The organism is Pseudomonas imperatae, from assembly GCF_057128625.1.
Genome location: NZ_JBSKHP010000020.1, coordinates 1 through 56,848 on the forward strand (window position 1 = coordinate 1; position 56,848 = coordinate 56,848).

General features: G+C 65.3%; 50 protein-coding genes (1 of these 50 cut by a window edge). 35 read left to right on the forward strand and 15 right to left on the reverse strand.

What is annotated here, in order from left to right:
* Positions 1-226: 226 nt before the first annotated feature.
* The 19 genes from iscR (at position 227) to ACWKWX_RS22745 (ending at position 17,263) form a co-directional block, all read left to right on the forward strand.
* Positions 227-721, forward strand: coding sequence for a Fe-S cluster assembly transcriptional regulator IscR (iscR, locus tag ACWKWX_RS22655; protein ID WP_416422720.1), 495 nt, complete (start codon positions 227-229; stop codon positions 719-721).
* A gap of 40 nt (positions 722-761) precedes the next feature.
* Positions 762-1,976 (forward strand): IscS subfamily cysteine desulfurase, encoded by a 1,215-nt coding sequence (locus ACWKWX_RS22660; protein WP_416422721.1) that lies wholly within the window; start codon positions 762-764, stop codon positions 1,974-1,976.
* Between the two features lie 103 nt (positions 1,977-2,079).
* Complete coding sequence (iscU, locus tag ACWKWX_RS22665) at positions 2,080-2,466, forward strand: Fe-S cluster assembly scaffold IscU (RefSeq protein ID WP_027978943.1); 387 nt, start codon at positions 2,080-2,082, stop codon at positions 2,464-2,466.
* 31 nt (positions 2,467-2,497) lie between these two features.
* A complete protein-coding gene (gene iscA / locus ACWKWX_RS22670; protein WP_416422722.1) occupies positions 2,498-2,821 on the forward strand; it encodes an iron-sulfur cluster assembly protein IscA in 324 nt (107 codons plus the stop codon).
* An 8-nt stretch (positions 2,822-2,829) separates the two neighbouring features.
* The gene (gene hscB, locus ACWKWX_RS22675; RefSeq protein WP_416422723.1) at positions 2,830-3,351 is read left to right on the forward strand and encodes a co-chaperone HscB; all 522 of its coding nucleotides are present in this window, start codon (positions 2,830-2,832) and stop codon (positions 3,349-3,351) included.
* 41 nt (positions 3,352-3,392) lie between these two features.
* Positions 3,393-5,255, forward strand: coding sequence for a Fe-S protein assembly chaperone HscA (hscA, locus tag ACWKWX_RS22680; protein ID WP_483828995.1), 1,863 nt, complete (start codon positions 3,393-3,395; stop codon positions 5,253-5,255).
* Between the two features lie 2 nt (positions 5,256-5,257).
* The gene (fdx, locus tag ACWKWX_RS22685; protein WP_416422725.1) at positions 5,258-5,599 is read left to right on the forward strand and encodes an ISC system 2Fe-2S type ferredoxin; all 342 of its coding nucleotides are present in this window, start codon (positions 5,258-5,260) and stop codon (positions 5,597-5,599) included.
* 13 nt (positions 5,600-5,612) lie between these two features.
* Positions 5,613-5,813: a Fe-S cluster assembly protein IscX gene (gene iscX, locus ACWKWX_RS22690; protein ID WP_473005525.1), complete on the forward strand. Its 201-nt coding sequence runs from the start codon at positions 5,613-5,615 to the stop codon at positions 5,811-5,813.
* A gap of 90 nt (positions 5,814-5,903) precedes the next feature.
* Complete coding sequence (gene ndk, locus ACWKWX_RS22695) at positions 5,904-6,329, forward strand: nucleoside-diphosphate kinase (RefSeq protein WP_008366138.1); 426 nt, start codon at positions 5,904-5,906, stop codon at positions 6,327-6,329.
* A gap of 28 nt (positions 6,330-6,357) precedes the next feature.
* Positions 6,358-7,506: a dual-specificity RNA methyltransferase RlmN gene (rlmN, locus tag ACWKWX_RS22700; protein ID WP_416422727.1), complete on the forward strand. Its 1,149-nt coding sequence runs from the start codon at positions 6,358-6,360 to the stop codon at positions 7,504-7,506.
* Positions 7,507-7,518: 12 nt separating this feature from the next.
* On the forward strand, positions 7,519-8,277 hold the full coding sequence (gene pilW / locus ACWKWX_RS22705) for a type IV pilus biogenesis/stability protein PilW (protein ID WP_416422728.1): 759 nt from the start codon (positions 7,519-7,521) through the stop codon (positions 8,275-8,277).
* Positions 8,277-9,284, forward strand: coding sequence for a RodZ domain-containing protein (locus ACWKWX_RS22710; protein WP_416422729.1), 1,008 nt, complete (start codon positions 8,277-8,279; stop codon positions 9,282-9,284). The genes pilW and ACWKWX_RS22710 overlap by 1 nt, the downstream gene beginning before the upstream one ends.
* 3 nt (positions 9,285-9,287) lie before the next feature.
* Entirely contained in the window at positions 9,288-10,397 is a 1,110-nt protein-coding gene (ispG, locus tag ACWKWX_RS22715; RefSeq protein WP_473005527.1) for a flavodoxin-dependent (E)-4-hydroxy-3-methylbut-2-enyl-diphosphate synthase, read from the forward strand.
* A 20-nt stretch (positions 10,398-10,417) separates the two neighbouring features.
* The gene (hisS, locus tag ACWKWX_RS22720) at positions 10,418-11,707 is read left to right on the forward strand and encodes a histidine--tRNA ligase (RefSeq protein WP_416422731.1); all 1,290 of its coding nucleotides are present in this window, start codon (positions 10,418-10,420) and stop codon (positions 11,705-11,707) included.
* A 40-nt stretch (positions 11,708-11,747) separates the two neighbouring features.
* Positions 11,748-12,389, forward strand: coding sequence for a YfgM family protein (locus tag ACWKWX_RS22725; RefSeq protein ID WP_473005528.1), 642 nt, complete (start codon positions 11,748-11,750; stop codon positions 12,387-12,389).
* Positions 12,382-13,533, forward strand: a complete 1,152-nt coding sequence (gene bamB, locus ACWKWX_RS22730) for an outer membrane protein assembly factor BamB (protein ID WP_473005529.1) — start codon at positions 12,382-12,384, stop codon at positions 13,531-13,533. The genes ACWKWX_RS22725 and bamB overlap by 8 nt, the downstream gene beginning before the upstream one ends.
* A 145-nt stretch (positions 13,534-13,678) precedes the next feature.
* Positions 13,679-15,142, forward strand: coding sequence for a ribosome biogenesis GTPase Der (der, locus tag ACWKWX_RS22735; protein WP_416422734.1), 1,464 nt, complete (start codon positions 13,679-13,681; stop codon positions 15,140-15,142).
* 193 nt (positions 15,143-15,335) lie between these two features.
* A complete protein-coding gene (locus ACWKWX_RS22740) occupies positions 15,336-16,484 on the forward strand; it encodes a pyridoxal phosphate-dependent aminotransferase (RefSeq protein WP_483828996.1) in 1,149 nt (382 codons plus the stop codon).
* Positions 16,472-17,263, forward strand: coding sequence for an amidohydrolase (locus tag ACWKWX_RS22745; protein ID WP_416422736.1), 792 nt, complete (start codon positions 16,472-16,474; stop codon positions 17,261-17,263). The genes ACWKWX_RS22740 and ACWKWX_RS22745 overlap by 13 nt, the downstream gene beginning before the upstream one ends.
* A gap of 54 nt (positions 17,264-17,317) precedes the next feature.
* Here ACWKWX_RS22745 and leuA read toward each other — a convergent pair whose 3' ends face one another.
* Positions 17,318-18,988 carry a 2-isopropylmalate synthase gene (gene leuA, locus ACWKWX_RS22750; protein ID WP_473005532.1) on the reverse strand — a complete coding sequence of 557 codons (1,671 nt, stop codon included), beginning with the start codon at positions 18,986-18,988 and terminating at the stop codon, positions 17,318-17,320.
* 343 nt (positions 18,989-19,331) lie between these two features.
* On the opposite strand from leuA, the gene ACWKWX_RS22755 reads away from it, so the two are divergent.
* Entirely contained in the window at positions 19,332-19,667 is a 336-nt protein-coding gene (locus ACWKWX_RS22755; protein WP_416422738.1) for a hypothetical protein, read from the forward strand.
* 139 nt (positions 19,668-19,806) lie between these two features.
* On the opposite strand, the gene ACWKWX_RS22760 is transcribed toward ACWKWX_RS22755, so the two are convergent.
* Both ACWKWX_RS22760 and xseA read right to left on the reverse strand, forming a co-directional pair.
* The gene (locus ACWKWX_RS22760; protein ID WP_416422739.1) at positions 19,807-20,631 is read right to left on the reverse strand and encodes a peptidoglycan DD-metalloendopeptidase family protein; all 825 of its coding nucleotides are present in this window, start codon (positions 20,629-20,631) and stop codon (positions 19,807-19,809) included.
* A gap of 3 nt (positions 20,632-20,634) precedes the next feature.
* Entirely contained in the window at positions 20,635-22,014 is a 1,380-nt protein-coding gene (gene xseA / locus ACWKWX_RS22765) for an exodeoxyribonuclease VII large subunit (RefSeq protein WP_473005534.1), read from the reverse strand.
* 182 nt (positions 22,015-22,196) lie between these two features.
* Between xseA and ACWKWX_RS22770 the strand changes: the two genes are divergently transcribed.
* The 7 genes from ACWKWX_RS22770 (at position 22,197) to ACWKWX_RS22800 (ending at position 27,790) form a co-directional block, all read left to right on the forward strand.
* Positions 22,197-22,955, forward strand: coding sequence for a TSUP family transporter (locus tag ACWKWX_RS22770; protein WP_483828997.1), 759 nt, complete (start codon positions 22,197-22,199; stop codon positions 22,953-22,955).
* A gap of 57 nt (positions 22,956-23,012) precedes the next feature.
* Positions 23,013-23,561, forward strand: a complete 549-nt coding sequence (locus ACWKWX_RS22775; protein WP_473005535.1) for a sugar ABC transporter ATPase — start codon at positions 23,013-23,015, stop codon at positions 23,559-23,561.
* A 95-nt stretch (positions 23,562-23,656) separates the two neighbouring features.
* Positions 23,657-25,126: an IMP dehydrogenase gene (gene guaB, locus ACWKWX_RS22780; protein WP_027978918.1), complete on the forward strand. Its 1,470-nt coding sequence runs from the start codon at positions 23,657-23,659 to the stop codon at positions 25,124-25,126.
* Between the two features lie 105 nt (positions 25,127-25,231).
* Positions 25,232-26,809 carry a glutamine-hydrolyzing GMP synthase gene (gene guaA / locus ACWKWX_RS22785; RefSeq protein ID WP_416422743.1) on the forward strand — a complete coding sequence of 526 codons (1,578 nt, stop codon included), beginning with the start codon at positions 25,232-25,234 and terminating at the stop codon, positions 26,807-26,809.
* Between the two features lie 255 nt (positions 26,810-27,064).
* A complete protein-coding gene (locus tag ACWKWX_RS22790) occupies positions 27,065-27,271 on the forward strand; it encodes a hypothetical protein (RefSeq protein WP_483828998.1) in 207 nt (68 codons plus the stop codon).
* Positions 27,205-27,375, forward strand: a complete 171-nt coding sequence (locus ACWKWX_RS22795) for a type II toxin-antitoxin system HigB family toxin (protein ID WP_483829026.1) — start codon at positions 27,205-27,207, stop codon at positions 27,373-27,375. Before ACWKWX_RS22790 ends, ACWKWX_RS22795 begins: the two co-directional genes overlap by 67 nt.
* Position 27,376: 1 nt before the next feature.
* Positions 27,377-27,790: a helix-turn-helix domain-containing protein gene (locus ACWKWX_RS22800; protein ID WP_483828999.1), complete on the forward strand. Its 414-nt coding sequence runs from the start codon at positions 27,377-27,379 to the stop codon at positions 27,788-27,790.
* Positions 27,791-27,859: 69 nt separating this feature from the next.
* Here the strand turns inward: ACWKWX_RS22800 and ACWKWX_RS22805 are convergent, their stop codons facing one another.
* Positions 27,860-30,727: a membrane-targeted effector domain-containing toxin gene (locus tag ACWKWX_RS22805; protein ID WP_483829000.1), complete on the reverse strand. Its 2,868-nt coding sequence runs from the start codon at positions 30,725-30,727 to the stop codon at positions 27,860-27,862.
* 160 nt (positions 30,728-30,887) lie between these two features.
* Here ACWKWX_RS22805 and ACWKWX_RS22810 point away from each other — a divergent pair, with 160 nt between their 5' ends.
* The gene (locus ACWKWX_RS22810) at positions 30,888-32,264 is read left to right on the forward strand and encodes a multicopper oxidase family protein (protein WP_483829001.1); all 1,377 of its coding nucleotides are present in this window, start codon (positions 30,888-30,890) and stop codon (positions 32,262-32,264) included.
* Between the two features lies 1 nt (position 32,265).
* Complete coding sequence (gene tadA, locus ACWKWX_RS22815) at positions 32,266-32,748, forward strand: tRNA adenosine(34) deaminase TadA (RefSeq protein WP_473005540.1); 483 nt, start codon at positions 32,266-32,268, stop codon at positions 32,746-32,748.
* A 96-nt stretch (positions 32,749-32,844) separates the two neighbouring features.
* On the opposite strand, the gene mltF is transcribed toward tadA, so the two are convergent.
* On the reverse strand, positions 32,845-34,305 hold the full coding sequence (mltF, locus tag ACWKWX_RS22820; protein WP_483829002.1) for a membrane-bound lytic murein transglycosylase MltF: 1,461 nt from the start codon (positions 34,303-34,305) through the stop codon (positions 32,845-32,847).
* A gap of 296 nt (positions 34,306-34,601) precedes the next feature.
* On the opposite strand from mltF, the gene purL reads away from it, so the two are divergent.
* Together purL and ACWKWX_RS22830 are read left to right on the forward strand one after the other, a co-directional pair.
* Positions 34,602-38,498, forward strand: a complete 3,897-nt coding sequence (gene purL / locus ACWKWX_RS22825; RefSeq protein ID WP_483829003.1) for a phosphoribosylformylglycinamidine synthase — start codon at positions 34,602-34,604, stop codon at positions 38,496-38,498.
* 4 nt (positions 38,499-38,502) lie between these two features.
* Positions 38,503-38,814 (forward strand): YqfO family protein, encoded by a 312-nt coding sequence (locus ACWKWX_RS22830; RefSeq protein WP_416422751.1) that lies wholly within the window; start codon positions 38,503-38,505, stop codon positions 38,812-38,814.
* A gap of 79 nt (positions 38,815-38,893) precedes the next feature.
* Here the strand turns inward: ACWKWX_RS22830 and ACWKWX_RS22835 are convergent, their stop codons facing one another.
* The 9 genes from ACWKWX_RS22835 to ACWKWX_RS22875 all read right to left on the reverse strand — a co-directional run bounded on the left by ACWKWX_RS22835 (position 38,894) and on the right by ACWKWX_RS22875 (position 53,547).
* A complete protein-coding gene (locus ACWKWX_RS22835; RefSeq protein ID WP_483829004.1) occupies positions 38,894-43,204 on the reverse strand; it encodes a hemagglutinin repeat-containing protein in 4,311 nt (1,436 codons plus the stop codon).
* A gap of 25 nt (positions 43,205-43,229) precedes the next feature.
* On the reverse strand, positions 43,230-44,852 hold the full coding sequence (locus ACWKWX_RS22840; protein WP_483829005.1) for a ShlB/FhaC/HecB family hemolysin secretion/activation protein: 1,623 nt from the start codon (positions 44,850-44,852) through the stop codon (positions 43,230-43,232).
* A gap of 221 nt (positions 44,853-45,073) precedes the next feature.
* Positions 45,074-46,726 carry an N-acetylglucosamine-specific PTS transporter subunit IIBC gene (nagE, locus tag ACWKWX_RS22845; RefSeq protein ID WP_483829006.1) on the reverse strand — a complete coding sequence of 551 codons (1,653 nt, stop codon included), beginning with the start codon at positions 46,724-46,726 and terminating at the stop codon, positions 45,074-45,076.
* A 32-nt stretch (positions 46,727-46,758) separates the two neighbouring features.
* The gene (gene ptsP / locus ACWKWX_RS22850; protein WP_483829007.1) at positions 46,759-49,266 is read right to left on the reverse strand and encodes a phosphoenolpyruvate--protein phosphotransferase; all 2,508 of its coding nucleotides are present in this window, start codon (positions 49,264-49,266) and stop codon (positions 46,759-46,761) included.
* Between the two features lie 23 nt (positions 49,267-49,289).
* Complete coding sequence (locus ACWKWX_RS22855; RefSeq protein WP_483829008.1) at positions 49,290-50,312, reverse strand: SIS domain-containing protein; 1,023 nt, start codon at positions 50,310-50,312, stop codon at positions 49,290-49,292.
* Positions 50,293-51,399, reverse strand: a complete 1,107-nt coding sequence (nagA, locus tag ACWKWX_RS22860) for an N-acetylglucosamine-6-phosphate deacetylase (protein WP_483829009.1) — start codon at positions 51,397-51,399, stop codon at positions 50,293-50,295. Before nagA ends, ACWKWX_RS22855 begins: the two co-directional genes overlap by 20 nt.
* Positions 51,400-51,417: 18 nt before the next feature.
* Positions 51,418-52,149 (reverse strand): GntR family transcriptional regulator, encoded by a 732-nt coding sequence (locus ACWKWX_RS22865; RefSeq protein ID WP_473005549.1) that lies wholly within the window; start codon positions 52,147-52,149, stop codon positions 51,418-51,420.
* 205 nt (positions 52,150-52,354) lie between these two features.
* Positions 52,355-52,930: a L,D-transpeptidase family protein gene (locus ACWKWX_RS22870; protein WP_483829010.1), complete on the reverse strand. Its 576-nt coding sequence runs from the start codon at positions 52,928-52,930 to the stop codon at positions 52,355-52,357.
* Positions 52,931-52,995: 65 nt separating this feature from the next.
* Positions 52,996-53,547, reverse strand: a complete 552-nt coding sequence (locus ACWKWX_RS22875; RefSeq protein ID WP_416422760.1) for an NUDIX hydrolase — start codon at positions 53,545-53,547, stop codon at positions 52,996-52,998.
* Between the two features lie 138 nt (positions 53,548-53,685).
* Here ACWKWX_RS22875 and ACWKWX_RS22880 point away from each other — a divergent pair, with 138 nt between their 5' ends.
* The 4 genes from ACWKWX_RS22880 (at position 53,686) to purT (ending at position 56,465) form a co-directional block, all read left to right on the forward strand.
* A complete protein-coding gene (locus tag ACWKWX_RS22880) occupies positions 53,686-54,285 on the forward strand; it encodes a CoA pyrophosphatase (protein ID WP_416422761.1) in 600 nt (199 codons plus the stop codon).
* A 42-nt stretch (positions 54,286-54,327) separates the two neighbouring features.
* The gene (locus ACWKWX_RS22885) at positions 54,328-54,852 is read left to right on the forward strand and encodes a gamma carbonic anhydrase family protein (protein ID WP_416422762.1); all 525 of its coding nucleotides are present in this window, start codon (positions 54,328-54,330) and stop codon (positions 54,850-54,852) included.
* Positions 54,852-55,052 (forward strand): DUF1289 domain-containing protein, encoded by a 201-nt coding sequence (locus tag ACWKWX_RS22890; protein ID WP_416422763.1) that lies wholly within the window; start codon positions 54,852-54,854, stop codon positions 55,050-55,052. The genes ACWKWX_RS22885 and ACWKWX_RS22890 overlap by 1 nt, the downstream gene beginning before the upstream one ends.
* 231 nt (positions 55,053-55,283) lie before the next feature.
* Complete coding sequence (purT, locus tag ACWKWX_RS22895; RefSeq protein WP_416422764.1) at positions 55,284-56,465, forward strand: formate-dependent phosphoribosylglycinamide formyltransferase; 1,182 nt, start codon at positions 55,284-55,286, stop codon at positions 56,463-56,465.
* A gap of 60 nt (positions 56,466-56,525) precedes the next feature.
* Here the strand turns inward: purT and ACWKWX_RS22900 are convergent, their stop codons facing one another.
* Positions 56,526-56,848, reverse strand: partial view of an MFS transporter gene (locus ACWKWX_RS22900; RefSeq protein ID WP_416422765.1) — the 3' portion only. The gene runs 991 nt beyond the window's last position; 323 of the gene's 1,314 nt are visible here — the last part of the coding sequence; its start codon lies off the right edge, out of view — the gene reads right to left on this strand; the stop codon is at positions 56,526-56,528.

Below are 56,848 nucleotides of genomic sequence, written 5' to 3' on the forward strand. Positions count from 1 at the left end.
TCAAGTGCGTGAAGGGCGAAGTCGACGTCCCTGCCGCCGAAGCTCGCTGAAGCTTGGGGGAGCCTGTGGGAGCTGGCAAATCAGAATTCCCGTGCTATAGTACGCCGCCCGTTTTGCCGCTATTCCCGACTAAAGTGGTAGGTCTTAAAGTTGACTTAAATACTCGGGAATTGCATACTCACAGCTCATCCGCTCCTCCCTTTTTCGTGTAACCGTGGTACTCGCCATGCGACTGACAACTAAAGGCCGATACGCCGTCACTGCCATGCTCGACCTGGCATTGCACGCGCAGCATGGGCCGGTTTCATTGGCCGATATCTCCGAGCGCCAAGGCATCTCCCTGTCGTACCTGGAGCAACTGTTCGCCAAGCTGCGTCGCAGCAACCTGGTGTCCAGCGTGCGCGGGCCAGGGGGTGGCTACCAGCTGTCCCGTGACATGCAGGGGATCCAGGTGGCCCAGGTCATCGACGCCGTCAACGAATCGGTCGACGCAACACGTTGCCAGGGATTGGGTGATTGTCATGCTGGCGACACGTGCCTCACGCACCACTTGTGGTGCGACCTGAGCCAGCAGATTCATGAATTTTTGAGCGGTATCAGTCTGGCTGACCTTGTCACTCGCCGTGAAGTGCAAGAGGTCGCCCAGCGCCAGGACCTGCGCCGTTGCAACACCACCAAGAGCCAGCGCCTGGACAAGATCGAAACGTCCTTCGTCGAATGACGATGGGACTGTGGCTAGCCCGCCTGATAGGAGAATTTCAATGAAGTTGCCGATTTACCTCGATTACTCCGCCACCACGCCGGTCGACCCGCGTGTAGCGCAAAAGATGATTGAATGCCTGACCAACGAGGGGAACTTCGGCAACCCGGCATCGCGTTCCCACGTGTTCGGCTGGAAAGCCGAGGAAGCGGTCGAGAACGCCCGTCGCCAGGTGGCTGACCTGGTCGGCGCCGACCCGCGTGAAATCGTCTGGACCAGCGGTGCAACCGAGTCCGACAACCTGGCCATCAAGGGTGTCGCGCACTTCTATCACACCAAGGGCAAGCACCTGATCACCTCCAAGATCGAGCACAAGGCGGTCCTGGACACCATGCGCCAACTGGAGCGTGAAGGCTTCGAAGTCACCTACCTGGACCCCCAGGAAGACGGCCTGATCACCCCGGCCATGATCGAAGCCGCGCTGCGTGACGACACCATCCTGGTGTCGGTGATGCACGTGAACAACGAAATCGGCACCGTCAACGACATCGCCGCCATTGGCGAGCTGACCCGCTCGCGCGGCGTGATGTTCCACGTTGACGCTGCCCAGTCCACCGGCAAGGTCGACATCGACCTGACCAAGCTGAAAGTCGACCTGATGTCGTTCTCGGCCCACAAGACCTACGGCCCCAAGGGCATTGGCGCGCTGTACGTCAGCCGCAAGCCACGCGTGCGCCTGGAAGCCACCATGCACGGCGGCGGTCACGAGCGTGGCATGCGTTCGGGCACCCTGGCGACCCACCAGATCGTCGGCATGGGCGAGGCCTTCGCCATCGCCAAGCAGGAAATGGCCAGCGAGAACGCCCGCCTGCAAGCCCTGAGCGAGCGTTTCTTCAAGCAGGTCGAGCATCTGGAAGAGCTGTACGTGAACGGCAGCCTGACTGCGCGCGTGCCGCACAACCTGAATTTGAGCTTCAACTACGTCGAAGGCGAGTCGCTGATCATGGCGCTCAAGGACCTGGCCGTCTCGTCCGGTTCGGCCTGCACCTCGGCTTCCCTGGAGCCGTCCTACGTGCTGCGCGCCCTGGGCCGCAACGACGAACTGGCACACAGCTCGATCCGCTTCACCTTCGGCCGCTTCAGCACCGAAGAAGAAATCGACTACGCCGCGCAGAAAGTCTGCGAGGCCGTGACCAAGCTGCGCGAACTGTCGCCGCTGTGGGATATGTTCAAAGACGGCGTCGACATCTCGAAGATCGAGTGGGCGGCACACTAAACAAAAGAAGCCGCCACCATCCAGATCCTGTAGAGACGTGGCGTTAACGCAGGCGTACCTACAGGGCCTTCAGAGCGGCCCTGATGAGTGAGGATTTAGAATCATGGCTTACAGCGAAAAGGTCATCGACCACTACGAAAACCCACGTAACGTCGGCAAGATGAACGCCGAGGACCCGGACGTGGGCACCGGCATGGTTGGCGCTCCAGCCTGCGGCGACGTCATGCGCCTGCAGATCAAGGTCAACGAGCAGGGAATCATCGAAGACGCCAAGTTCAAGACCTACGGCTGTGGCTCCGCCATCGCCTCCAGCTCCCTGGCCACCGAGTGGATGAAGGGCAAGTCGCTGGACGAAGCGGTCACCATCAGCAACACCCAGCTGGCCGAAGAACTGGCGCTGCCGCCGGTGAAAATCCACTGCTCCGTACTCGCCGAAGACGCCATCAAGGCTGCCGTTCACGATTACAAGCAGAAGAAAGGTCTGCTCTAACAGCACGCATCGCACGATGTAAGGAGTCTCGATGGCTATCAGCATGACAGAAGCCGCTGCCAAGCATATCCGCCGTTCCCTGGACGGCCGCGGCAAGGGCGAGGGCATCCGCCTGGGCGTCCGTACCACCGGCTGCTCGGGCCTGGCCTATGTGCTGGAATTCGTTGACGCGCTGGGTGAAGACGACCAGGTGTTCGAAAGCCACGGCGAAAAGGTGATCATCGATCCCAAGAGCCTGGCGTACCTGGACGGCACCGAACTGGACTTCGTCAAGGAAGGCTTGAACGAAGGCTTCAAGTTCAACAACCCCAACGTGCGCGGTGAATGTGGCTGCGGCGAAAGCTTCAACGTTTGAGGCCGGTCGTGGGTACTCCTTGTCATTTCGCCTTGTTTGACCTGCAACCGAGCTTCCGCCTGGACCTCGACCAGCTGGCCGCGCGCTACCGTGAGTTGGCGCGCGCCGTGCACCCCGATCGCTTTGCCGATGGCAGCGAGCGTGAGCAGCGCCTGGCGCTGGAGCAGTCGGCGGGCCTGAACGAGGCCTACCAGACGCTCAAGAGCTCGCCCAAGCGTGCCCGCTACCTGCTGGCCATCGGTGGCCACGAAGTGCCCCAGGAAGTCACGGTCCACGACCCTGAGTTCCTGATGCAGCAGATGCAGTGGCGCGAAGAGCTCGAAGACCTGCAGGACAGTGCCGACCTCGACGGTGTGGCGCAGTTCAAGCGGCGCCTGAAGGCTGCCAGCGAGCAGTTGAACGAAAGCTTCGCCGGCTGTTGGGATGATGCAGCGCAACGCGAACAGGCCGAACGCCTGATGCGGCGCATGCAGTTCCTCGACAAGCTGTCCTACGAAGTGCGCCAGCTGGAAGAGCGCCTCGACGATTAACCCAGTGTTGCTACGGCTGCACGCCTGATATTCAGATAAGCATGGCCCTACTGCAGATCGCCGAACCCGGCCAGAGTCCTCAACCGCACCAGCGCAAGCTGGCTGTGGGTATCGACCTTGGCACTACCAATTCGCTGGTCGCTGCCTTGCGCAGCGGCCTGTCCGAGCCACTGGCCGACGCGCAGGGGCAGGTCATTCTGCCGTCCGCCGTTCGCTACCACGCCGACCGCGTCGAAGTGGGCGCCGGCGCCAAGGCTGCCGCCGCCAGTGACCCGCTCAACACCATCGTTTCGGTCAAGCGCCTGATGGGCCGCGGCCTGGCGGACGTCAAGCAGCTGGGCGACCAGCTGCCGTACCGCTTCGTCGGCGGTGAGTCGCACATGCCGTTCATCGACACCGTGCAGGGCGCCAAGAGCCCGGTCGAAGTCTCCGCCGACATCCTCAAGGTGCTGCGCCTGCGCGCTGAAGCCACCTTGGGTGGCGAGCTGGTAGGCGCGGTAATCACCGTGCCGGCCTACTTCGACGACGCCCAGCGCCAGGCCACCAAGGACGCCGCCAAACTGGCCGGCCTCAACGTGCTGCGCCTGCTCAACGAGCCGACCGCGGCCGCCGTGGCCTATGGCCTGGACCAGCATGCCGAAGGCCTGGTGGCCATCTATGACCTGGGTGGCGGTACCTTCGACATTTCCATCCTGCGCCTGACCGGCGGTGTCTTCGAAGTGCTGGCCACCGGTGGCGACAGCGCCCTGGGTGGCGACGACTTCGACCACGCCATCGCCAGCTGGATTGTGCAGCAGGCGGGCCTGTCCGCCGACCTCGACCCGGGCGCCCAGCGCCAGCTGCTGCAAGTGGCCTGCGCCGCCAAGGAAGCCCTGACTGACGCCGCGTCGGTTGGCGTGGCGTATGGCGCGTGGAAAGCCGAGCTGAGCCGCGAGGCGTTCAACGCCCTGATCGAACCCATGGTTGCCCGCAGCCTCAAGGCTTGCCGCCGCGCCGTGCGTGACTCGGGCGTGGAAATCGACGAAGTGGCCGCCGTGGTCATGGTCGGCGGTTCCACCCGTGTGCCGCGCGTGCGCGAGGCGGTGGCCGAGCTGTTCGGCCGCCAGCCGCTGACCGAGATCGACCCGGACCAGGTGGTCGCCATTGGCGCTGCCATCCAGGCCGACACCCTGGCCGGCAACAAGCGTGACGGTGCCGAGCTGTTGCTGCTGGACGTGATTCCGCTGTCCCTGGGCCTGGAAACCATGGGCGGGCTGATGGAGAAGGTGATTCCGCGCAACACCACCATCCCCGTCGCCCGTGGCCAGGACTTCACTACCTATAAGGACGGCCAGTCGGCCATGATGATTCACGTGCTGCAAGGCGAGCGTGAATTGATCAGTGACTGCCGCTCCCTGGCGCGCTTCGAATTGCGTGGCATCCCGGCCATGGTCGCGGGCGCGGCAAAAATCCGCGTCACCTTCCAGGTCGACGCCGACGGCCTGCTCAGCGTCTCTGCGCGTGAGCTGGGCTCGGGCGTTGAGGCCAGCATCCAGGTCAAGCCGTCCTACGGCCTGACCGACGGCGAAATCGCCCGCATGCTCAAGGATTCGTTCCAGTACGCCGGCGACGACAAGGTCGCGCGCCAGCTGCGCGAGCACCAGGTCGACGCCGAGCGCCTGCTGGAGGCGGTGCAGGGCGCCCTGGAGGCCGATGGCGACCGCCTGCTGGACGCCGAAGAGCGCCTGGCAATCGAGCACCAGATGACTGAACTGCGTGAATTGATGAGCGGTACCGACGGCGCGGCCATCGAGCAGCAGACCAAGCGTCTGTCGCAGGTCACCGACGCCTTCGCGGCCCGCCGCCTCGACTCGACGGTGAAAGCCGCGTTGGCCGGGCGCAACCTGAATGAGATTGAGGAATAACGATGCCGCAGGTCATTTTTCTGCCCCACGAAAAGTTTTGCCCGGAAGGCCTGGTAGTAGAAGCTGCCACCGGTACGTCTATCCTTGAGCTGGCCCACGATCATCACATCGAGATCGAAAGCGCCTGCGGCGGCGTGTGCGCCTGCACCACCTGTCACTGCATCATCCGCGAGGGCTTCAATTCGCTGGAAGAGGCCGACGAGCTGGAAGAAGATTACCTGGACAAGGCCTGGGGCCTGGAAGCGCAATCGCGCCTGGCGTGCCAGGCCGTGGTGGGCACCGAGGACCTGACGGTCGAAATCCCGAAATATTCGCTTAACCATGCGGCCGAAGCGCCGCACTGATCGGGAAGCTGTCATGAGCTACGGTTGGAATGATGTACAACGTATTGCAGAGGAATTGGCCGAAGCCAAGCCGGGCGTTAACCCGTATTCGGTGAATTTCGTCGATCTGCAGCAATGGATCAAGGAATTGCCTGGTTTCGACAGCACTTCTGGCCGGGTAGGCGAGAAGGTGCTGGAAGCGGTCCAGACCCTTTGGGCCGACGAAATAGACTGATCATCTTTGCAGGTTAGGCATTACCCCAGAACCCGCGTATAATTCGCGGGTTTAATTTTTCGCAACAATCACTGTTTCTGGAGTTTCACCATGGCTGTTCAACGTACTTTCTCCATCATCAAGCCTGACGCTGTTGCCAAGAACGTCATCGGCGAGATCACCACTCGTTTCGAAAAAGCCGGTCTGCGCGTCGTTGCCTCGAAACTGAAGCAACTGTCCAAGGCCGAAGCTGAAGGTTTCTACGCTGAGCACAGCGCTCGTGGCTTCTTCGGCGAGCTGGTTGCCTTCATGATCTCCGGTCCTGTCGTTGTACAGGTGCTGGAAGGCGAAAACGCCATCGCTCTGAACCGTGAGCTGATGGGCGCCACCAACCCTAAAGAAGCTGCTGCCGGCACCATCCGTGCTGACTTCGCTGACTCCATCGACGCCAACGCTGTTCACGGTTCGGACTCCGAAGCCGCTGCTGCCCGCGAAATCTCGTACTTCTTCGCTGCTACCGAAGTAACCACTCGCTAAGCCACGGCCAACGAGTGAAGGTGAAACCATGACCGTAATGACTGGCAAGACAAACCTATTGGGCTTGACCCAACCAGAGATGGAACAGTTCTTCGACTCGATCGGGGAGAAGCGCTTTCGTGCCGGTCAGGTCATGAAGTGGATTCACCATTTTGGCGTCGATGATTTCGACGCCATGACGAACGTCGGCAAGGCCTTGCGCGAAAAGCTCAAGGCCTGTGCCGAAATTCGTGGTCCCGAAGTGGTCAGCGAGGACATCTCCACCGACGGCACCCGCAAGTGGGTGGTGCGCGTGGCGTCCGGCAGCTGCGTCGAGACCGTGTACATCCCGCAGGGCAAGCGTGGCACCTTGTGTGTCTCGTCCCAGGCGGGCTGCGCCCTGGACTGCAGTTTCTGCTCCACCGGCAAGCAAGGCTTCAACAGCAACCTCACCGCCGCCGAAGTCATCGGGCAGGTGTGGATTGCCAACAAATCCTTCGGCAGTGTCCCGGCTACCATCGACCGCGCCATCACCAACGTGGTGATGATGGGCATGGGCGAGCCGCTGCTGAACTTCGACAACGTCATCGCCGCCATGCGGCTGATGATGGATGACCTGGGCTATGGCATCTCCAAACGCCGGGTCACCCTGTCCACCTCGGGCGTGGTGCCGATGATCGACGTGCTCGCCGATCACATCGACGTCTCGCTGGCCCTGTCGCTGCACGCGCCGAACGACGCGCTGCGCAACGAACTGGTGCCGATCAACAAGAAATACCCGCTCAAGATGCTGCTCGAGTCGTGCCAGCGCTACATGTCCCAACTGGGCGAGAAGCGCGTGCTGACCATCGAGTACACCCTGCTCAAGGACGTCAACGACAAGCTCGAGCACGCGGTGGAAATGGTCGAGCTGCTCAAGAACGTACCGTGCAAGATCAACCTGATCCCGTTCAACCCGTTCCCGCACTCCGGTTACGAGCGTCCGAGCAACAACGCCATCCGGCGTTTCCAGGATCATTTGCACCAGGCCGGTTTCAATGTCACGGTGCGCACTACCCGCGGCGAAGACATCGACGCCGCCTGTGGTCAATTGGTAGGGCAGGTGATGGACCGCACCCGCCGTAGCGAACGCTATATCGCCGTACGCCAGCTGGCTGCCGACGCCGATATGCCGCTGAATGCCGACAATCGGCCCTGAGAGAGGATCTCCATGACCGTGCGCGCCGCGCTGTTGCTATTGTTCTTCAACCTGTTGGTTGGTTGCGTTTCCACGGGTAAAGTCAACCCGATGGAAACCAGCAAGGGACGCGAAGAGGCGCGCAAGGCTCTGGTCCAACTGGGTATCGGCTACCTGCAGACCGGCCAGGCCGAACAGGCCAAGGTGCCGCTCAAGCAGGCGCTGGAAATCGACAGCTCCGACCCCGAGGCCAACGGCGCCCTGGGGCTGGTGTTCCAGGCTGAGCTTGAGCCCAAGCTGGCCGAGCAGTATTTCAAGAAAGCGCTGTCCAGCCGCCCGAAAGATGCCCGCACCCTCAACAACTACGGCGGTTTCCTGTACGAGCAGAAGCGGTATCAGGAAGCTTACGAAACCTTTGAGAAAGCCGCCGACGATCCCCTGTATCCTGAGCGCTCGCGGGTGTTCGAGAACCTGGGCCTGACCGCCCGGGCCATGGGCAACAAGCCGCTGGCGGTGCAATTGTTTGACAAGGCATTGCGGTTGAAGGCCGATCAGCCCCAGGCATTGCTGGAAATGGCTGAGTTGTCTTACGAAGACAGGCATTATGTGCCGGCGCGCGGTTATTACGACCGTTTCAGCCAGCTGAGCGAGCAGAACGCCCGCAGCCTGTTGCTGGGCACGCGCCTGGCACGGATTTTCCAGGACAAGAACAAGGCCGCCAGTTTCGGCCTGCAACTTAGAAGACTCTATCCCGGTACGCCGGAATATCAGCAATACCTGTCGGAGCAATGATGAAAGCGGCGCATCCCGAAGTTGTAGCAGCGACTCGCGTGAACCCTGGTGACACCTTGCGCCAGGCCCGCGAGAGCAAAGGCTGGTCGCTGGCCGACGTGGCTGTGAAACTCAACCTCACGGCCACTTCGCTGGGCAACCTGGAGGCCGGCGCCTTCGACAAGCTGCCGGGGCATACCTTTGCCCGCGGTTACATCCGTGCCTACGCCAAGCTGCTGGGCATGGACCAGGCGCCGCTGGTGCAGGCCTTCGACCAGGCCACCGGCAGCCACGCCCAGGGCAGCGAAGTGCATGCGCTGGGCCGCATCGAGGAACCGGTGCGCCTGTCCCACAACATCCTGCGCGGCGTGAGCCTGCTGCTGTTGGTGCTGGTGGTGGGCGGCGGCTTCTTCTGGTGGCAGGACCAGACCGCCCAGCGTGGCAAGGACCAGGCCGGGCTGGCCATGGAGCATGTCGAAGTCGAAAGCGCCGACGGCACCACCCAGATCCACCCGATCGACGAGCCGGAAGACCAGGCCGTTGCCGAGGCCCAGAAGCCTGCCACCGAGGCCCAGGCAACTGAAACCGCTGCGGCCGAAGCGCCTGCCCCGGCGACAGCCGGCGTTCAGCCTGCCGCGCCTACCGTGGCACCTGCGCCTGCCGTCACCGCGCCGGCGCCGGCACCTGCTGCAACGAACACCCCGGCCCTGGTGCACCAGCCGGCCGCCCCGGTGGCCCCGGTGGCCGCCGCCCCGGTAGCGCCTGCAGCCCAGGCCCCGGTGGCCGGCGCTGGCCAACTGCACCTGCAATTCACCGCCGACTGCTGGACCCAGGTCACCGATGGCAACGGCAAAGTGCTGCTCAGCGCCCTCAAGCGCAAGGGCGAGACCGTCGACCTGAACGGCAAGCCGCCGTTCGCCGTGCGCCTGGGCTATGCCCGTGGCGCGCAGGTCAGCTTCAACGGCCAGCCGGTCGACGTTGCACCTTTCACCTCTGGCGAGACTGCTCGCATGAAAGTAGGGCAATAAACCATGCATGGCGAATCCCCGATCAAGCGTCGCGTATCCCGTAAAATCTGGGTCGGCAATGTGCCGGTGGGTGGCGATGCCCCCATCGCCGTACAGAGCATGACCAACACCGACACCAACGACGTGGCGGCCACCGTGGCGCAGATCCGTCGCCTGGAAGACGCCGGCGCCGACATCGTGCGCGTCTCGGTGCCGGACATGGACGCCGCCGAGGCGTTCGGCAAGATCAAGCAACAGGTGCGCGTGCCCCTGGTGGCCGACATCCACTTCGACTACAAGATCGCCTTGCGCGTGGCCGAACTGGGCGTGGACTGCCTGCGCATCAACCCGGGCAACATCGGTCGCGAAGACCGTGTGCGCGCCGTGGTCGATGCCGCCCGCGACCGCGGCATCCCGATCCGTATCGGCGTGAACGCCGGTTCCCTGGAAAAGGACCTGCAGAAGAAGTACGGCGAACCCACCCCCGAAGCACTGGTGGAGTCGGCCCTGCGCCACGTTGAGCACCTGGAGCGCCTGAACTTCCAGGACTTCAAGGTCAGCGTGAAGGCCTCCGACGTGTTCATGGCCGTCGCCGCCTACCGCCTGCTCGCCACCCAGATCTCCCAGCCGCTGCACCTGGGCATCACCGAGGCCGGCGGTTTGCGCTCCGGCACGGTGAAATCCTCGGTGGGCCTAGGTATGCTGCTGGCCGACGGCATCGGCGACACCATCCGCATCTCCCTGGCCGCCGACCCGGTGGAAGAGATCAAGGTGGGCTACGACATCCTCAAGTCCCTGCGCCTGCGCTCGCGTGGCATCAACTTCATCGCCTGCCCGAGCTGCTCGCGGCAGAACTTCGATGTGGTGAAGACCATGAACGAGCTGGAAGGGCGCCTGGAAGACCTGCTGGTGCCGCTGGACGTGGCGGTGATCGGTTGTGTGGTCAACGGCCCTGGCGAAGCCAAGGAAGCCCACGTGGGCCTCACCGGCGGCACGCCGAACCTGATCTACATCGACGGCAAGCCTGCGCAGAAGCTGACCAACGACAACCTGGTGGAAGAGCTCGAGAAGCTGATTCGCCAGAAGGCGGCCGAAAAGGTCGAGGCCGACGCGGCGCTGATCGCCCGCGGCTGACAGAACACTAAGGATTTCTCGTGAGTAAGACGCTGCAAGCCATCCGTGGCATGAACGACATCCTGCCCGACCAGACGCCCCTGTGGCGCTACTTCGAAGGCACCGTGGCAGGGCTGCTGGACACCTACGGCTACCGGCAGATCCGCATGCCGATCGTCGAGTTCACCGACCTGTTCAAGCGCTCCATCGGCGAAGTCACCGACATCGTCGAGAAAGAGATGTACACCTTCGAGGACCGCAACGGCGATTCGCTGACCCTGCGCCCCGAAGGCACGGCGGCGTGCGTGCGCGCGGTGCTGGAGCACGGCATCACCGGCGGTGGCCAGGTGCAGAAGCTCTGGTACGTGGGCCCCATGTTCCGTCACGAGCGCCCGCAGAAAGGTCGCTACCGCCAGTTCCACCAGATCGGCTGCGAGGTGTTCAACCTCGACGGTCCGGACATCGACGCCGAGCTGATCGTGCTCACCTGGCGCCTGTGGGGTGCCCTGGGCATCCGCGACGCGGTGAAGCTCGAGCTCAACAGCCTGGGCACCTCCGAGGCCCGCGGTCGCTACCGCGAGGCGCTGGTGGCGTTCCTCACCGAGCACCTGGACCAGATCGACGAAGACAGCCAGCGCCGGTTGAAGACCAACCCGCTGCGCGTGCTGGACACCAAGCACCCTGAGACCCAGGCCGTGCTGGTGAACGCGCCGAAGCTGGCCGATTACCTGGACGAAGAGTCGCGCGTGCACTTCGAGGGCCTGAAGGCCCGCCTGGACGCCGCCGGCATTCCCTACGTGATCAACCCCAAGCTGGTGCGTGGCCTGGACTACTACAGCAAGACCGTGTTCGAGTGGGTCACCGACAAGCTCGGCGCCCAGGGCACCGTGTGCGCTGGCGGCCGCTACGACGGCCTGGTCGAGCAGATGGGCGGCAAGCCCACCACCGGCGTTGGCTTCGCCATGGGCATCGAACGCCTGATCCTGCTGCTGGAAACCCTGGAGCAGGTGCCCGAATCCATCGCCCGTACCGTTGACGTTTACCTGTGCGCCTTTGGCGAGCAGGCCGAACTGGCGGGCCTGGCCCTGACCGAGCGCCTGCGCGATGCACTGCCGCAGCTGCGCATCCAGGTCAACGCCGGTGCCGGCAGCTTCAAGAGCCAGTTCAAGAAGGCGGACAAGAGCGGTGCGCTCTACGCCTTGATCCTGGGGGACGACGAACTGGCGCAACAAGTGGTAGGTTTCAAACCCCTGCGTGGCCAGGGCGAACAACAAAACATTGCCTGGGATGCTCTGGGTGAGCATCTGGCGACTTGCGTCGTGCAGGGTTGAGGCAGGCTTCAGGCCGAATTTGCGAAATAGGAGTATTGGGGTGTCGAGTACCGAAGATGAACAACTCGCCGAGTTGAAGGACTTTTGGCAGCGTAACGGCAAGCCTCTGGTCACCGGCGTGCTGCTGGCCCTGGTGGTGGTATTTGGCTGGCAGGCCTGGCACAAGTACCAGGCCAACCAGTCGCAAGGTGCGTCCAGCCTGTACCAGCAACTGCTGGAAACCGCGCTGAACCCTACCGGCAAGCCTGATACCGCGCAGGTGGCGGACCTGGCCAACAAGCTCAAGACCGAGTACGGCAACAGCGAGTACGCACAGTACGGCAGCCTGTTCGTGGCCAAGGTGGCCGTGGACGCCGGCAAGCTGGACGATGCCGCCACCGAGCTCAAGGCCGTGGTCGACAAGCCCAAGGACGCCATGCTGGGTGAAATCGCCCGTCAGCGCCTGGCTCAGGTACTGGCTGCGCAGAACAAGGCCGAAGACGCCCTGAAGCTGCTGGACGGCGACGCCGACAAGGCGTTCCTGGCCAGCCGCGAGGAACTCAAGGGTGACCTGCTGGTGCAGCTGGGCCGTACTGACGACGCGTATGCGGCGTACCAGAAGGCCAAGGCAGCCCTGTCCGATGAGGCAGCAGTGGGTGGCTTGCAAATCAAACTCGACGACCTGGCGAAAAAAGATGCGTGACGTGATCCGTTGGAAACATGCAGCATTGCTGGCTCTGGCCATTCTGGCCGCGGGTTGCAGCAGCAACAGCAAGAAGGAACTGCCTCCTGCCGAGCTGACCAAGTTCAAGGAAGAAGTGGTCCTGCACAAGGAGTGGAGTCGTTCGATCGGTGACGGTCAGGGCGAAACCTACAACATGCTGGTTCCAGCGATCGAGAACGACAGCATCTACGCCGCTGACGTGACCGGCGTGGTCATGGACCTGAACCGCCTGAACGGCGACGTGATCTGGAAGAAAGACCTCAACACCTCGGTGTCGGGCGCAGTCGGCGTCGGCTACGGCCTGGTCATGCTGGGTACCATCAGCGGTGAAGTCATCGCCCTTGACGCCACCAACGGTGAAGTCAAATGGCGCGCCAAGGTCGGCAGCGAAGTGCTCGCACCGCCTGCCAACAACGGCGACGTGGTAGTGGTGCAGACCCAGGACGACCGCCTGGTCGGCCTGGACGCCAGCACCGGCACCCAGCGCTGGATCTACGACAGCACGCCTGCGGTACTGACCCTGCGTGGCACCAGTGCCCCGCTGGTCACCAACCACCTGGCGGTGGCTGGCCTGTCCACCGGCAAGGTCGTTGCCCTGGACATCAGCAACGGTGTGCCGGTGTGGGAACAACGCATCGCCGTGCCGCAGGGCCGCTCGGAACTTGAGCGTGTCGTCGATATCGACGGCGGCCTGCTGCTGTCCGGTGGTACCCTGTACGTCGCCAGCTACCAGGGCCGCATGGCGGGCCTGGACCTGGAAAGCGGCCGTGTGCTGTGGCAGCGTGACGCTTCCAGCTACGCCGGCGTGGCCCAGGGCTTCGGCAGCGTCTACGTGGCGCTGGCTTCCGGCACCGTGGAAGGCGTCGACGAGCGCACCACCACCGCCCTGTGGAGCAACGACAAACTGGCCCGCCGCCAGCTGTCGGCACCCGAGGTGTTCTCCAGCTACGTGGCGGTAGGCGACTTCGAAGGCTACCTGCACCTGCTGAGCCAGGTCGACGGTCGCTTCGTTGGTCGTGAGAAAATTGACAGTGACGGCCTGCGAGCCCGTCCGCTGGTGGCCGGGAACATGATTTACGTGTTCGGCAACAGCGGCAAGCTCGAAGCCCTCACCATCAAGTAAGGCTTTGACTATGCTGGAGGTCAGTCATGGCCTCCAGCGGCCCCGCCCCAGGCAGGGGCCACGGCATGTTCGCATGCCGCCACGAACTCCGGCCGCTGCCTGCAGCGGCCTTTGTATTTTCTGAAATAACGCAGTGGAGAGCCTAATGGTTCCCGTAATCGCCCTGGTGGGCCGACCGAACGTCGGCAAGTCCACCATGTTCAACCGCCTGACCAAAAGCCGCGACGCCATCGTCGGCGACCTGTCTGGTCTTACCCGTGATCGCCAATACGGAGAGGCGCACTGGCAAGGGCGTTCCTATATCCTGATCGACACCGGCGGTATTTCCGGTGACGAGCACGGCATGGACGAAAAGATGGCCGAGCAGTCGCTGCTGGCCATCGAAGAAGCCGATGTAGTGCTGTTCCTGGTCGATGCCCGTGCCGGTTTCACCGCCGCCGACCAGATGATTGCCGAGCACCTGCGCAAGCGCAACAAGCGCTCCATCCTGGTGGCCAACAAGATCGACAACATCGATCCGGAAATGGCCCGCGCCGAATTCGCCCCGCTGGGCATGGGCCACGCCATCGGCGTCGCCGGTGCCCAGGGCCGCGGCGTGAACACCCTGCTGGAAGCCGCCCTGGGCGAATTCCCGCGTGACGTGGAGGAGGAAGACCTGGCCGAAGGCGTTGCCGAAGGCGAAGAGCAGGTGCGCATTCCTGGCCCGAGCGAGAAGGATGGCATCAAGATCGCCATCATCGGCCGGCCAAACGTGGGCAAGTCGACCCTGGTCAACCGCATGCTCGGCGAAGAGCGGGTGATCGTCTACGATCAGCCCGGCACCACCCGTGACAGCATCTACATCCCGTTCGAGCGCAACGACGAGAAGTACACCTTCATCGACACTGCCGGTGTGCGCAAGCGCGGCAAGATCCATGAAGAAGTCGAGAAGTTCTCGGTGGTCAAGACGCTGCAGGCCATCAAGGATGCCAACGTCGTGATCTTCGTCATGGACGCCCGCGAAGGCGTGGTGGACCATGACCTGAACCTGTTGGGCTTCGCCCTGGAGTCGGGCCGCGCCATCGTCATCGCCCTGAACAAGTGGGACGGCATGCAGCCGAGCGAGCGCGACTACGTGAAGACCGAGCTGGAGCGCCGGCTGTTCTTCGTCGACTTCGCCGACATCCACTTCATCTCGGCGCTGCACGGCACTGGCGTGGGCAACCTGTACGGTTCGGTGCAGGCCTCGTTCAAGTCGGCGATCACTCGCTGGCCGACCAGCCGCCTGACCCAGATCCTCGAGGACGCGGTGCAGGAGCACCAGCCGCCGATGGTCAACAGCCGCCGCATCAAGCTGCGCTATGCCCACCTGGGTGGTGCCAACCCGCCGCTGATCGTGATCCACGGAAACCAGGTGGAGAAGGTGCCGAACAGCTACGTTCGCTACCTGGAAAACACCTACCGCCGCGTCCTGAAGCTGGTCGGCACGCCGATCCGCATCGAGTTCAAGGGCAGCGACAACCCGTACGAAGGCAACAAGAACACGCTGACCGACCGCCAGGTCAACAAGAAGCGCCGCTTGATGTCGCACCACAAGAAAGCCGACAAGAAACGCCGCGACAAGCGCTGACTCCCCGGTTTTCGCGATACCTGTAGCCGCTGCCGCCAGGCTGCGCTGGCCCTGTTCTGCACTGGAGATCTCCAGGGAACTCAAGGGCCAGCGCAGCCTGGCGGCAGCGGCTACGGCGTTTTGATCTGTACTGGTTTTCCCGCTGTTCGTTGGGCTATCCTGCTGGGCTCCCCAGCTGTCAGGGATAGGCCCGATGATCACCAGCAAGCTGCCGAATGTCGGCACGACCATCTTCACCACCATGTCCCAGCTCGCCGCCGAAACCGGCGCGCTCAACCTGTCCCAAGGTTTCCCCGACTACGACGGCCCCCAGGGCCTGCGTGATGCCGTGGTGCGCCATATCAACGCTGGCCACAACCAGTACGCGCCCATGACCGGGCTGCCGGCCCTGCGCGAGCAGGTGGCGGCCAAGGTGCTGCGCCAGTACGGCGCGCGCGTGAGCGCCGACACGGAAGTCACCATCACGCCAGGTGCCACCGAGGCGATCTTCTGCGCGGTGCAAGCGGTGGTGCGTGCCGGTGACGAGGTCATCGTCTTCGACCCTTGCTACGACAGCTACGAGCCCTCCGTGGAGCTGGCCGGCGGCCGCTGCGTGCATGTGCAGCTCGACCCCAGGGATTTTTCCATCGACTGGCAGCAGCTCAGCGATGCCTTGAGCCCGCGCACGCGGATGATCATCCTCAACAGCCCGCACAACCCCAGCGGCGCCTTGATCAGCGCCGCCGAGCTGGACCAGCTGGCGCAACTGATCGAAGGTCGCGATATCTACCTGATCAGTGATGAAGTGTATGAACACCTGGTCTACGATGGGGTCAGACATGCCAGCGTGTTGGCCAACGAAGCGCTCTATTCCAGGGCTTTCGTGGTCAGCTCGTTCGGCAAGACCTACCACGTCACCGGCTGGAAGACCGGTTACGTGATTGCCCCGCCGGCCTTGAGCGCGGAACTGCGCAAGGTCCACCAGTACGTCAACTTCTGCGGGGTCACCCCGCTGCAATGGGCGCTGGCGGACTACATGGCGGCCTGCCCTGAGCATGTTGAAGAACTGCCCGGGTTCTACCAGGCCAAGCGTGACCTGTTCTGCGACCTGCTGGCAGGGTCGCGGTTCAGCTTCACCCGGGTGGCAGGCACGTATTTCCAGCTGGTGGATTACTCGCAGATCCGCCCCGACTTGAACGATGTCGACATGGCTCTGTGGATGACCCGCGAGCACGGCGTGGCGACTATTCCGGTGTCGGTGTTCTACCAGACACCCATCCCGGAACAGCGCCTGGTACGCCTGTGTTTCGCCAAACGCGAGGAGACGCTGCGGGAAGCGGCGAAGAAACTATGCGTGATTTGAGTACGCTGGCGAACCTGAACCTGGCCCTGGTGCAGACCACCCTGGCCTGGCACGACCGCACAGCCAATTTCGAGCACTTCGAGGCCCTGCTGGAGCAGGCCCGCGGTGCGCACCTGATCATTCTGCCGGAGATGTTCACCACCGGCTTTTCCATGGACTCGGCCAGCTTGTGCGAGCCGGAGCACGGCCCCACCAGCAAGTGGCTGCGTGCCCAGGCCGTGCGCCTGAACGCCGTGGTGACGGGCAGCGTGATCATCCAGGCCGCCGACGGCAGTCATCGCAACCGCCTGCTGTGGGCGCGGCCCGATGGCGAACTGCTGCATTACGACAAGCGCCACCTGTTCCGCATGGCTGGCGAGCACAAGCACTACACCCCCGGCGAGCGCCAGGTGCAGTTCGAGCTGAACGGCTGGCGCATTCGCCCGTTGATCTGCTATGACCTGCGCTTCCCGGTGTGGAGCCGCGACGCCCAGGACACCGACCTGCTGCTGTACACCGCGAACTGGCCTGGCGCGCGCCGCCTGCATTGGAACCGCCTGCTGCCAGCGCGCGCCATCGAGAACCTGTGCTACGTGGCGGCGGTGAACCGCGTGGGCACCGATGGCAAGGGCTTCGCCTACACCGGCGACAGCCAGGTGTTGGACTTCCAGGGCGAGAGCCTGCTGAGCGCGGGGGAGGCCGATGGCGTGTTCCACGTGTCCCTCAGCGCCGCCGAGCTGGCCGCCTACCGCACGCGCTTCCCGGCGCACCTGGATGCCGACACCTTCACGTTGTCCTGATTTCACCCATAAAAAAACCGGCCACCTGGGCCGGTTTTTTTATGGGTGGAAGGCTTACGCCGCCTTCGCTTCCTGCTGGCTCAAAGAGCGGTTCAGCGCGCTGAACAGGGCCTTGAAGCTGGCGGTGGTGATGTTCTCGTCCACGCCCACGCCGTGCACCGCACGGCCACCGGCCACGCGCAGCTCAATGTAGGCGGCTGCCTTGGCGTTGGTGCCGGCGCCAATGGCGTGTTCGTTGTAGTCCATGATCTCAACCGGTACCGGCATGGCCGAGGCCAGGGCTTCCAGGGCGCCGTTGCCCTTGCCGCGCCAGTGCACGGTCTCGCCGTCGCTGTGCACTTCGACGTCGACCTTGCTGTTGCCGTTCTCTTCCTGCAGGCGGTGGCTGACCAGCGCGTACGGGGCGTTGGCTTGCAGGTATTCCTTGTGCAGCAGCGCGTAGATCTGCTGGGCCGTCATTTCCAGGCCCAGGCGGTCGGTTTCACCCTGTACCACCTGGCTGAACTCGATCTGCATGCGGCGCGGCAGGCTGATGCCGTATTCCTGTTCCAGCAGGTAAGTGATGCCGCCCTTGCCCGACTGGCTGTTGACGCGGATGACCGCCTCGTAGCTGCGGCCGATGTCGGCCGGGTCGATCGGCAGGTAAGGCACTTCCCACACGGCGTCGTCCTTCTGCTGGGCGAAGCCCTTGCGGATCGCGTCCTGGTGCGAGCCGGAGAACGCGGTGTGAACCAGGTCGCCGACGTACGGGTGGCGTGGGTGCACCGGGATCTGGTTGCACTCTTCGACCACCTTGCGCACGCCGTCGATGTCGGAGAAGTCCAATTCCGGGTCCACGCCCTGGGTGTAGAGGTTCAGGGCCAGGGTCACCAGGTCGACGTTGCCGGTGCGCTCGCCGTTGCCGAACAGGCAGCCTTCGACGCGGTCGGCGCCGGCCATCAGGCCCAGCTCGGTGGCGGCCACGCCGGTGCCACGGTCGTTGTGGGTGTGCAGGCTGATGATCACGCTGTCACGGCGCGACACGTTGCGGCCGAACCATTCGATCTGGTCGGCGTAGATGTTCGGGGTACTGACTTCAACGGTGGCTGGCAGGTTGAGGATGATCTTGTGCTCGGGCGTCGGGTTCCACACCTCGATCACCGCGTCACAGACTTCCTTGGCGAATTCCAGTTCGGTGGCGCTGAAGGTTTCCGGCGAGTACTGGAAGGTCCACTGGGTTTCCGGCTGCTGGGCCGCGTATTTGACGAACAGCTTGGCCGCGTTTACCGCGATGTCCTTCACGCCCTGCTTGTCCTGGTTGAAGACGATCTTGCGGAAGGACGGCGAGGTGGCGTTGTACAGGTGGACGATGGCCTTCTTGGCGCCTTTCAGCGACTCGAACGTACGTGCGATCAGGTCTTCGCGGGCCTGGGTCAGCACCTGGATGGTGGTGTCTTCCGGGATGTGATTGTCTTCGATCAGGGTGCGAACGAAGTCGAAATCGGTTTGCGAGGCCGAGGGGAACGACGCCTCGATCTCTTTCACGCCCACGCTGACCAGGGTCTTCCAGAAGCGCAGCTTCTTAGCCGAGTCCATCGGCTCGATCAGCGACTGGTTGCCGTCGCGCAGGTCCGAGCTGCACCAGATAGGCGCGGTGGTGATGGTCTGGTTCGGCCAGGTGCGGTCAGGCAGGTTGACCTGGGCGAAGGCGCGGTATTTCGAAGACGGGTCTTTGAGCATGGTCATGATGGGCAATCCTTGTTGTGCGGCCTTGAAAAGGGCCTGCCGGCTAAAACTGAAAGAGAAGGGCGAGGCGACGCGATTCAGCGTGGCAGTCGTGCACTGACCAGGCTTAGGCAGCGGTGTTGACGAAGGAGAATGAGGGTGTGAAGAGTTTTCATGCCTTCAACCCTAACCATTGCGGCAGGGGATGGCAAGCATCTGTAAAACTTTGAGATAACTTATCTCTGCTGGCTTTTTTGTGGTTTTTTGTGCTCGATAATCGGTTTTTTTTGATTGAAAATTGTTGCTGTGATTCGGCGCGCGCAATCTCGTATATTGGCTTGGTCAAGCAATGCGGAGCTGAGTCATGACGGAAGCTGAGTGGAAACTGTGGAGTCGATATCGCCCATTGGCCGTTGAGCGCCTGTATGAGCGGCTACGGCGCCAGATGATGGCGGCGGCCAAGGATGACTCGGTGCCGGCGCGGGAGCATTTTCAGACTGTTCGAAACCTTTGCAATCAGGGTAACGAGGAGGTGGTGCGGGTGTTCGATAACTTTCCCCATTCGCGAGGACATGCCTCTATTGGTCTGCAGGCGGCTTATGTGAGGGGGCTGGTTACCGAGGAGGAGGTGGCATCATTCAGCGAAGAAACGCAGGCGAAGCTGAGGGAAGCGTCGAAGTATTTCAACAGGGCGGGCTAACTCGCTCCTGTAGCAGCTGCCGAAGGCGGCGTCGCAGGCAACGCATGGCTTCTGACGCACCGCGCCGCCTGGGACGCAGCCTTCGGCAGCTGCTACGGTGGGAGCAAAGGGGGGCAGGCTCGACAGCGCGCTACAGCTATCAGGGTTGGAACGCGCCGATGAAGATGGCGGGGTCCACGCGGGCATCGTTGAGGCTGACGTTCCAGTGCATGTGCGGCCCCGTCGCCCGCCCGGTCATGCCCACGCGGCCGACCACAGCGCCGCGCGCCAGGTCCTGGCCCACCTTCACGTCGATCTTCGACATGTGGCAGAACATGCTGATAAACCCTTGCCCGTGGTCGACGAACACGGTGTTGCCGTTGAAGAAGTAGTTGCCCACCAGGATGACCTTGCCCGCGGCCGGGGTCTTGATCGGCGTACCGGCAGGCACCGCGAAGTCCAGCCCGGCATGGGGGTTGCGCTCTTCGCCATTGAAGAACCGGCGCACGCCGAAGCGGCTCGACAGCGGCCCGTTCACCGGCTTGTCCAGCAGCAGGTTGCTGGGCGTGCCGGGGCTGAAGCTGCGGTAGGCCTTGAGCTGCTCGGCCAGCTCCACCTCAAAGCGTTTCAGGTCGGCCGGGTTGGGGTTGACCTGGCGGTTGTTCTTCAAGGTGATGTGCTGCTCGGGGTAGTGCTTGCTGCCCACCACAAAGCCCAGGCTGCGCTGGTCGGCGGTGGTGATGCGCGCCGGGCCCGGCTTCTGGGTCAGCGGCAGGCCGACGATGGCGCGCCAGTTCTGCTGCTCGCGCACCACCAGCACCGGCTTGCCGTCGAAGAACGCCTTGGGCGCCTGGGCGCCGCTGCCCAGGTCGATCACGGCCACGCCGCCGGGCACCGGCTTGTTCAGCAGGCGGGTCAGGTAGCTGTCGGCCTGGGCGGTGAAGGTCAGGCACAGCAACAGCAGGGCGGTCAGCAGGCGCGGCATGGTTCAGTCCAGTAGCGAGAGGGTGACCGGGGTCAGGTGGTTGTCTTCGACGCGCACCTGCAGCTCGCCTTCGCCCAGCTTGGCGGTCAGGCGCTGGCCGGTGCGGGTCTGGTCGGCGCGGCGCACGGCCTGGCCGCGTTCGTCCAGCAGAATGCTGTAGCCGCGGCTGAGGGTAGCCAGCGGGCTGACGATGTGCAGGGTCTGCATCTGGTTGTTGAGCTGCACGCGGCGGGCCTTGAGGCCGTCGCGCATGGCTCGCGGCAGGCGTTCGGCCAGGCCTTCGATGCGCTGGCGCAGCATGGCCAGGGTGCGCCCCGGGTGTTGCCCGGCCAGGCGCGTTTCCAGCTGCGCCAGGCGGTGACGGCGCAGGTTCAGGCGCTGCTCGAAGGCGCGGCGCAGGCGCATGTCCAGGTCGTCGAGGCGCTGGGCCTGCTGGCGCAGCCGCTCGCCGGGGTGACGCAGGCGCTTGGTCAGGCCGTCCAGGCGCAGGCGGTCGTGGGCCAGGCGGTTCTGGATGCGCATCAGCAGGCGCCGTTGCAGGCTTTCCAGACGGCGTTGCAGGTCGCTGCTGTCGGGCGCCAACAGCTCGGCAGCGGCGGACGGCGTGGGTGCGCGCACGTCGGCGACGAAGTCACTGATGGAGACGTCGGTTTCATGGCCTACGGCGCTGACGATCGGCGTGACGCAGGCGGCGATGGCACGGGCCACCGCCTCTTCGTTGAAGCACCAGAGGTCTTCCAGCGAGCCACCGCCACGGGCCAGGATAATGGCGTCGAAGCCGCCGGCATCGGCCAGGCGGATGCCGCGCACGATCTGGTTGATGGCCTCGCGGCCCTGCACGGCGGTGGGGATCAGTGTCAGCTCAACCTGCGGCGCGCGGCGGCGGAACACGCTGATGATGTCGCGGATCACCGCGCCGGTGGGCGAGCTGACGATGCCGATGCGCTGCGGGTGGGCGGGCAGGGCGACCTTGCGTTCGCTGCTGAACAGGCCTTCGCCGCTGAGTTTTTCCTTCAGCGCGTCGAACGCCAGGCGCAGGGCGCCGTCGCCGGCCGGCTCCACGGTGTCGAGGATCAACTGGTAGTCACCACGGCCCTCGAACAGCGAGACCTTGCCGCGCACCTTCACCGCCAGCCCGTCCTTCAGCGCCTGGCGCACGCGCTGGGCGTTCTGGCGGAACAGCGCGCAGCGCACCTGGGCGCCGCTGTCCTTGAGGGTGAAGTAGACGTGGCCGGACGCCGGGCGGGCGAGGTTGGAGATCTCGCCTTCCACCCAGATGCTGCTGAACACGTCTTCAAGCAGCACGCGCGCGCGGCCGTTGAGCTGGCTGACAGTGAGGACCTCGCGGTCCAGGCCGAGTACGGCAAAGGGGTCTTTGTTCATGGCGGGCATCATAAGGCCAATACGCCGCCGGAGCCATGCCCCCGTAGCAGCTGCCGCAGGCTGCGTCCCCGGCCCACGCGATACCCCTGGCCCACGCGATACCCCTGGCATACGGCGGTGCCTGTGACGCGGCCTGGGGGCCGCTGCTACGATGATGTACCACCAAGGAGAGGGGATAGCTGATGGAGTTGCTGAGCGCCTTGCCGTTTACCGGGCTGGACTGGGGTTGCATGTTGCTGGGCGTGGCGGTCGCCTATGTCGTGTTCGGCATCGCCGGCTTCGGCACCGCGCTGGTGGCCGGGCCAGTGCTGATCTGCTTCATGCCCCTGGCGCGGATCATCCCGTTGCTGGTGCTGCTGGATTTCATCGCCGCGTTCGGCAACCTGCTGCCGTCGCGCAAGGCGGTGGCCGGCGCCGAGTTGAAGCGCCTGCTGCCGTGCATGGCGGTGGGCTGTACCGTTGGCGTGGTGTTCCTGCTCAACCTGCAATCGCGCTTGTTGCTGCTGTTGATGGGCGTGTTCATCACGGCCTACGCCCTGTACGGGTTGCTGGTGAAGCGGCGGCCCGCCAGCTTGCGGGCCGTTTGGGCGTTGCCCATGGGGTTGGTGGGTGGGCTGTTCGGTGCACTGTTCGGCAGCGGCGGCTTTCTATACGCCATTTATCTGAACGCGCGCCTTGAAAAGGAACCGGCCCGCGCCACCCAGAGCGCGCTGATCAGTTGCAGCACGGTGGTGCGCCTGAGCCTGTTCGTGATCGCCGGCGTCTACACCGACGGCGCCCTGCTGGTGCTGGGCGCAGCCTTGTTGCCGGCCATGGCCCTGGGGCTGTGGATCGGCCGGCGGGTAACCATGGGCCTGTCCCGCGAAGCCTTCGTGCGCCTGGTGAACTGGCTGGTGCTGGCCAGCGGCGTCGCGCTGATCGGTCGCTACCTGGGCGCTTGACCTGCGCCCCCATGGCTTTATGCTGCGCGGATTCACGCCACACGCAGGTCTGCCTCCATGAGTTCGCAAAGTATTATCGTCCCGTTGATTTCCAGTTTTCCCGGGCGCGAAGGCAAGGCCCGGCGGGTGCTGCGCTGGTTGTGGCAGAAAAACATCATCGAAGAACAGCTGACCACCTGCGGCCGCACCGGCAACGGCATGGGCTACGCCATCGGCCCGGGCGCCCGCAACGTGGTCGAGCGCCCCGAACTGCTGCCCTACGGCCAGCCGGTCAACGGCCTGGAGTTGGTGACCAAACGCTGCATCTTTACCCCCACTAAAAATTTCAAGGAAGAGGCCGGCTGCCCCGAGTGCCGCCAGGAAATCGGCGAGGCGCTGTTCGACAGCCTGGAGGAGTGGATGCCCGGCCACACCGACAACTTCATGTGCCCCGAATGCCGCCATGAAGACGACATCAACGGCTTCCTGTTCCTCGACCCCTGCGCGTTTTCCAACCTGGGCTTCATCTTCAACGGCTGGGCCGACGCGCGGTTCAAGCCCGAATTTCTCTTCGAGTTCGGCGAGCGCCTGGAACGCAAGGTGCGCGTGGTACGCGTCGATCTTTAGGGTGCGACGCAATTGCCCTGATGTTTACATTGAGCATCGGGGCATGTATGAGTATAATGGCGCGCTTCCATTTTTCCCGCTCGGGAGCCCCCGCGATGCTGCGTATCAGCCAAGAAGCACTGACCTTCGACGACATTCTCCTCGTACCCGGTTATTCCGAAGTACTGCCCAATGAAGTCAGCCTGAAGACCCGTTTGACCCGTGGCATCGAGCTGAATATTCCCCTGGTCTCCGCCGCCATGGACACCGTTACCGAAGCCCGTCTGGCCATTGCCATGGCCCAGGAAGGCGGTATCGGCATCATCCACAAGAACATGACCATCGAGCAGCAAGCTGCCGAAGTGCGCAAGGTCAAGAAGTTCGAGGCCGGCGTGGTCAAGGACCCGATCACCATCGAGGCTGACGCCACCGTCCGTGACCTGTTCGAGCTGACCCGTCAGCACAACATCTCCGGCGTACCGGTGCTGCACGACGGCGACCTGGTCGGCATCGTCACCTCCCGTGACGTGCGTTTCGAAACTCGCCTGGAAGCCACCGTTCGCGAAGTGATGACGCCTAAAGAGCGCCTGGTCACCGTGCGCGAAGGCGCCGACAAGAACGAAGTGCGCGAGCTGCTGCACAAGCATCGCCTGGAAAAAGTCCTGATCGTGGACGACAAGTTCCAGCTCAAGGGCATGATGACCGTCAAGGACATCGAAAAGGCCAAGGCCTACCCGCTGGCCAGCAAGGACGACCAGGCCCGCCTGCGCGTCGGCGCGGCCGTCGGCACTGGCAAGGACACCGGCGAGCGCGTTGCCGCCCTGGTAGCCGCCGGCGTTGACGTGGTGGTGGTCGACACCGCCCACGGTCACTCCAAGGGTGTGATCGACCGCGTGCGCTGGGTCAAGGACAACTACCCGCAGGTGCAGGTCATCGGTGGCAACATCGCCACTGGCGCTGCCGCCAAGGCCCTGGTTGAAGCCGGCGCGGACGCCGTCAAGGTCGGTATCGGCCCTGGCTCCATCTGCACCACCCGTATCGTCGCCGGTGTAGGCGTGCCGCAAATCAGCGCCATCGCCAACGTCGCCGCCGCCCTGGAAGGTTCGGGCGTGCCGCTGATCGCCGACGGCGGCATCCGCTTCTCCGGTGACCTGTCCAAGGCCATCGTCGCGGGCGCCTCGTGCGTGATGATGGGTTCGATGTTCGCCGGTACCGAAGAAGCCCCGGGCGAGATCGAGCTGTTCCAGGGCCGTTCGTACAAGGCTTACCGCGGCATGGGTTCGCTGGGCGCCATGTCCCAGGCCCAGGGCTCGAGCGACCGTTACTTCCAGGATTCGGCCGCTGGCGCCGAGAAGCTGGTACCGGAAGGCATCGAGGGCCGCGTGCCGTACAAAGGCACCCTGACCGCCATCATCCACCAGCTGATGGGTGGCCTGCGTTCCTCCATGGGGTACACCGGCAGCGCCAACATCGAAGAAATGCGCACCAAGCCTGAATTCGTGCGCATCACCGGTGCCGGCATGGCCGAATCTCACGTCCACGACGTGCAGATCACCAAGGAAGCGCCGAACTATCGCGTAGGTTGACCCCAAGCGCCCGCGGCCACCGCCCCGGGCGCTTGCTGAATTTTTAGGCGGGGCTGTTCATTGCAGCCCCGTGTTGTTTCCGATTACCACTGACGAGAACTAGTCATGGCCCTCGACATTCACGCCCACCGAATCCTGATTCTGGACTTCGGTTCCCAGTACACCCAGCTGATCGCCCGTCGCGTGCGCGAAATCGGCGTGTACTGCGAGCTGCACCCCTTCGACATGGACGACGAAGCGATTCGCGAATTCGCCCCGCGCGGCATCATCCTGGCCGGCGGCCCGGAATCCGTGCACGAAGCCAACAGCCCGCGTGCACCGCAAGCGGTGTGGGACCTGGGCGTGCCGGTGTTCGGCATCTGCTACGGCATGCAGACCATGGCCGAGCAACTGGGCGGCAAGGTCGAAGGTTCCGACCTGCGTGAATTCGGCTACGCCCGTGTCGACGTGGTCGGCAAGAGCCGTATCCTCGACGGTATCGAAGACCACGTCGACGCCGACGGCGTGTTCGGCCTGGACGTGTGGATGAGCCACGGTGACAAGGTCACCAAGATCCCGGAAGGCTTCCACGTGCTGGCCAGCACCCCTAGCTGCCCGATCGCCGGCATGGTCGACGACGCCCGCGGCTACTACGGCGTGCAGTTCCACCCGGAAGTGACCCACACCAAGCAAGGCGGTCGCATCCTGTCGCGCTTCATCCTCGACATCTGCGAATGTGAAGCCCTGTGGACCCCGTCGAAGATCGCCGAAGACGCCATCGCCAACATCCGCGCCCAGGTCGGCACCGACAACGTCCTGCTGGGCCTGTCCGGCGGTGTTGACTCGTCCGTGGTTGCGGCCCTGCTGCACAAGGCCATCGGCGACCAGCTGACCTGCGTGTTCGTCGACAACGGCCTGCTGCGCCTGCACGAAGGCGAGCAGGTGATGGCCATGTTCGCCGAGAACATGGGTGTCAAGGTGATCCGCGCCAACGCCGAAGACCAGTTCCTGAACAACCTGGCCGGCGAAGCCGACCCGGAGAAGAAGCGCAAGATCATCGGCCGCACCTTCATCGACGTGTTCGATGCCGAGTCCTGCAAGCTGGAAAACATCAAGTACCTGGCCCAGGGCACCATCTACCCCGACGTGATCGAGTCGGCTGGCGCCAAGAGCGGCAAGGCCCACGTGATCAAGTCGCACCACAACGTGGGTGGCCTGCCTGAGGAAATGAACCTCAAGCTGGTCGAGCCGCTGCGTGAGCTGTTCAAGGACGAAGTCCGCCGTCTGGGCCTGGAGCTGGGCCTGCCGTACGACATGGTCTACCGTCACCCGTTCCCGGGCCCGGGCCTGGGCGTGCGCATCCTGGGTGAAGTGAAGAAGGAATACGCCGACCTGCTGCGTCGCGCCGACCACATCTTCATCGAAGAACTGCGCAAGGCCGACTGGTACCACAAGGTCAGCCAGGCCTTCGTGGTGTTCCAGCCGGTGAAATCGGTAGGCGTGGTCGGCGACGGCCGTCGTTACGCCTGGGTCGTGGCGCTGCGCGCCGTGGAAACCATCGACTTCATGACCGCACGTTGGGCGCACCTGCCTTACGAGCTGCTGGAAACCGTCAGCGGCCGCATCATCAACGAAATCGAAGGCATTTCGCGCGTCACTTACGACGTGTCGAGCAAGCCGCCTGCGACGATCGAGTGGGAATGATGCGGTTGGCCTGAGGGCCGATGGCAGTAAATGAAAACCGCCCGGGGCTTTGGCCCCGGGCGGTTTTTTTACGGAAGCAGGTAATGCCCGAATGTCCCGGAGCGTCCGCCATATTTCGTGACGATTACGCGATGTTCGAGGATGGGGGGGAACGTATCCTTGGGTGGACGCGCTTTGCAGGGAGGCAGAGGGTGATCCATTGCGGTTGACAAAATGTCAACTATTCGCCATCCTAGTAAGGACACTCGCTCGACTATGGATGTGATTTCCAAGAAGCCGTTCGATGACGCCTGCAAGGCATTCCCCAATCAGGCGGATGCCATTGCGCGAACCTACAAAGCGCTGCGGCTGGCGATTTCGATACGCCCACCCAGCTTCGATGCGCTTTCCCGTCCCTGGATAATTTTCGTTACCGGGACAAATGGTGGGTTATCGATATTGGCGGCAACACCCTTCGAATGATCGCATTCATAGCCTTTCGGGATAATCGAATGTACGTAAAGCACATCGTCCCCCATGGCGAATACGACAAGCTGTGCAATCGCTACCGGCAGGAGCGCGAATAAAATGGATATTTCGGTAATCAAGGAGCGGGCCCGTGCATTGCTTGAAGGTGCATCGTTCATCGGCCATATAAGTGACGACGCTGACTACAGCCAGGCGTTGGCGCTGATGGACCAGTTGGTAGATGACTACGATGCCAATCGGATCTTGATCGAGATTCTGTCCAATTCCATCGAGCGCTGGGAGCGTGAGTCGCCGGCCTTTGAAAGCTTTGATGCCAAGGTCGCTCAAATGAATGGTGTCGACGTCTTGAAGCTGCTCATGGAACAACACCACCTCGGCGTGGCTGATTTGCCTGAGATCGGCAGCAAATCGCTGGTGTCGAAGATTCTCAATGGTCGCGGTCGCAACCTCACGAAGGATCACATCAATGCGCTGAGCAAGCGATTCTCGGTGAGCCCGGCGATTTTCTTCTGATCTTCTGACGCGGCGCGTTCGTTCTTCTCGCTGGCTGCGCATCCAGATCGCGGCCAGCGAGTACAGGCCTTACCCCACGTACTTCAACCCAATCATCGTCAGCGCCGTGATCAGTTCACGGGTGTTGTCGAAGCGCCGGTTGTGCACCGTTGGCCAGCGGGGGCGTTCGATGTAGATCAGCTGGCCGTCCTTCTGCAGTTCGGTATACACCAGCGTGCCATCGCCACTGCGGTGGATCAGTTCCTTGAACACCTGTGGCGTGTCGATGGTGAACATGCCGGGGGCCGACAATTCCAGCTCCAGGTCGCGGCCAGGGCGCAAGGTGCCCATCGGGTAATACAGGTCGGCCTTGACCAGCCCGCCCGGGCCGTCAACGCCGGAGCTGGAGGCGTGCATGCCCGTGTCTACGCGAATCCCGCGGGCGGCGTTGCTGGGCACGTCTTCGATGCGCAGGCCGATGGCCCCTTCCAGCTGCGCAACGCCAGGCACCCCCTTGAACGTGCTGGCGTGGGTGTTGCCCATCAGTGCTACCCATTTGCCTGCGCCAAGGGTGTTGCGATCGGCCTCCATCACCGTGTGGGCGAAGTAGTTCATGGTTTGCTGGCGCAGCGTGTGAGTGGGATCATCCAGGCCGGCCAGGCGGTAGCTGGCCATGCAGTCGATGGCTTGTATGCGGATGTGATTGCGCTGGGCAGCCTTGACCAGCTCCCGGAAGGTGTAGCGCCCGGAGGGGTCGGTGTAGAAGCCTTTGTCCATGTCCACCAGGTAGTGTTTTAACGGTTCGGGCATGGTGCCGGTGCGGGCGTAGGTATCGAGGTGCGCCTGGTGGAAATCGGTGAGCAGGTGCTCCATGTACAGCGTGCGCACCCCCTGCTTGGCCAGCAGGGGCAGGTTGTCGATAAGGAATTTCTTGCTGGCTACGCTGCTGTGGGACTCGCCGATCACCAGGCCATCGGTGTTGGCGTAGATACCCTTGATAATTGCGGGCTGGGTGGCTACGGCGTCGAGCTCGGGAATGGCTGGCCGTGCCGGTAGGGTGACATTTTGGAAGAATGCCTGTGCGTCAGTGCTCAGGCGGCCGCGCACGCTGCGGAATTCCATGTAGGCAGGGTTGGCGGCTGGATTGTTGAAGTCGCCATATTTGCCGTCGATCATCTTGTCGTTCCGGCCCTCCGCGCCTTCGCGTAACAGGTCGCGCAACGCTTCGGGCAGGTCGTAGCGAAAGGTCCGGGTAATGGGCGCGACCGGCCGGGGCAGCGGATTACCCCAAGGCAGGTTGCCAAGGAACTTGCCACCCCCCTTGAGGTTGAGCCGCTGCAACGCCTGCCATTCCCCCTGCGCGTTCAGTTGAACCGGCACGCTGGTATAGAACGAGTAGGGGTTGGCGGGATCGACGATCGCCCAGCGGTCCAGGTCATTGGCCCAGCGCACCTGGTAGCCGATGCCGTCCAGCTCAATGTAGTCCTTGCCATCGGCGTGGCGGTAGATGCCACGGCGCTTGCCTTCGGTGCCCACGCCGCCGCCCAGTATCTCGTTGGTTTCCAGCGGCTTGAGCAGCTCGGCGGTCTCGGCGGCATACGGCGCCGGTAGCTGGGGGTGGATGTCCTGCATGCCGATGTGGGTTTGCGCTGGGTGAAACTCGCCGGTGATCACCTCCTCGGCGGGTGACCACAGGTAGGTTGCGTTGAATAGCACGTCCACGGCACTGGTGATGGCCTCGATCACCGCTGCCTTGCGGTGCGCAGTGTCGTGGCCGTTGACGGCCTCGTCGATGTGCAGGCCCATTTCGGCAATGCCCGCGCCCACCACGGCCAGGGCAATAGGCCAGTGCAGGGCGGCCAGGCCCCCGAAGGCCTGGCCGAACGCCTTGAGGTAGCCGATCCACATTTGCTTGCGCAGGTCGCCATTGGAATGCAGCAGCATGCCCATGTCGTCGTACATGCGCTGGCGGCTGGTGTCGGTGAGGAAGGTAAAGGGGTCTTCCTGCAGGGCAACGCGAAAGCGGTTGATGGGTTTTGCGTGGTCCTTACCCCAGCCATAGAACAGCAGGTCGAGGCTGTGGTGCAGGGCGTTGTCTCCGTCGTTGTCGGACAACGGCCAATGGCTCATGAAGCGGGCGCGGTTCTGCGCCATGTTGGTTTGCGACAATACCCACCAGTACAGGTCCTGGTCGGTCTCGAAGGCATGGAAGCAGTTCACCTCGCCTGGGGTGTACAGGTACTGCCAGCCGTCCTGGTCGACGATGCGCAGGATATCGGTGGCAATGCGCCCGCCAATGTCGAAGGCGTAGACCTTGAGCTCCCGCGCTGGCGGCACCTCGGTTTGCAGGGCGGCCAGGCTCACAGGCCAGCTAAAGTCGCCGGCCACGGCCTTGACCAGGGTCTGGAACTGCGGGTCCGAGATCCGTCGCGCTTCGCGCTCCTCCAGCGCCTTGGCGAGGAAGTTGGCCTTGGCCATGACTCGAAAATCCTGTTCATGGCTGGCCCAGAAACGATCGACGTCGGCGCGGTAATGGCCGGCGAAGTCCAGGCCCCAGAAGTCATTGAGCACATCCTGGGGTTCCAGGCGGATCTCGTTCTTCTCGTCGTAGACACGCTCGTTGGGGCCCTGGCTGTAGAAACCGCCCCACTGGTGCAGCAGGTCGGCATTGTCCTGGTCCCAGTTTTCATAGCGGTGCATCACCAGCTGCGGCAGCGTCAGGGACTGCACGGGTTTGCCCCAGTGCTCCCAGCCGGTGAACGTGAGGTGGCTGGTGTTGCCGCTTTTCCAGCGGTGCCACCAGATATGGTCCGGCTCGCCATACTTGCCAGTGTGTCGATGCAGCACTTGGTTGGCGGTGTCCCGGGCCTTCTGGCGCATGTCGGGCATCGTGTCGGCGATGCGCTTGGCAATGTCGACCAGCGCCTGGCGGTCGGCGGCGGTGGGGATGTGGGTCATGGCGTGCCTCCTTGCGTGGGAAAGCCGCGAGTGTGCTGGGCTGGTGGGGTGTGGGTGCGGTAACCCTGGAGGATATTGATTGGCAAGATGTTTCAGCGCCTAACCGGCGTCCGGGCAAGGTGTATCGTGCCGGTTTTCAAGCACTGAGGTGACCTTGCCCATGGTATTCACGCGTCGACAAATGCTCGCCGGGCTGGCTGGCCTGGCGGTGGTAGGGGTTGGCGGCGGCGGGGCGGTGCGCTATTGGCTGGGCCGCCCTGGAGGGCGGGCAGGGCATGACTACGAGCTGATTGCCGCGCCCCTGGACGTGCAGCTGGTACCTGGCCATTTGACGCCAGCCTGGGCCTTTGGCGGCTCGGCCCCTGGCGCCGAGCTGCGGGTACGCCAGGGCGACTGGCTGCGGGTGCGTTTCGTCAACCACCTGCCGGTACCCACCACCATCCACTGGCACGGCATTCGCCTGCCGCTGGAAATGGACGGTGTGCCCTACGTGTCGCAGCTGCCGGTGCTGCCGGGGGAATATTTCGACTACCGCTTCCGCGTTCCAGATGCCGGCACCTTCTGGTACCACCCCCACGTGGCCAGCACCGAGCAGCTGGGGCGCGGCCTGGTGGGGCCGCTGATTGTCGAGGAGCGCGAGCCCACCGGCTTCGCGCATGAAGCTACCTTGAGCCTGAAAAGCTGGCACGTAGACGAGCAGGGCGCCTTCGTGCCGTTCAGCGTGGCCCGCGAGGCGGCGCGAGTGGGTACGCTGGGGCGGCTGTCGAGTATCAATGGCGTGCCGCAGGCGACGATTGACCTGCCAGCAGGGCAGGTCGTGCGCCTGCGCCTGTTGAACGTCGACAACACGGCCACCTACCGGCTCAATTTCCGTGGCACTGACCAGGTGCGCCTGTACGCCCTGGACGGCAACCCCATCGAGCCTCGCGCGTTCGGCGAGGATTACTGGCTGGGGCCGGGCATGCGCGCCTGCGTGGCGGTGCGCATGCCACCGGCGGGGGAAGAAGTGGCGGTGCGTGACGGCCCAGTGCGGCTGGGCACCCTGCGGTCGGTGGCCACCGCCATGCCGCCGGGGGTGTGGCCGCCACCGCTACCGGCCAACCCGGTGGCCGAGCCCGATCTGGCCCGTGCCGAAAAGCTGGTTTTCAACGTGGAATGGGTAGGCTCGGCGGCCGTGCAAGGGGATAATGGCCGCCCGCCCAGCTTCTGGCAGTTCAACGGCCAGGCCTGGGACATCACCGACAAGACCTGCGCCGACCGGCCCATTGCCCGGCTGACACGGGGCAACAGCTATATTTTCGAACTGAAGAACATGACCCAGTACCAGCACCCCATCCATTTGCATGGCATGACCTTCAAGGTGATCGCATCCAATCGCCGCGCGATCGTGCCGTACTTCACCGACACCTACCTGCTGGGCAAGCACGAGCGCGCCCAGGTGGCACTGGTAGCGGATAACCCGGGTACCTGGATGTTCCACTGCCATGTGGTCGACCACATGGAAACCGGCCTGATGGCCGCGATCGAGGTGGCGTGAGATGCGCCAGCCTCTGATCGTCGACCGCAGCCGCGACCAGCACTTCATGCGCGAGGCCCTGGCCCTGGCCGCCCAGGGCGCGGCCATGGGCGAGGTGCCGGTGGGCGCGGTGCTGGTGCACAACGGGGAAATCGTCGGCCGCGGCTTCAACTGCCCCATCAGCGGCAGCGACCCCAGCGCCCACGCCGAGATGGTCGCCATCCGCAACGCCGCCCAGGCGGCGAGCAACTACCGGCTGCCCGGCAGCACGCTCTACGTGACCCTGGAGCCGTGCAGCATGTGCGCCGGGCTGATCGTGCATTCGCGGGTCAGCCGCGTGGTCTATGGCGCGCTGGAGCCCAAGGCCGGCGTGGCGCAAAGCCAGGGGCAGTTCTTCAGCCAGGGCTTCTTGAACCACCGGGTGATGATCGAGGGTGGGGTGCTGGCGGAGGAGTGCGGGGCCATCTTGAGCGAATTCTTCAAGGCCCGCCGCGCCAAACCCTGACGCCAACGCACCCGTAGCAGCGGCCGCCAGGCCGCGTCCCGCGATTGGCCTGCATAAACGCGGTGTGGGGGACGCGGCCTGCGGCCGCTGCTACGGTCAGAGCGAGGGGTTTTCCTGCGCCGGCTTGGCCTTGTTGACCCCCGGAGTGTGCAGGTTGCTGTCGGCCACCTGGCCGCCTTCGAGCTGCGGCTGGGTCACCCAGGTGAGGATGTCGTAATAGCGGCGGATGTTGGCCACGAAGTGCACCGGTTCGCCGCCGCGGGCATAGCCGTAGCGGGTCTTGCGGTACCACTGCTTCTGCGACAGGCGCGGCAGCATCTTCTTCACGTCCAGCCACTTGTTGGGGTCCAGGCCTTCGTTCTTGGCCAGTTGGCGGGCGTCGTCCAGGTGGCCGCTGCCCACGTTGTAGGCGGCCAGGGCGAACCAGGTGCGGTCCGGTTCGGCGATCTTGTCGTCGAGTTGGTCACGCACCAGGGCGAAATACTTGGCGCCGCCCTCGATGCTCTGCTTGGGGTCCAGGCGGTTGGCCACGCCCATGGCCTGGGCGGTGTTCTGGGTCAGCATCATCAGCCCGCGCACGCCGGTCTTGGACGTCACGTCGGCCTGCCACATGGACTCCTGGTAGCCGATGGCAGCCAGCAGGCGCCAGTCCACCTGTTCGTCCTTGGCGGCGGCGTGGAAGTGTTTCTCGAAATGCGGCAGGCGCTGCTGCAGGTGCTGGGCGAAGGTGTAGGCGCCCACGTAGCCGAGCACGTCCACGTGGCCGTAGTAACGGTCTTTCAGGCGCTGCAGGGTGCCGTTCTTCTGCACCTTGTCCAGGTAGCTGTTGATCTCGTTGAGCAGGCTGTTGTCTTCGCCGGCGGCCACGGCCCAGCGCTGCTGCTGGGCATCGCCGAGGTCGAAGGCGACGCGTACGTTGGGAAAGTAGACCTGGTTCATCGCCAGCTCGTTGGAGTCCACTAGTGTCAGATCGATCTGACCTTCGTCCACCATCCGCAGTAGGTCAACGACCTCCACCGCGTCGGATTCTTCGTATTGTATGCCGGGATAACGCTTTTTAAGTTCGGCCAGTTGCGCGGCATGGCTGCTGCCCTTGAGCACCATGATTTTCTTGCCCACCAGGTCGCTGGCGTCGGTGGGGCGCGATTGGCCATTGCGGTAGATGACCTGCGGGGTCACTTCCAGGTACGGGTGGGAGAAACGCACCTGGGTCTTGCGCTGGTCGTCGGCCACCAGGCCTGCGGCGGCCAGCACCGGGCCATTGGGCTTGCCCACCTGGTTGAACAGGTCGTCGAGGTTGTCGGCGGTCTCGATCTTCAGTTCCACCCCCAGGTCATCGGCGAAACGCTTGACCAGTTCGTACTCGAAACCGGTTTCGCCGTTGCGATCCTGGAAGTAGGTGGCGGGGCTGTTGCGGGTAATCACGCGCAATACGCCGTCCTCCTTGACTCGCTCGAGCGTGCTGGGTTTGTCGACGCAGCCGTTGAGCAGTAGGAGTAGACCGGTTGCGATCAGCCATTTGGCGAAGCGCGGGCGTGAGGCAGTCTTTGAATGCATCCTAGCAGTATACGCAAAGCGCGAGGGGCGCCATATCTCGACAGCATCACGCCGTTCTGCTAGGCGTTGCGCAATCCCCGTAGCAGCTGCCGCAGGCTGCGTCCGGCCGCACCACGATGGCGCCCGGGGACGCCGCCTGCGGCAACTGCTACGGGGAAATTTATTTGACTCTTGAGACAGGATATGCCGCCAGATGCCCGGCTGGCGCCAGGATTACCGTTTTGGGTGCCTGCGGCGGCGGTTTACGCTAGAATGCACGGCCTCTAAGCACACCCCTTTCTGAGGCTGTCCCGAAGATGTTGATCCTGCGCGGCGCTCCTGCCCTTTCTGCCTTTCGCCACGGTAAATTACTCGAGCAACTGAGCCAGAAGGTCCCCGCTGTAAGTGGCTTGTACGCTGAATTTGCCCACTTCGCCGAAGTAACCGGCGAGCTGACCGCCGATGAGCAGCAAGTGCTTGCTCGTCTTCTCAAGTACGGCCCGAGCGTGCCAGTGCAGGAGCCAAACGGCCGCCTGTTCCTGGTCATGCCGCGCTTCGGCACCATTTCGCCATGGTCGAGCAAGGCCAGCGATATCGCCCACAATTGTGGCCTGGGCAACGTCCAGCGCCTGGAACGCGGCATTGCCTTCTATGTCAGCGGCGAGTTCAGCGAAGCCGAGGCGCAAGTCGTCGCCGGCCTGCTGCACGACCGCATGACCCAGGTGGTGCTGAGCAAGCTGGAAGAGGCCGCCGGCCTGTTCAGCCATGCCGAGCCCAAACCGCTGACCGCCATCGACGTGCTGGGCGGCGGCCGCGCCGCGCTGGAAAAAGCCAACGTCGAGCTGGGCCTGGCCCTGGCCGAAGACGAGATCGACTACCTGGTCAAGAGCTTCGAAGGCCTGGGGCGCAACCCCCACGACATCGAGCTGATGATGTTCGCCCAGGCGAACTCCGAGCACTGCCGCCACAAGATCTTCAACGCCAGTTGGGACATTGACGGCCAGAGCCAGGAAAAAAGCCTGTTCGGCATGATCAAGAACACCTACCAGATGCACAACGAAGGCGTGCTGTCCGCTTACAAGGACAACGCCTCGGTGATCGTCGGCAGCGTGGCCGGGCGTTTCTTCCCGAACCCTGAAACCCGCCAGTACGGCGCGGTGCAGGAGCCGGTGCACATCCTGATGAAGGTGGAAACCCACAACCACCCGACCGCCATCGCGCCGTTCCCGGGTGCTTCCACAGGTTCCGGCGGCGAGATCCGTGACGAAGGCGCCACCGGCCGCGGCGCCAAGCCCAAGGCTGGCCTGACCGGCTTCACCGTATCCAACCTGAACATCCCAGGCTTCGAACAGCCATGGGAAAAGGCCTACGGCAAGCCCGAGCGCATCGTCACCCCGCTGGACATCATGATCGACGGCCCGCTGGGCGGCGCCGCGTTCAACAACGAATTCGGTCGTCCGGCCCTGACCGGCTACTTCCGTACCTTCGAGCAGGCCATCGACACCCCGCACGGTGAAGAAGTGCGCGGCTACCACAAGCCGATCATGCTGGCCGGCGGCATGGGCAACATCCGCGCCGAGCACGTGCAGAAAGGCGAAATCACCGTTGGCTCCAAGCTGATCGTGCTCGGCGGCCCGGCCATGCTCATCGGCCTGGGCGGCGGCGCCGCTTCCTCCATGGCCACCGGCACCAGCTCGGCCGACCTGGACTTCGCCTCGGTACAGCGTGAAAACCCGGAAATGGAGCGTCGCTGCCAGGAAGTCATCGACCGCTGCTGGCAGCTGGGCGACAAGAACCCGATCAGCTTCATCCACGACGTGGGCGCGGGCGGTCTGTCCAACGCCTTCCCGGAACTGGTGAACGACGGTGGCCGCGGCGGCCGTTTCGAGCTGCGTAACGTGCCCAACGACGAGCCGGGCATGGCGCCGCTGGAAATCTGGAGCAACGAATCCCAGGAGCGCTACGTGCTGGCCGTCGACGCCGCCGACTTCGAGCGCTTCCAGGCCATCTGCGAGCGCGAGCGTTGCCCGTTCGCGGTAGTGGGCGAGGCGACTGCCGAGCCGCAACTGACCGTGACCGACAGCCACTTCGGCAACAACGCCGTCGACATGCCGCTGGAAGTGCTGCTGGGCAAGGCCCCGCGCATGCACCGCTCGGCCGTGCGTGAAACCGAACTGGGCGACGACTTCGACCCGGCCCAGCTGGACCTGGCCGATTCGATCGAGCGCGTGCTGCACCACCCGGCGGTGGCCAGCAAGAGCTTCCTGATCACCATCGGCGACCGCACCATCACCGGCCTGGTCAACCGTGACCAGATGGTGGGCCCGTGGCAGGTACCGGTGGCCGACGTTGCCGTCACCGCCACCAGCTTCGACGTCTACACCGGCGAAGCCATGGCCATGGGCGAACGCACGCCGCTGGCGCTGCTGGATGCCCCGGCATCGGCGCGCATGGCGGTGGGTGAAACCCTGACCAACATCGCTGCTTCGTCGATCGCGAAAATGTCCGACATCAAGCTGTCGGCCAACTGGATGTCCGCTGCCGGCCACCCGGGTGAAGATGCGCGCCTGTACGACGCGGTGAAGGCCGTGGGCATGGAACTGTGCCCTGAGCTGGGCATCACCATTCCGGTGGGCAAGGACTCCATGTCCATGAAAACCCGCTGGAGCGACGAGGGCACCGAGAAAACCGTGACCTCGCCGATGTCGCTGATCATCACCGGCTTTGCCCCGGTGGTGGACATCCGCAAGACCCTGACCCCGCAACTGCGCATGGACAAGGGCCTGACCGACCTGGTGCTGATCGACCTGGGCCGCGGCCAGAACCGCATGGGCGCCTCGATCCTGGCCCAGGCCCACGCCAAGCTGGCCAAGGCCGCGCCGGACGTCGACGACGCCGAAGACCTGAAAGCCTTCTTCGCCGTGATCCAGGGCCTGAACGCCGACGGCCACCTGCTGGCGTACCACGACCGTTCCGACGGCGGCCTGCTGGCCACCGTGATGGAAATGGCCTTCGCCGGCCACTGCGGCCTGGACCTGCAACTGGACACCCTGACCCACGCCAAGGAAGAGATCAACGCCATCCTCTTCAACGAAGAGCTGGGCGCGGTCATCCAGGTTCGCCAGGACGCCACCGCCGACATTCTGGCCCAGTTCAGCGCTGCCGGCCTGGGTGACTGCGTGGCCGTGATCGGCCAGCCGGTCAACAACGGCCACGTGTACATCAGCCTGAACGGCGAGCAGCTGTTCGAAGGCGACCGTCGCCTGCTGCAACGCCAGTGGGCCGAGACCAGCTACCAGATCCAGCGCCTGCGCGACAACGCCGAGTGTGCCGATCAGGAGTTCGACGCCCTGCTGGAAGAAGACAACCCGGGCCTGAGCGTCAAGCTGGGCTTCGATGTCAACGACAACGTCAGCGCGCCTTACATCAAGACGGGTGTTCGCCCTCAGGTTGCCGTGCTGCGTGAGCAGGGCGTCAACGGCCAGGTCGAGATGGCTGCCGCCTTCGACCGCGCCGGCTTCAACGCCATCGACGTGCACATGAGCGACATCCTCGCCGGCCGTGTCGACCTGAACGAGTTCAAGGGCCTGGTGGCCTGCGGCGGCTTCAGCTACGGCGACGTGCTGGGTGCCGGTGAAGGCTGGGCCAAGTCGGCGCTGTTCAACGCCCGTGCCCGCGATGCGTTCCAGCAGTACTTCGAGCGCAGCGACACCTTCACCCTGGGCGTGTGCAACGGTTGCCAGATGATGTCCAACCTGCACGAGCTGATCCCGGGCACCGAGTTCTGGCCGCACTTCGTGCGCAACCGCTCGGAGCAGTTCGAGGCGCGCGTGGCCATGGTCGAAGTGCAGAAGTCGAACTCGGTGTTCCTGCAGGGCATGGCCGGTTCGCGCATGCCGATCGCCATCGCCCACGGCGAAGGCCATGCGGAGTTTGCCAACGAGCAGGCGCTGATCGAAGCCGACGTGTCGGGTTGCGTGGCACTGCGTTTCGTCGACAACCACGGCAAGGTCACCGAAGCCTACCCGGCCAACCCGAACGGTTCGCCGCGCGGGATCACCGGCCTGACCAGCCGCGACGGTCGCGTCACCATCATGATGCCGCACCCTGAGCGTGTGTTCCGTGCCGTGCAGAACTCGTGGCGCCCGGACGACTGGAACGAAGACGCGGCGTGGATGCGCATGTTCCGCAACGCCCGCGTCTGGGTGAACTAAGGCGGTGTACAAGCTTGCCTTCTTCGTGCCGCCCAGCCATGTGGACGCTGTGAAAAGCGCCGTGTTTGCCGCCGGTGGCGGTCGCATCGGCGCCTACGACAGCTGCGCCTGGCAGGTGCTGGGGCAAGGCCAGTTCCGGCCCATGGACGGCGCAACGCCGTTCCTGGGCCAGGCTGGGCTGCTCGAGCGGGTGGAAGAATGGAAGGTGGAGCTTGTGGTGGCGGATGAACTGATCCAGCCGGTGGTGGCGGCCCTCAAGGCCAGCCACCCCTACGAGACGCCCGCTTATGAAGTGTGGCGCCTGGCTGATTTCTGATCATCCCTGACGCGGCCTGCGGCCGCTGCTACGGTTTTTCGTAGCAGCGGCCAAAGGCCGCGTCAGCGCTCCACCCCCATCATCCCTCCTTGTGCTTGATCCCCCCCTCCAACGTTTGCTGCACATCATGCCCCTTGGTACGCAACAGCCCCAGGTCCGACGTGCGGTCCTTGCCGTCCGCCGTGCCGGTGAAGGCATTGATCAGGTTCTGGGTCATCTCCTCGGGCACCAGTGACAGCTTGCCTTCCAACCCGAACGAATGGTCGCTGCCGCTCAAGGTGGTGGTGTTGACGTTGCTGCCACCCAGGTCCACCTGGCCGCGCGGGCTTTTCAGCTGCGCGCCGTAGAGGTGGGTGTCGCCGTCCACGTTCAGGGCAATGCCGTTGCGGCCGGTCACCACGCTGGCTGCGCTGGCGGTGTCGCGCTGGGTCTTGTTCACGTCCAGGTGCAGGGTAGGGGCGAAGCCCAGGTCGACCTTCTGCAGGCCAGTGCCGATTTGCTCCTTGACCTTGCTGCCTGCCGGGCCTGCCAGGGCCGTGGCACCGTTCACCAGGCCCTGGGGGTTTTTCTCGGCGTTGAGGCGCGCGTCCAGGGTCACCGCGTGGCCGTTGACCTGATCCTGGCGGCTTGCGACGACGAGATCACCGCCGATGTTGCCGCTGACCTGGTCGGCCTCCACGCGCACGCCGCTCAGGCGGGTGTCGCGGCGGCTGTCGATGTGCAACTGCTGGACGCGGATCTCGCTGTTGCGGTGGGTCTGGCTGGCCAGCTTGTCCAGGCCCAGGGTGGCGCGACCGTGGACGGCGTTGTAACCCTTGCTGCCCTCGGTGCTGTTGGCGCCATTGACGCCCAGGCCAATCCCCACGCTTTTGTTATTGCGCTGCTCGTCGGTCTGCCCGCTGCCGACGGCGATGCCGCCTTTGTCGGCTTTCAGGGCCAGGCGCTGGGCGTTGACGTTCAGGCCTTCGACGTTGATGGCGGTGTCGGCGCTGCTGCCGGCCTCGACGCTGGCGCTACCCTTGACGTGCCACTCGCCCGGCTGGGCGGCGGTGCTGCGCTCGTCCGTCTGCCCCAGTTCCAGGCTGGCGCCAATGCCGCCGCCCTTACCACCCTGGGGTGCATTGCGCGCCAGGCTCAACTGCAGGCCGCCGCCGTATACCTGGCCGTCGGCCTGGTGGGTATCGGTGACGCTGCCGATGCTGGCGGTGTCGCCGGCAATGACCTCGACGCTGGCGACCGGGCGGTCGATGGCGCCCACCCGTGGGCCATCCATGTTCACCTGCTTGCCGGCGTGGATGCTCACCGCACCCTGGGTGTCGAACGCGACGGCGCGGCCTTGGCTGTCGGCGCTGCTGGTAGTGGCGTATTTGCCGATGGCGCTGCCGCCCATGCTCTTGCCGGCGGTGGGGCTGGTGCCGCCCTTGGCCCAGGCGGAGCCGTCAATGCTGGTGCTGGCCTGCTGCTGTTCATCCTTGGCCTGTTCAAGGGCTACTGTGCCGCCGGCCTTCATGGCAACAGGGCCTTCGGTGCTGGCGAAGCGCGAGCCTTCATAGCGGCCATCGGTGCCCAGCTGGATCTGCACCCCGGCGTGGCCCTGGTTCAGGCTGGGCACGGCCTTGGTGTTGCCACTGCTGCTGCTCACCGAACCGCCGCTGCCGACCACCTTGGCGTTGATGTCGCTGCCGGTGTTGGTGTCCACGCGCGCGCGGACGTCCACGTCCAGGCGGTCGAGGGTGGTGGCCTCGCGGTCGTGGCTGGCGCGCTGCGCGTGGCTGCCCAGGTTCATGGCCAGCGTGCCGGCGGTCGCCTCATAGCGTGTGCCGATGTCGGTCAGCTGCTGCTCGACATTCACTGTCACGTTGGCACCACTGACCTCGGTGACTCGCGCGGTTTCCTTGGTTGCCGTGGTCCTGCGCTGCTGGTGGTTGACCTCCAGGTCGGCGCCAACGCTGGGGGCGAACAGGTTGTCTTCCAGCGCCTGGTGCTGGAAGCGGCTCTGGTCTTCGCCGTTGACCACTTTCTCGATGGGGCGGGTGAGGTCGGTGTATTCGACGCTGGCGCCCAGGTGGCCGCGGGTGCTGGTGCTCGACTCCGTGACCTTGTGCAGGTCGTGGGCATCGCCCAGGGTCGCGTTCTCTGCCTGGATGCGGGTCTTGCCTTTGCCGATGATGCTCGCGGCCTCGGTGTGCAGTGTTTTAGCCAGCACCTCGGTGGTGCCTTTGCTGCGCACGGTGGTGGCCTGGTGGGTCTGGGCCTCGGTGGTTTTTTCCTGGCTTGCCACGCCGCCGCTGAAGGCGCTGCCGACCCGGTCCATGCCACCGGTCAGGCGCAGGGCGCCGTCCTTGGTGGTGGCCTGCTCGCTGTCGTGCTGCGCGTCGAGGGCGGCCAGCAGGGCGATGTCCGGTGCCTGCACCCGCGTGCCCTGCTGGCTGTCGACCTTGGCGCCGACCATCTTGATGGCGGTGCTGTCGCTGATGGCCACGTTGTTGCCTGACACCTCGGCGGCGACGTGGGTCTTGGCCGAGCTGGCCTTGCGAGTGTCTAACCGTGCGTACCCGAGTTCGCCGAAGTACTGCTTGCTGCCGGCCTTGTCGTCGGCGGCGGCCTTGGTTTCCCCGGCCTTGACGGTGAAGCCCTGGGTGCGGGTGGTGGAGGTGTCGGTGCGTTCGGCCACGGCGGGCAGCAGCTCCACGCCCTGTTCGCCCTTGATCTGCGTGGTGCCGGCGGCGCTGACCTTGGGGCCAACCAGCGCTACTTTTGCGTTGGCGATGATCTGCAGGTTGTTCTCCGAGCGCACCTCGGTGCGGTGCGGTGCGCTGCTGCGGCGTTCGTCGTTGACGGTCTTGCTGAAGAAGGCGCCGCCTACCAGGTCGCCGCGGTAGTCGTCCTTGTCGTGGCTGGTCTTCACGCTGACGCCGTCGAGGGTGACGTTGCCAGCGCTGCGCAGGGTGCCGGGGCCCTGGCTGTGCAGGCGGCTGCCGCGCACGTGGGTGTCACCGGCGCTGGTGAGCTGCACGGTGCCGCCTTCCAGGTTGCTGCCCCGGGCAGTCTCGCGCACGTCGGTGGTGTTGCTGTCGCCGCGCCACAAGTGCTTGCGGTGGCGAACAGTCTGGAAGCTGGACGTGCTGTCCAGGGCCGCGTCGACGGTCAGGTTGCCACCGCTGTGCACGCTCAGGTCGCCAGGCGCTTTTAACTGGGCGGCGGTCAGGTGCATGTCGGCGCCGGACTCCAGTTGGATGTCCTGGCGCGCCTCGAAACGCGTGGCCAGGTGCTGGCGGGTGGTGTCGGTGGTGCGCTTGGAGTATTCCTCGGTAGGGATGAACCAGGCCTTGCGGCTCCACTGGTCGTGGGCCTTGGTGACCTGCTCGCGGGTCAGGGTGTCCATGCGCAGGGCCTTGCCGGCCTTGGCGGTGATGCGGCTACCCTCGACGTCCACGGCGGTGAGCTGCATATCGCCGCCACTGTGCAGGCGCACGTCACCGTCGACAGAGGTGATGACGCCGTTGCGTGACGGTGTGCCACTGATGTGCAGGCCCCCTCGGCTGTCGACCTCGACGCCATCGCGGCCCACCAGTTGCGCCTTTGGCATGCGCACGCCGGCGCCCTCGGTGGTGCTGATGATGCGAATGCGCCCGGCGTGCATCGCGCCCAGCAACTGCGCATCCACCGCGCCCGCTGTCGGCTGGGTGGTGCCGAGCACGCTGCGGTCGGCGTAGGCGACGCTGTTGTGGCCGATCAGCACGTTGAGATCATCGCGGGCCGTCAGCCGGCCCTCGGTGTCCAGGCGTGGGGTGATCAGGTCCAGGGCGCCCTCGGCGTTGCTGGCGCCGCGCTCGCCCACCTGCAGCACGCCGCGTTCATGGCTGGCGTCCAGGCGCACGATGCGCCCGTCTTCAAGCTCGGGAATGCCCACCAGGAAGGTGGCGCGGTTGGCGTTAATGAAGCTGGCGCCGTTGAGGCTGATGCCATTGGGGTTGGACAGCAGGTAGTCGGCGCGCTGGCCGAAGATTTCCTGCGGGCCGTCGATGCGCGAATCGCCCTGGCCGACGACGCGCATCAGGATGGTGCTGGCCGCCTGGCCCTGCAGGTGCGGGTTGGCGTCCAGCTGCGGGCCCAGTTGCGCCTGGCCAGCCACCAGCGAGTTGTTCAGCACCAGGCCCTGTTGGCCGACGTTGAACTGGTGCATGTGGTTGTCGGACAGGCCCTGGCCGTCCGGGCGCACGATATCCAGTGCGGGCACGCCATTGTGCTCGCTGAGCACGGCGTAGCCGGTGGGGCCGGGCGCCGGCGCCAGGCCGTCGCCCAGGGCGGGCAGGCTGGTGCCCAGCAGGGCGGCGGAAATCGCCCAGTGCAGGCGGTTGGCGGTAAAGCGTGGGGGTCGCTGAGTCATTGTTTTTATTTCTCTTATTGATGAATCAGAAGTCCAGTTTCAGCTCCATGTTCCAGAAGCCCGGCTCTGAGGGAGGGCCATCCTTGATCACCACGGCGTGGCGATAATCGAGTTTCACTTCGCCACCGCGCCAGCCCAGGCTGGCGCCCGTGCTGACGCCGGCGAGAGCGGGTTGCTGGCGGCCGCGGCCGTGCCAGGTGCCGCGGCCGCGGCCGTAGTCCACGGCTACGTGCGGGGTCAATACCAGCCCTGGCGCCAGGGGCAACGCCAGGCTCAGGCTGTTGCGCAGCACCAGCGCGCTGCTGGCGGCGATGTTGCTGTCGCGCAGGCCGCGCACGCTGCCGGGGCTGCTCAGCAACCACTGTTCGCTGGCCGGCAGCAGGGTGGGGCTGTACTGGGCTTCCAGGCTGCTGTCCCAGCGCCATTGGTGGCGGTTGCCGGGCCAGGCCTGGCTGCGTAAAACGCCCAGGCGCCATTGCTCGAATGGCCGGGTGTCGGCACCCAGCCACGGCAGGCTGTGGGCGTAGCCCAGTTGCGCGCTCCAGGTGGCGCGGCCCAGCCACAGCAGGTTGAGGTCCAGGCCGGCGCTGGTCAGGCTGGCGTCCTGCTGGGCGATTGACCGGTGGTTGAGGCGGTAGTCGCGGGTCTTGCGGTTCAGCCGCAGGCTGGCGCTGAGCAGGGTGTGCTGGTTGCGCCACAGGCTGCGGCCCAGGCTCAGGCCGCGGCTGTCGCTGGTGTAGTCGTGGCGCACGCCGTGGCCGGTGAACGCCCGTTGTTCGCTGTGGCCCAGGCTGGCGCCCAGGCTCCAGGCGCCGTAGGGCACGCTGTAGTACAGGCCCAGGCCGCGGGTGTAGTTGGGGGCGTTGCCGAAGGTGCCGAACAGGCTGGCCTGCAGCACGTCGTTGAGCTGCAAGGGGTTGTCGCGGCTGGCCACCAGGCTCAGGCCGTGGCGGCCGTTGGTGGTGTCGCCGCCGTTGCCGTAGCCCACGCGCAGGCCCCAGGGCGAGCGGCGGCTGCGTGAGGTCAGCAGGATGCGTGAGCCACCGTCCAGTTCGCCGGGCTGCACCTGGGCCTGCAGGTCGATGCTGCGCAGGCGGTTGAGCTGGTCCAGGCCCTGTTCCAGGGTGGGCAGGTGCAGCGGCCGGCCGACCAGGTCGGGGAAGGCGCTGGCCAGGGACACCGGCAGGCTGTCGTCAGCCAGTTCGATGGACTCGACAAAGCCTTCTTCGATGACGATGTCCAGCGGCTGGCCGTCCGCCGGCGTCTGCGCCGGGTAGGCACGCGCGGCGATGTAGCCGCGCTGCACGTAGGCCTGGGTAATATCGACAAGCACCTGGCGCAAGGCATCGGCGCCCATGCACGGGCGCAGGCGTTGGCTGAGCAGCGCTTGCAGGGTGCGATCATCGATCAGGCGGTTGCCCGCCAGGCGCAGGCCGCTCAGGCGCCAGCAACGGGCTTCGGCGGCCACAGTCGGTTCGGCGGGTGGTGGCGTGGGCCGTGGCTGCTGCAGCTGGCGCAGGCGCTGGTCGCGCTCCAGGGCCTCGCGGTCGCGGCGTTCCTGGTCCAGCCAACGCAACGTGTCGTCGGCCAGCGCCAGGGGGGCGAGAAAGAGGGCACAGCAGGCCAGCAGGCCGGTCACCTTGGGCATCTTGTTATTCTTTTGAGTGGCTATCCGTTGGTAGGGAATCTACCGGGATATCCACTCAAATGAGTTCAGACGCTTCCAGGGTTTGTGTAGGACGGTTCTGGCACTAACGTTCCACATCGTTCATCTTGTGGGAGCTGGCTTGCCAGCGAGCTGTTGGGGCCCCCAAAAAAACTCGCTGGCAAGCCAGCTCCCACAAAGACGGTAGCGGTTGCGGGCGTGGTTCAGGCCAGTACTTCGCGGCGGGCCAGCAGTGGCTGCAGGGCTTGGCTCAGGCCTTGTGCCTGTTCGCCTACCAGCAGGTGCCAGGCGCCGTCGCCCAGGTCGGTGCTGCCCTGGCAGCCCAGCGCCTTGAGCGCGTGCAGGTCCAGCGGCGCGCCATTGAGCTGCACGCGCAGGCGGGTCACGGCCAGGCACTCCAGGGTGTCGATGTTGGCCGCCCCGCCCAGTGCCTGCAACCAGGGTTGCAGTGGTTGCATGGGTTTAGCCGCCGCCGGCAGCGCCAGGCGAATTTCGTCCGCCAGGCTGTCGGCCAGCGGCCCGACGATCACCTGCAGGCTGCCGCCGTGGCCGGGGCGCACCACGCCCATGGCGCCCAGCGCCTTCAGGCGGGCGTCGTCGGCCTGGTCGCGGTCGGCCAGTTGCAGGCGCAGGCGGGTGGTACAGGCGCCGACGCTGAGCACGTTGGCCGCACCGCCCAGGGCCTGGATATAGGCGCCGGCGCGGTCGCTGTCGGCCACCATCGGGCTGTCGCTGCTGGCCACGGCCTCGCGGCCCGGGGTCTTGAGGTTGAAGCGGCGAATGCAGTAATCGAACACCAGGTAGTACAGCAGCCCGTACACCAGCCCCACCGGGAAGATCAGCCAGCCGTTGGTGGACTTGCCCCAGCCCAGCGCCATGTCGATGGCGCCGCCGGAGAAGGTGAAGCCCAGGTGGATGTCCAGCAGGTTGGTGATGGCCATGGACAGGCCGGTGAGCAGGGCATGCAGGCCATACAGCAGCGGCGCCAGGAAGATGAAGGCGAACTCGATGGGCTCGGTGACCCCGGTCAGGAACGAGGTCAGCGCCATCGACAGCAGTATCCCGCCCATCAGCTTGCGCCGCTCGGGCTGGGCGTTGCGGTACATGGCCAGGCAGGCGGCCGGCAGGCCGAACATCATCATCGGGAACATGCCGGTCATGAACTGGCCGCCGTTGGGGTCGCCGGCGAAGTAGCGCGCCAGGTCGCCGCTCACCACCTGGCCGGTGGCCGGATTGGTGAAGCTGCCGAACACGAACCACACCATGTTGTTGAGGATGTGGTGCAGGCCGGTGATGATCAGCAGGCGGTTGAGCACGCCGAAGATGAACGCGCCCAGGCTGCCGCTGGCCAGCAGCAGTTGCCCGAGGCTGTTGATGCCGTCCTGGATCGGCGGCCAGATCAGCCCGAACAGTACGCCCAGGCCCACCGAGGCGAAGCCGGTGGCGATGGGCACGAAGCGCCGGCCGCCGAAGAATGCCAGGTAGGCGGGCAACTGGATGTCCTTGAAGCGGTTGTACAGCCCGCCCGCCAGCAGGCCGCTGATGATGCCGGCAAGCATGCCCATGTTGATGCTGGGGTCCAGCACCTTGAGGGTCGAGACCATCACCAGGTAGCCGATGGCCCCGGCCACGCCGGCGGTGCCGTTGTTGTCGCGGGCGAAACCCACGGCGATGCCGATGGCGAAGATCAGCGCCAGGTTGGCGAAGATGGTGTTGCCGGCGTCGTGGATGATGGCGATGTTCAGCAGGTCGGTGTCGCCCAGGCGCAACAGCAGGCCCGCGATGGGCAGGATGGCGATGGGCAGCATCAGCGCGCGGCCCAGGCGTTGCAGGCCTTCGATGAAGTGTTGGTACATGGCGTGTCTCCCGATCCGTTGTTGTTATTGGCTTAGGCGTTCAGGGGCCAGTGCCGGTGGCAGGCCTGGCGTACCGCGGCGGCGCCGGGCAGGGCCAGCAACTGGGGGGCTTGCGCCTGGCAGGCGGCCAGGTCGAGGTCGCGCACCCGTGCCTTGATCTCGGCCACCAAGGGCGGGCTCACCGACAGTTCCTGCACGCCCAGGCCGAGCAGCACCGGGGTGGCCAGCGGGTCGCTGGCCAGGGCGCCGCACACGCCCACCCAACGGCCATGCAAGCGGGCGCCGGCGCAGGTGTGGGCCACCAGCGCCAGCACCGCCGGGTGCAGGGCGTCGACGCGGGCGGCGAGGCCGGCGTGGTCGCGGTCCATGGCCAGGGTGTACTGGGACAGGTCATTGGTGCCGATGGACAGGAAGTCGGCATGCTCGGCCAGCTGGGCGGCCAGTAGGGCGGCGGCGGGCACTTCGATCATCACGCCCAGCTGCGGCAGTTGCGTGACGCCCAGTTCGTCGGCCAGTTGGGCAAGGCGCTGGCGCACCTGCAGCAGTTCATCCACTTCGGTGACCATGGGCAGCATGATCCGGCAGCGCTCGGGCTGGCCGGTGCGCAGCAGGGCGCGTAGTTGCTGGTCGAGCACCTGCGGGTTGACGCTGGCCAGGCGAATGCCGCGCAGGCCCAGCACCGGGTTGGCTTCCACTGGCAGGGGCAGGTAGTCGAGCTGCTTGTCGCCGCCCACGTCGATGGTGCGGATGACCACCGGCTTGTCGCCCATGGCGTCGAGCACGGCCCGGTAGGCCGCCACTTGCTGGGTTGCGTCGGGGGCTGCGTGGCTGTCGACGAAGAGGAATTCGGTGCGCAGCAGGCCTACGCCGTCGGCGCCGGCCTGGTGGGCCTGTTCGGCGTCCTGGCGCGAGGCGACGTTGGCGCCGATCTCGATCACGCTGCCATCCCGGGTGCGCGCCGGTTCATGGGCGTGCGCCTGTTGCAACTGCTGGCGAGCCTGCCGTGCGGCGAGTTGGCTGGCCACCTGGTCGAGGCGCTGGGCGCTGGGCGTCAGTTCCAGGCGGCCGTTGTCGGCGTCCAGCACCACTGGGGTGCCCATGGCCTGCGCCAGCAGCGCGTCGCCCATGGCCACCAGGCAGGGCAGGCCCTTGCCGCGCGCCAGGATAGCCACGTGGGCGGTGGCGCCGCCAGCGGCCATGCACAGGCCGGCGGCGCCTTGCTCGTGCAGGTACAGCAGGTCGGAGGGGGTCAGTTCTTGGGCCGCGACGATGGCGCCACGGGGCAGTGGCGGCCGCGCGCTGTCGCCCAGCAGCTCGCGCAATACCTGCTGGCGCAGGTCGAGCAGGTCGTTGGCGCGTTCGGCCAGCAGCGGCTTGCCGGTGGCGTGCAGCACGCGGCACTGGGTGTCGATGGCGTCGCTCCAGGCGTGGCTGGCGGCGCGGCCGGTGTTGATGGCCGCGTGGGCCGCCTGGGCCAGGGTCGAGTCTTCCAGCAGCGCCAGGTGGGCGGCGAAGATGGCTTGCTCGGTAGCGTCCTCGCGCATTTGCGCCTGGGCCTGGGCGAGCGCCAGGGCGCGCGCGACGCCCGCCACGGCAGCGTCCAGCAGGCGTTGCTGTTCGCTGGCAACATGGCCGCCCGGGTCGGCTGGCAACGTCACGCCGCCCAGCAGCACCAGCGGGCCGCTGGCCAGGCCAGGGGCGGCACAGACGCCGGCGAGCATGCCGGGCGCTTGCATCGTCGCAGCTGGCAACGGCAGGGGCGCCGGGGCCGGGTGGTCGCCGGCGATGGCCGTGCCCAAGGCCTTCAGCAGCGCGGCCAGCGCCGCTTCACGCTGCGGGCCGCGGCAGATCACCTGCACCTGGGCGTGTTGGTCCACGCCCAGGCCCATTACCGCCACCAGGCTGGTGACGTCGGCCAGCTGTCCTTCGTGGCGAAGCTGGGCGCTGCAATCGAAGCCTTGCGCCACCTGGCGCAAGCGCGCGGCGGGGCGGGCGTGCAGGCCGCCGACGTGGGCGACGCTGGCGCTGCCTTCCACGCTCTCACCGGCCGCGTCGGTCACTGCGCCGGTGGCCTGGTTGCCGACGAGGCGCAGCAGCGGTTCGCCGGCGCGCACCCGCTCCGGGGCCAGGCGCTCGGCACGAAAGTGCGTGCCATTGGTGACGATGATCAGGCTGACCAGGCTGGTGCTGTGCCGCGCCACCCGGTCCATCTCGAAGCGCAGCAAGGGCTGGCCGGGGGTTACGCGCATGCCCGGCTGCACCTGCAGGTGGAAGCCTTCGCCGTTCAGTTGCACGGTGTCGATGCCCAGGTGCAGCAGCAGTTCGGCGCCGTTGTCGGCGCGCAGGGTGATGGCGTGCAGGGTGCGGGCCACGTGCAGGATCTCGCCGGCGCAGGGCGCCACCAGGCAATTGTCGGTGGGGTCGATGGCGATGCCGTCGCCCATCGTGCCGCTGGCGAACACCGGGTCGGGGACCTGGGCCAGGGCGAGTACGGGGCCACTCAAGGGGGCGCTTAGGGTCACTTCATTATTGTTATTCATGGGCGCGGTACTCGTTCGGGCAACTAGTGGGTACGGGTGACTTTGCTCAAATAGCGCGGCTGGTCGGGGTCCAGGCCGCGGGCCAGGGCCAGGTGGGCCGCCATCACGTAGAAGCTCTGGATGGCCAGGATCGGGTCCAGCGCCGGGTGTTGGGCGCGGCACAGGTCCAGGTCGCGTTCGGCGATGTCATCGGGGGCGGCCAGCAGCACCTTGGCGCCGCGCTCGCGCATGTCGGCGGCAAGTTTCAGCAGGCCGGCCTGCTCGGCGCCGCGCGGGGCGAACACCAGCAAGGGGTAGCCGGCGTCGATCAGGGCCATGGGGCCGTGGCGCACCTCGGCGCTGCTGAACGCCTCGGCCTGGATGCCGGCCGTTTCCTTGAGCTTGAGCGCCGCCTCCTGGGCGATGGCGAAACCGGCGCCACGGCCGATCACCATCAGCCGGTCGCAGACTTTGAAGGCGTCCACGGCGCCAGCCCAATCCACCGCAGCGGCTTCACGCAAGCCGTCGGGCAGGGCGGTGCCGGCCGCCAATAATTCAGGGTCCTGGGCCCAGTGGCCGACCAGCCGGGCGCTAGCGCTGAGGGTGGCGATGAAGCTCTTGGTGGCGGCCACGCTCAGCTCGGCGCCGGCGCACAGCGGCACGGTGTATTCGCTGGCGGCGTGTAGCGGCGAGTCCTCGGCATTCACCAGTGCCACGCTGAGGGCACCGCGTTCGCGCAGCAGGCGCTGGCTGTCCACCAGGTCCGGGCTCTGGCCCGACTGGGACAGGGCGAACACCACCTGGCCGTCGACCTTGAGCGGCGAATGGCGCAGGCTGACCACCGACATCGGCAAGGAGGCCACCGGCACCCCCAACTGCTGCATGGCCAGGTAGGCCAGGTAGCTGGCGGCGTGGTCGGAGCTGCCGCGCGCCACGGTCATGGCCACGTGCGGCGGCTGCTGGCGCAGGCGCTCGGCCAGGGCCTGCAGCAGCGGGTCGAGGGTCTGCAGCTGGCGGCTCACGGCCGCGTGGGCGCTGCGCGCTTCTTCAAGCATCTTGCAAGTCAATGGCTTCTCCTTCGACCATCACGTCGGTCAGCATCAGGTGGCGGTCCAGGCGCACGCAGTCGGCCCAGGCCCCCGGTTGCAGGCGGCCGCGGTCGCTGACGCCCAGGTAATCGGCGGCGAATTGCGACAGGCGCCGGGACGCATCGTCCAAGGGCACGCCGATCTTCACCAGGTTGCGCAGCGCCAGGTCCATGGTCAGCGTGCTGCCGGCCAGCGTGCCGTCGGCCAGGCGCACGCCGCCCAGGCACTTGGTCACGTGGTTGCTGCCCAGCATGTAGTTGCCGTCGGGCATACCGGTGGCCGCGGTGGAATCGGTGACGCAGTACAGGCACGGGATGGCCCGCAGCGCCGCGCGGATGGCGCCGGGGTGCACATGCAACAGGTCGGGGATCAGCTCGGCGTAGCGGGCGTGGGCCAGGGCGGCGCCGACCATGCCCGGCTCGCGGTGGTGCAGCGGGCTCATGGCGTTGTACAGGTGGGTGAAGCTGCTGGCGCCGGCCTCCAGCGCGGCCACGCCGTCCTCGTAGCTGCCCAGGGTGTGGCCGATCTGCAGGCGCACGCCACGGCCACTCAGTTCACGGATCAGCACGTTGTGGCCGGCAATTTCCGGGGCAATGGTGATGACCTTGATGGGCGCCAGGCTCAGGTAGTGGTCCACCTCGGCCAACAGCGCGGTGTGGGCGAAGTTGGGCTGGGCGCCCAGCTTGCCGGGGTTGATGTACGGGCCTTCTAGGTGCACCCCCAGCACCCGCGCGCTGCCGGGCTCGCGGGCCTGGCAGTAGTGGTCGAGGCCCTTGAGCACGCTGGCGATTTCCTCGGCCGGGGCGGTCATGGTGGTGGCCAGCAGCGCGGTGGTGCCGAAGCGCACGTGGGTGCGGGCAATGGTGGCGAAGGCGTCGCCGCCCTGCATGATGTCCTTGCCGCCACCCCCGTGCACGTGCAGGTCGATGAAGCCGGGCAGCAGGTAGGGACGGTCGTTGTCGGCCGGGTCGCAGGGCTCGCCGTCGACGCCGGTGATCTTGCCTTCGGCGTGCAGCAGGCGGCCGCGGTACCAGCCGTTGGGGGTGAGGATGTTGTCGTCGGACATGGCAGGAAGGCTCGTGGTTCAGCGCCGCAATTCAGCGACGAAGTCGTAGTAGTCGTTGCGGCAATAGGTGTCGGTCAGCTCGATGGCGGTGTTGTCGTCCAGGTAGCCGATACGGGTCATCAGCAGCATCGCGGTGCCCGGTTCGATGCCTACCAGGGCGGCGAATTCGGCCGAGGCGTTAATGGCGCGGATGTGCTGCAGGGCGCGCACCACCGGCCGGCCGATGCTTTCCAGGTACTGGTACAGCGAATCGCCGATGGCTTCGGGGTGGGGCAGCAGGGCGGCAGGCAGGGCGCTCATCTCGATGGCCATGACGGTGTCGTCGGCCTTGCGCAGGCGCTTGAGGCGCGCCACCTGGTCGGTGGGCGATAGCCCCAGGCGGATCACTTCCTCATGGGTGGGCACGGCAATGCCGCGCTCCAGCCACTGCGAGCCGGGCACGAAACCCTTGAGGCGGAGCATCTCGCTGAAACTGGAAAGGCGTGACAGCGGTTGTTCCAGGCGCGGGGTAATGAAGGTGCCCGAGCCCTGGTTACGGCGAATCAGGCCCTGTTCCAGCAGGATCTCCAGCGCCTTGCGGGCGGTGACCCGGGACAGGCCCAGCTGTTCGCTGAGGGTACGTTCGGAGGGCAAGGCCTGTTCGGCCTTCCATACACCGGCATGGATGGCGGCTTCCAGGTTGCGCGCCAGCTGCAGGTACAGCGGCGTGGCCTGGGTGTCGTCGGGGCGCAGCGCAAGCAGGTCGTTCATGTAGGGTTCCGATGCGATTGTGAGAGTTATGGCGCTCGGTAGTGGGCTCCAAGGTAATACCACTTGAATACCACGTCAACACCAGTGGTTTTATGCAAGCCACACGCACACCTCCCCGTAGCAGCTGCCGAAGGCTGCGTCAGAGGCAAGCGCGGGGAGTGTCAGGGGGAGGACGCGGCCTGCGGCCGCTGCTACGGGGGCGGTGTTACGGGCGGATTTCGATCATGGTGCCGTCCTTGACCAGGCTCCACAGTTCGCGCATGTCCTGGTTTTTCATGGCGATGCAGCCGTCGGTCCAGTCCAGGGTGTTGAAATACCACTCGGGGTATTCCTCGCTGTCCGGGGTGCCGTGGATCATGATCATGCCGCCGGCGGGCAGGCCGGCGCTGCGTGCCTTGGCGGCGTCGCCGGCGTTGGGGTACGACACGTGAATGGCCAGGTTGAAGCGGTCGCTGACCTTGCGCCAGTCCAGCCAGTAGAAGCCTTCGGGGGTGCGCATGTCGCCCTCGTACTGCTTGGGCCCGCGCGGGCTCTTGCCCAGCGACACGCGGTAGCTTTTCAGGGTCTGGCCACGGCTGAGCAACTGCAGTTGGTGGCTGGACTTGAGCACCAGCACCTTGTCCACCACGGCGTTGGCCAGGTCCGCCGGCACCCTGGGGGTGACGGCATCGACCACGGCCGGTGCAGTGCCCGCGGGTGGCTGCTTGACGACAGTGACAGTGAAGGCGGCCGACGACAGGGCGGCATAGGACAGACAGAAGAGGGCAAGCAACCAGCGCATTTAACGATCAATCCTGCAGGTGAATCGCACCCCGCTTGCGCCGGTGCCGCGTGACACGGTCGGTTTCAGGTCTGCCCCAGCCCGTGCAGCGGCGGCAGAAATTCGTTGCGCACAGGGAAGTGTTGGCCCTGGCGGTCGGCAAAGTAGCATTCTAAGGTACGGTTCACCGTGGGGAAAGCCAGCTCGGCCCAGGGTATTTCGCTTTGTTCGAACAACCGCACTTCCAGGCTTTCCTCGCCCACGGCGTAGTCCAGGTCGGCAAGCTCGGCGCGAAAGAACACATGCACCTGGCTAATGTGCGGCAAGTCGAACAGCGTGTACAGCGCCAGCTGGCGGACGCGTGCACAAGCTTCCTCCTCGGTCTCGCGGCTGGCGGCCTGTTCCAGGGTCTCGCCGTTTTCCATGAAACCGGCGGGCAGGGTCCAGAAACCGCGGCGCGGCTCGATGGCCCGGCGGCACAACAATACGCGATCGCCCCACACAGGCAGGCAACCGGCGACTATATTGGGATTTTGGTAGTGAATGAATTCACAGTGCCCGCACACGTACCGCAGGCGGTTGTCGCCCTGGGGAATGCGCTGGGTTACCGGGTTGCCGCACTGGCTGCAGAATTTCATGTCGGGCTTCCTGATCGCTGCGCCTATCTTGGCGCCAGTGGTCCCCGCACCGCAAGGGCGGTTTTGTACGCAAGGGGGGTTGGGCAGGGCCGTGGCTTTGGTGCATGATTGCCCCTAGGCATCGAATTGAGAGAGACCATGCTGGACGAGCTACTGCGTCGGATGAGCAGCCACAGGCCACGGACCCTGGAGACCGATCAGCGTTTCCCCGAGGCAGCCGTGCTGCTGCCCATCACCCGCAGTGCCGAGCCCGAGCTGGTGCTCACCTTGCGCGCCAAGGGCCTGTCCACCCACGGCGGCGAAGTGGCCTTCCCCGGTGGCCGCCGCGACCCCGAGGACCCGGACCTGGTGTTCACCGCCCTGCGCGAGGCCGAGGAGGAAATCGGCCTGCCGCCCGGCCTGGTGGAAGTGCTGGGCCCCCTGAGCCCGCTGATCTCCAAGCATGGCCTGAAGGTGACGCCCTTCGTCGGGGTGATCCCGGACTTCGTCGAATACCGCCCCAACGATGCGGAAATTGCCGCAGTGTTCAGCGTGCCGCTGGCGTTCTTCCGTGAAGACCCGCGCGAGCACACCCACCGCATCGACTACCAGGGCCGCAGCTGGTACGTGCCCAGCTACCGCTTTGGCGAATACAAGATCTGGGGCCTGTCGGCGATCATGATCGTCGAGCTGGTGAACCTGATGTACGACGCCGACATCAGCCTGCACCGCCCCCCCGAGCATTTCACGTCAATTTGAGCGGACCTGCGAGCCGCCTTTGCCTGCCTGAGGAAGCCACCGATGAAATACCGTTTGGGCGACGCCCGCGTCGAGACTCATGCCACCAGTTGGACCGCGCCCACTGCCACCCTGATCGGCCGGGTGCGCCTGCAGGAAAACGCCAGCGTGTGGTTTGGCGCCGTGCTACGCGGCGACAACGAACTGATCGACATCGGCCCCGACAGCAACGTGCAGGACGGCACGGTGATCCATACCGACATGGGGTCGCCACTGACCGTCGGCCGCGGTGTTACAATCGGCCATAACGCCATGCTGCACGGCTGCACCGTGGGCGACTACAGCCTGGTCGGCATCAACGCGGTGATCCTCAACGGTGCCCGCATCGGCAAGCATTGCATCATCGGCGCCAACGCGCTGATCGCCGAGGGCAAGGAAATACCCGACGGTTCGCTGGTGATGGGCTCGCCCGGCAAGGTCGTGCGCCAGCTGACCGAGGCGCAGATGAAGATGCTCGAGGCCAGCGCCGCCCACTACGTACACAATGCCCGACGCTACGCGCGGGACCTTGCCCCCCAGGAAGACTGATGAACCAAGAACGCCCCGTCGCCTCGCCTTGTGTGCAGGTCTGTGCCCTGGATGACGACGATATCTGCACCGGCTGCCAGCGCACGGCCGCCGAAATCACCCGCTGGGGGCGCATGAGCAACGACGAGCGCCGCGAAGTGCTGGTCAAGTGCCACGAACGCGCCGTGGCCGGCGGGATGATGTTTGTCGCCGGCGCTTGAAGCCCCCCTATCCGTAGCCGCTGCCGCAGGCTGCGCTGGCCGGTGTGAACCCTGGAAATCTCCAGCGGGGCACAGGGCCAGCGCAGCCTGCGGCAGCGGCTACGGTTTTGCAGCGCCTATTGCCTGGCGGTCGTGTCGCAGCGCCGCCTCGCGCCGATTGATGTAAAATGCCCGCCTCGGTGGGCCGCACCCGGGCGGCCCGCGATAACCCGTTCCCCTTAAGGACCTGAAATGACCCGTATCGGAACTCCACTGTCGCCGACCGCGACGCGCGTACTGCTGTGTGGCTGCGGCGAGCTGGGCAAGGAAGTGGTGATCGAGCTGCAACGCCTGGGCGTTGAAGTGATCGCCGTCGACCGTTATGCCAACGCCCCTGCCATGCAGGTCGCCCACCGCAGCCATGTGATCAACATGCTCGATGGCGCCGCGCTGCGTGCGGTGATCGAGGCCGAGAAGCCGCACTACATCGTGCCGGAAATCGAAGCCATCGCCACCGCCACCCTGGTGGAGCTGGAGTCCGAGGGTTTCACCGTGGTGCCTACCGCGCGTGCCGCCCAGCTGACCATGAACCGTGAAGGCATCCGCCGCCTGGCCGCCGAAGAGCTGGACCTGCCGACCTCGCCGTACCACTTCGCCGACACCTTCGAAGAGTACCGCGACGCCGTCCAGGACCTGGGCTTCCCGTGCGTGGTCAAGCCGGTGATGAGCTCGTCGGGCAAGGGCCAGAGCCTGCTCAAAAGCGCCGACGACGTGCAAAAGGCCTGGGACTACGCCCAGGAAGGCGGCCGTGCCGGCAAGGGCCGCGTCATCATCGAAGGCTTCATCGACTTCGACTACGAAATCACCCTGCTGACCGTGCGTCACGTGGGCGGCACCACCTTCCTGGCCCCGGTAGGTCACCGCCAGGAGAAGGGTGACTACCAGGAATCCTGGCAGCCGCAGGCCATGAGCCCGGTGGCCCTGGCCGAATCCGAGCGCGTGGCCAAGGCCGTGACCGAGGCCCTGGGTGGCCGTGGTCTGTTCGGCGTGGAGCTGTTCGTCAAGGGCGACCAGGTGTGGTTCAGCGAAGTCTCGCCGCGCCCCCATGACACCGGCCTGGTGACCCTGATCTCCCAGGACCTGTCGCAGTTCGCGCTGCACGCCCGCGCCATCCTCGGCCTGCCGATTCCGGCCGTGCGCCAGTTCGGCCCGTCGGCCTCGGCGGTGATCCTGGTGGAAGGCAACTCCACCCAGACCGCCTTCGCCAACCTAGGCGCCGCACTGGCCGAGCCAGACACCGCGCTGCGCCTGTTCGGCAAGCCGGAAGTGGCCGGCCAGCGCCGCATGGGCGTGGCCCTGGCGCGTGACGAGTCGATCGAAGCGGCCCGCGCCAAGGCTACTCGCTCGGCCCAGGCTGTGAACGTGGAACTGTAATTGCCCGGACGCCGCCTGCGGCAGCTGCTACGAACCCTGTAGCAGCGGCCACAGGCCGCGTCACGCCACCTTGCTCAAATCCTCATCCCGCGTTTCCTTCAGGCACAGCACCGCCAGCAGGCTGAGCAGCGCCGCCGCCGACACATACCCGCCCACCCAGCCCAGGCCGCCCATGGCCACCAGCTTCTGCGCCGCGAACGGCGCCGCCGATGCCCCGACAATACCGCCCAGGTTGTACGCCGCCGACGCGCCGGTGTAGCGCACGCGCGTGGGGAACAGTTCGGGCAGCAACGCGCCCATGGGGGCGAAGGTGAAGCCCATCAGGAACAGCTCGATGCTCAGGAACAACGCCACGCTGCTGGTCGAGCCCTGGGTCAGCAGTG

What these genes read in the sequence shown, in the direction of transcription:
- bamB (WP_473005529.1), top strand. Translation starts at nt 12,382, where the DNA reads ATGCGTGACGTGATCCGTTGGAAACATGCAGCATTGCTGGCTCTGGCC.
- mltF (WP_483829002.1), bottom strand. Translation starts at nt 34,305, where the DNA reads ATGCATTCAAAGACTGCCTCACGCCCGCGCTTCGCCAAATGGCTGATC.
- ACWKWX_RS22890 (WP_416422763.1), top strand. Translation starts at nt 54,852, where the DNA reads ATGAACCAAGAACGCCCCGTCGCCTCGCCTTGTGTGCAGGTCTGTGCC.
- ACWKWX_RS22710 (WP_416422729.1), top strand. Translation starts at nt 8,277, where the DNA reads ATGAAAGCGGCGCATCCCGAAGTTGTAGCAGCGACTCGCGTGAACCCT.
- ACWKWX_RS22870 (WP_483829010.1), bottom strand. Translation starts at nt 52,930, where the DNA reads ATGCGCTGGTTGCTTGCCCTCTTCTGTCTGTCCTATGCCGCCCTGTCG.
- fdx (WP_416422725.1), top strand. Translation starts at nt 5,258, where the DNA reads ATGCCGCAGGTCATTTTTCTGCCCCACGAAAAGTTTTGCCCGGAAGGC.
- ACWKWX_RS22805 (WP_483829000.1), bottom strand. Translation starts at nt 30,727, where the DNA reads ATGACCCACATCCCCACCGCCGCCGACCGCCAGGCGCTGGTCGACATT.
- rlmN (WP_416422727.1), top strand. Translation starts at nt 6,358, where the DNA reads ATGACCGTAATGACTGGCAAGACAAACCTATTGGGCTTGACCCAACCA.
- ACWKWX_RS22865 (WP_473005549.1), bottom strand. Translation starts at nt 52,149, where the DNA reads ATGAACGACCTGCTTGCGCTGCGCCCCGACGACACCCAGGCCACGCCG.
- ACWKWX_RS22840 (WP_483829005.1), bottom strand. Translation starts at nt 44,852, where the DNA reads ATGCCCAAGGTGACCGGCCTGCTGGCCTGCTGTGCCCTCTTTCTCGCC.
- ACWKWX_RS22835 (WP_483829004.1), bottom strand. Translation starts at nt 43,204, where the DNA reads ATGACTCAGCGACCCCCACGCTTTACCGCCAACCGCCTGCACTGGGCG.
- der (WP_416422734.1), top strand. Translation starts at nt 13,679, where the DNA reads ATGGTTCCCGTAATCGCCCTGGTGGGCCGACCGAACGTCGGCAAGTCC.
- guaA (WP_416422743.1), top strand. Translation starts at nt 25,232, where the DNA reads ATGGCCCTCGACATTCACGCCCACCGAATCCTGATTCTGGACTTCGGT.
- nagA (WP_483829009.1), bottom strand. Translation starts at nt 51,399, where the DNA reads ATGTCCGACGACAACATCCTCACCCCCAACGGCTGGTACCGCGGCCGC.
- ACWKWX_RS22775 (WP_473005535.1), top strand. Translation starts at nt 23,013, where the DNA reads ATGAGTTCGCAAAGTATTATCGTCCCGTTGATTTCCAGTTTTCCCGGG.
- ACWKWX_RS22770 (WP_483828997.1), top strand. Translation starts at nt 22,197, where the DNA reads ATGGAGTTGCTGAGCGCCTTGCCGTTTACCGGGCTGGACTGGGGTTGC.
- ACWKWX_RS22880 (WP_416422761.1), top strand. Translation starts at nt 53,686, where the DNA reads ATGCTGGACGAGCTACTGCGTCGGATGAGCAGCCACAGGCCACGGACC.
- ispG (WP_473005527.1), top strand. Translation starts at nt 9,288, where the DNA reads ATGCATGGCGAATCCCCGATCAAGCGTCGCGTATCCCGTAAAATCTGG.
- ACWKWX_RS22800 (WP_483828999.1), top strand. Translation starts at nt 27,377, where the DNA reads ATGGATATTTCGGTAATCAAGGAGCGGGCCCGTGCATTGCTTGAAGGT.
- ACWKWX_RS22660 (WP_416422721.1), top strand. Translation starts at nt 762, where the DNA reads ATGAAGTTGCCGATTTACCTCGATTACTCCGCCACCACGCCGGTCGAC.
- ACWKWX_RS22745 (WP_416422736.1), top strand. Translation starts at nt 16,472, where the DNA reads ATGCGTGATTTGAGTACGCTGGCGAACCTGAACCTGGCCCTGGTGCAG.
- ACWKWX_RS22885 (WP_416422762.1), top strand. Translation starts at nt 54,328, where the DNA reads ATGAAATACCGTTTGGGCGACGCCCGCGTCGAGACTCATGCCACCAGT.
- iscR (WP_416422720.1), top strand. Translation starts at nt 227, where the DNA reads ATGCGACTGACAACTAAAGGCCGATACGCCGTCACTGCCATGCTCGAC.
- ACWKWX_RS22760 (WP_416422739.1), bottom strand. Translation starts at nt 20,631, where the DNA reads ATGCCGCGCCTGCTGACCGCCCTGCTGTTGCTGTGCCTGACCTTCACC.
- ndk (WP_008366138.1), top strand. Translation starts at nt 5,904, where the DNA reads ATGGCTGTTCAACGTACTTTCTCCATCATCAAGCCTGACGCTGTTGCC.
- iscU (WP_027978943.1), top strand. Translation starts at nt 2,080, where the DNA reads ATGGCTTACAGCGAAAAGGTCATCGACCACTACGAAAACCCACGTAAC.
- tadA (WP_473005540.1), top strand. Translation starts at nt 32,266, where the DNA reads ATGCGCCAGCCTCTGATCGTCGACCGCAGCCGCGACCAGCACTTCATG.
- purT (WP_416422764.1), top strand. Translation starts at nt 55,284, where the DNA reads ATGACCCGTATCGGAACTCCACTGTCGCCGACCGCGACGCGCGTACTG.
- iscX (WP_473005525.1), top strand. Translation starts at nt 5,613, where the DNA reads ATGAGCTACGGTTGGAATGATGTACAACGTATTGCAGAGGAATTGGCC.
- iscA (WP_416422722.1), top strand. Translation starts at nt 2,498, where the DNA reads ATGGCTATCAGCATGACAGAAGCCGCTGCCAAGCATATCCGCCGTTCC.
- ACWKWX_RS22740 (WP_483828996.1), top strand. Translation starts at nt 15,336, where the DNA reads ATGATCACCAGCAAGCTGCCGAATGTCGGCACGACCATCTTCACCACC.
- ptsP (WP_483829007.1), bottom strand. Translation starts at nt 49,266, where the DNA reads ATGAATAACAATAATGAAGTGACCCTAAGCGCCCCCTTGAGTGGCCCC.
- purL (WP_483829003.1), top strand. Translation starts at nt 34,602, where the DNA reads ATGTTGATCCTGCGCGGCGCTCCTGCCCTTTCTGCCTTTCGCCACGGT.
- ACWKWX_RS22755 (WP_416422738.1), top strand. Translation starts at nt 19,332, where the DNA reads ATGACGGAAGCTGAGTGGAAACTGTGGAGTCGATATCGCCCATTGGCC.
- ACWKWX_RS22810 (WP_483829001.1), top strand. Translation starts at nt 30,888, where the DNA reads ATGGTATTCACGCGTCGACAAATGCTCGCCGGGCTGGCTGGCCTGGCG.
- xseA (WP_473005534.1), bottom strand. Translation starts at nt 22,014, where the DNA reads ATGAACAAAGACCCCTTTGCCGTACTCGGCCTGGACCGCGAGGTCCTC.
- ACWKWX_RS22875 (WP_416422760.1), bottom strand. Translation starts at nt 53,547, where the DNA reads ATGAAATTCTGCAGCCAGTGCGGCAACCCGGTAACCCAGCGCATTCCC.
- guaB (WP_027978918.1), top strand. Translation starts at nt 23,657, where the DNA reads ATGCTGCGTATCAGCCAAGAAGCACTGACCTTCGACGACATTCTCCTC.
- leuA (WP_473005532.1), bottom strand. Translation starts at nt 18,988, where the DNA reads ATGACCATGCTCAAAGACCCGTCTTCGAAATACCGCGCCTTCGCCCAG.
- hscA (WP_483828995.1), top strand. Translation starts at nt 3,393, where the DNA reads ATGGCCCTACTGCAGATCGCCGAACCCGGCCAGAGTCCTCAACCGCAC.
- nagE (WP_483829006.1), bottom strand. Translation starts at nt 46,726, where the DNA reads ATGTACCAACACTTCATCGAAGGCCTGCAACGCCTGGGCCGCGCGCTG.
- ACWKWX_RS22790 (WP_483828998.1), top strand. Translation starts at nt 27,065, where the DNA reads ATGGATGTGATTTCCAAGAAGCCGTTCGATGACGCCTGCAAGGCATTC.
- pilW (WP_416422728.1), top strand. Translation starts at nt 7,519, where the DNA reads ATGACCGTGCGCGCCGCGCTGTTGCTATTGTTCTTCAACCTGTTGGTT.